Annotated in this window: 61 protein-coding genes (2 of these 61 cut by a window edge); 24 read left to right on the plus strand and 37 right to left on the minus strand. The window is 36.0% G+C overall.

The genetic code is table 11. The annotated features are described in order from the left end of the window. From BLP52_RS00275 to BLP52_RS00305, 7 genes are all read right to left on the minus strand, one after another. Positions 1–719, minus strand: the 5' portion of a protein-coding gene (locus tag BLP52_RS00275) for a COG1361 S-layer family protein (RefSeq protein ID WP_091707688.1). 274 nt of this gene lie to the left of the window's left edge; only the first 719 of its 993 coding nucleotides appear in the window; the start codon lies at positions 717–719; its stop codon lies beyond the left edge, outside the window. Position 720: 1 nt separating this feature from the next. Beyond that, positions 721–1,827, minus strand: a complete 1,107-nt coding sequence (locus BLP52_RS00280; protein ID WP_091707690.1) for an ABC transporter permease — start codon at positions 1,825–1,827, stop codon at positions 721–723. Beyond that, positions 1,828–2,577, minus strand: a complete 750-nt coding sequence (locus tag BLP52_RS00285) for an ABC transporter ATP-binding protein (RefSeq protein ID WP_091707692.1) — start codon at positions 2,575–2,577, stop codon at positions 1,828–1,830. Between the two features lie 5 nt (positions 2,578–2,582). After that, the gene (locus BLP52_RS00290) at positions 2,583–3,194 is read right to left on the minus strand and encodes a TetR/AcrR family transcriptional regulator (protein WP_091707694.1); all 612 of its coding nucleotides are present in this window, start codon (positions 3,192–3,194) and stop codon (positions 2,583–2,585) included. 386 nt (positions 3,195–3,580) lie between these two features. Then, positions 3,581–3,799 carry a type II toxin-antitoxin system HicA family toxin gene (locus BLP52_RS00295; protein WP_091707696.1) on the minus strand — a complete coding sequence of 73 codons (219 nt, stop codon included), beginning with the start codon at positions 3,797–3,799 and terminating at the stop codon, positions 3,581–3,583. Beyond that, entirely contained in the window at positions 3,792–4,043 is a 252-nt protein-coding gene (locus BLP52_RS00300) for a type II toxin-antitoxin system HicB family antitoxin (protein WP_091707698.1), read from the minus strand. The genes BLP52_RS00295 and BLP52_RS00300 overlap by 8 nt, the downstream gene beginning before the upstream one ends. A gap of 202 nt (positions 4,044–4,245) precedes the next feature. Further along, positions 4,246–5,394 carry an RNA-guided endonuclease InsQ/TnpB family protein gene (locus tag BLP52_RS00305; RefSeq protein ID WP_091707699.1) on the minus strand — a complete coding sequence of 383 codons (1,149 nt, stop codon included), beginning with the start codon at positions 5,392–5,394 and terminating at the stop codon, positions 4,246–4,248. A 53-nt stretch (positions 5,395–5,447) separates the two neighbouring features. Between BLP52_RS00305 and tnpA the strand changes: the two genes are divergently transcribed. Together tnpA and BLP52_RS00315 are read left to right on the plus strand one after the other, a co-directional pair. Next, entirely contained in the window at positions 5,448–5,864 is a 417-nt protein-coding gene (gene tnpA, locus BLP52_RS00310; RefSeq protein ID WP_091707701.1) for an IS200/IS605 family transposase, read from the plus strand. A 24-nt stretch (positions 5,865–5,888) separates the two neighbouring features. Continuing rightward, complete coding sequence (locus BLP52_RS00315; protein WP_162272910.1) at positions 5,889–6,215, plus strand: PIN domain-containing protein; 327 nt, start codon at positions 5,889–5,891, stop codon at positions 6,213–6,215. A gap of 97 nt (positions 6,216–6,312) precedes the next feature. Here BLP52_RS00315 and BLP52_RS00320 read toward each other — a convergent pair whose 3' ends face one another. Next, a complete protein-coding gene (locus BLP52_RS00320; RefSeq protein ID WP_091707705.1) occupies positions 6,313–7,737 on the minus strand; it encodes an ATP-binding protein in 1,425 nt (474 codons plus the stop codon). A gap of 577 nt (positions 7,738–8,314) precedes the next feature. Between BLP52_RS00320 and BLP52_RS14545 the strand changes: the two genes are divergently transcribed. The 4 genes from BLP52_RS14545 to BLP52_RS14740 all read left to right on the plus strand — a co-directional run bounded on the left by BLP52_RS14545 (position 8,315) and on the right by BLP52_RS14740 (position 9,368). Continuing rightward, entirely contained in the window at positions 8,315–8,470 is a 156-nt protein-coding gene (locus BLP52_RS14545) for a hypothetical protein (RefSeq protein WP_202905696.1), read from the plus strand. After that, a complete protein-coding gene (locus BLP52_RS00325) occupies positions 8,470–8,757 on the plus strand; it encodes a hypothetical protein (RefSeq protein ID WP_091707707.1) in 288 nt (95 codons plus the stop codon). Before BLP52_RS14545 ends, BLP52_RS00325 begins: the two co-directional genes overlap by 1 nt. A gap of 5 nt (positions 8,758–8,762) precedes the next feature. Next, the gene (locus BLP52_RS00330) at positions 8,763–9,032 is read left to right on the plus strand and encodes a type II toxin-antitoxin system RelE family toxin (protein WP_091708357.1); all 270 of its coding nucleotides are present in this window, start codon (positions 8,763–8,765) and stop codon (positions 9,030–9,032) included. A 207-nt stretch (positions 9,033–9,239) separates the two neighbouring features. Beyond that, positions 9,240–9,368, plus strand: a complete 129-nt coding sequence (locus tag BLP52_RS14740) for a hypothetical protein (protein ID WP_274377627.1) — start codon at positions 9,240–9,242, stop codon at positions 9,366–9,368. Here the strand turns inward: BLP52_RS14740 and BLP52_RS14635 are convergent. Continuing rightward, positions 9,358–9,585: a hypothetical protein gene (locus BLP52_RS14635; RefSeq protein ID WP_238380668.1), complete on the minus strand. Its 228-nt coding sequence runs from the start codon at positions 9,583–9,585 to the stop codon at positions 9,358–9,360. The genes BLP52_RS14740 and BLP52_RS14635 overlap by 11 nt on opposite strands. A 48-nt stretch (positions 9,586–9,633) precedes the next feature. Between BLP52_RS14635 and BLP52_RS00340 the strand changes: the two genes are divergently transcribed. The 3 genes from BLP52_RS00340 to BLP52_RS00350 all read left to right on the plus strand — a co-directional run bounded on the left by BLP52_RS00340 (position 9,634) and on the right by BLP52_RS00350 (position 10,606). Beyond that, positions 9,634–9,864 carry a hypothetical protein gene (locus BLP52_RS00340; RefSeq protein WP_091707708.1) on the plus strand — a complete coding sequence of 77 codons (231 nt, stop codon included), beginning with the start codon at positions 9,634–9,636 and terminating at the stop codon, positions 9,862–9,864. A gap of 67 nt (positions 9,865–9,931) precedes the next feature. Continuing rightward, positions 9,932–10,183: a hypothetical protein gene (locus tag BLP52_RS00345; RefSeq protein ID WP_091707710.1), complete on the plus strand. Its 252-nt coding sequence runs from the start codon at positions 9,932–9,934 to the stop codon at positions 10,181–10,183. A gap of 27 nt (positions 10,184–10,210) precedes the next feature. Next, positions 10,211–10,606: a type II toxin-antitoxin system VapC family toxin gene (locus BLP52_RS00350; RefSeq protein ID WP_091707712.1), complete on the plus strand. Its 396-nt coding sequence runs from the start codon at positions 10,211–10,213 to the stop codon at positions 10,604–10,606. A gap of 12 nt (positions 10,607–10,618) precedes the next feature. Here BLP52_RS00350 and BLP52_RS00355 read toward each other — a convergent pair whose 3' ends face one another. Continuing rightward, positions 10,619–10,825 (minus strand): type II toxin-antitoxin system HicB family antitoxin, encoded by a 207-nt coding sequence (locus BLP52_RS00355; protein ID WP_091707714.1) that lies wholly within the window; start codon positions 10,823–10,825, stop codon positions 10,619–10,621. A gap of 561 nt (positions 10,826–11,386) precedes the next feature. Between BLP52_RS00355 and BLP52_RS00360 the strand changes: the two genes are divergently transcribed. From BLP52_RS00360 to BLP52_RS00375, 4 genes are all read left to right on the plus strand, one after another. After that, positions 11,387–11,689: a nucleotidyltransferase family protein gene (locus tag BLP52_RS00360; RefSeq protein WP_091707715.1), complete on the plus strand. Its 303-nt coding sequence runs from the start codon at positions 11,387–11,389 to the stop codon at positions 11,687–11,689. After that, entirely contained in the window at positions 11,686–12,039 is a 354-nt protein-coding gene (locus BLP52_RS00365; protein WP_091707717.1) for a HepT-like ribonuclease domain-containing protein, read from the plus strand. Before BLP52_RS00360 ends, BLP52_RS00365 begins: the two co-directional genes overlap by 4 nt. Positions 12,040–12,489: 450 nt before the next feature. Continuing rightward, positions 12,490–12,684, plus strand: coding sequence for a GDP-mannose 4,6-dehydratase (locus BLP52_RS00370; protein WP_091707719.1), 195 nt, complete (start codon positions 12,490–12,492; stop codon positions 12,682–12,684). A 3-nt stretch (positions 12,685–12,687) separates the two neighbouring features. Further along, positions 12,688–13,977: an oligosaccharide flippase family protein gene (locus BLP52_RS00375; RefSeq protein WP_091707720.1), complete on the plus strand. Its 1,290-nt coding sequence runs from the start codon at positions 12,688–12,690 to the stop codon at positions 13,975–13,977. Between the two features lie 90 nt (positions 13,978–14,067). On the opposite strand, the gene BLP52_RS00380 is transcribed toward BLP52_RS00375, so the two are convergent. The 8 genes from BLP52_RS00380 to BLP52_RS00415 all read right to left on the minus strand — a co-directional run bounded on the left by BLP52_RS00380 (position 14,068) and on the right by BLP52_RS00415 (position 23,650). Further along, the gene (locus BLP52_RS00380) at positions 14,068–16,227 is read right to left on the minus strand and encodes a DUF2206 domain-containing protein (RefSeq protein ID WP_091707721.1); all 2,160 of its coding nucleotides are present in this window, start codon (positions 16,225–16,227) and stop codon (positions 14,068–14,070) included. Between the two features lie 20 nt (positions 16,228–16,247). Further along, positions 16,248–17,498 carry a glycosyltransferase family 4 protein gene (locus BLP52_RS00385; protein ID WP_091707723.1) on the minus strand — a complete coding sequence of 417 codons (1,251 nt, stop codon included), beginning with the start codon at positions 17,496–17,498 and terminating at the stop codon, positions 16,248–16,250. Then, the gene (locus BLP52_RS00390) at positions 17,491–18,672 is read right to left on the minus strand and encodes a glycosyltransferase family 4 protein (protein ID WP_091707725.1); all 1,182 of its coding nucleotides are present in this window, start codon (positions 18,670–18,672) and stop codon (positions 17,491–17,493) included. The genes BLP52_RS00385 and BLP52_RS00390 overlap by 8 nt, the downstream gene beginning before the upstream one ends. 210 nt (positions 18,673–18,882) lie before the next feature. Then, on the minus strand, positions 18,883–20,166 hold the full coding sequence (locus BLP52_RS00395) for a phenylacetate--CoA ligase family protein (protein ID WP_091707726.1): 1,284 nt from the start codon (positions 20,164–20,166) through the stop codon (positions 18,883–18,885). Positions 20,167–20,175: 9 nt separating this feature from the next. Beyond that, the gene (locus BLP52_RS00400; RefSeq protein WP_238380693.1) at positions 20,176–21,120 is read right to left on the minus strand and encodes an SDR family NAD(P)-dependent oxidoreductase; all 945 of its coding nucleotides are present in this window, start codon (positions 21,118–21,120) and stop codon (positions 20,176–20,178) included. Then, entirely contained in the window at positions 21,117–22,217 is a 1,101-nt protein-coding gene (locus BLP52_RS00405) for a glycosyltransferase family 4 protein (RefSeq protein WP_091707729.1), read from the minus strand. The genes BLP52_RS00400 and BLP52_RS00405 overlap by 4 nt, the downstream gene beginning before the upstream one ends. A 32-nt stretch (positions 22,218–22,249) precedes the next feature. Then, positions 22,250–23,143 (minus strand): glycosyltransferase family 2 protein, encoded by an 894-nt coding sequence (locus BLP52_RS00410; protein WP_091707731.1) that lies wholly within the window; start codon positions 23,141–23,143, stop codon positions 22,250–22,252. A 324-nt stretch (positions 23,144–23,467) separates the two neighbouring features. After that, on the minus strand, positions 23,468–23,650 hold the full coding sequence (locus BLP52_RS00415; RefSeq protein WP_091707733.1) for a hypothetical protein: 183 nt from the start codon (positions 23,648–23,650) through the stop codon (positions 23,468–23,470). Between the two features lie 275 nt (positions 23,651–23,925). Here BLP52_RS00415 and BLP52_RS00420 point away from each other — a divergent pair, with 275 nt between their 5' ends. Further along, positions 23,926–24,156 (plus strand): type II toxin-antitoxin system HicB family antitoxin, encoded by a 231-nt coding sequence (locus BLP52_RS00420; RefSeq protein ID WP_091708359.1) that lies wholly within the window; start codon positions 23,926–23,928, stop codon positions 24,154–24,156. Beyond that, positions 24,153–24,362: a type II toxin-antitoxin system HicA family toxin gene (locus tag BLP52_RS00425; RefSeq protein WP_238380669.1), complete on the plus strand. Its 210-nt coding sequence runs from the start codon at positions 24,153–24,155 to the stop codon at positions 24,360–24,362. The genes BLP52_RS00420 and BLP52_RS00425 overlap by 4 nt, the downstream gene beginning before the upstream one ends. 102 nt (positions 24,363–24,464) lie before the next feature. Here BLP52_RS00425 and BLP52_RS00430 read toward each other — a convergent pair whose 3' ends face one another. The 3 genes from BLP52_RS00430 to BLP52_RS00445 form a co-directional block, all read right to left on the minus strand. Beyond that, a complete protein-coding gene (locus BLP52_RS00430; RefSeq protein WP_091707735.1) occupies positions 24,465–24,821 on the minus strand; it encodes an acylphosphatase in 357 nt (118 codons plus the stop codon). A gap of 189 nt (positions 24,822–25,010) precedes the next feature. Beyond that, positions 25,011–26,522 carry an RNA-binding domain-containing protein gene (locus BLP52_RS00435; protein ID WP_091707737.1) on the minus strand — a complete coding sequence of 504 codons (1,512 nt, stop codon included), beginning with the start codon at positions 26,520–26,522 and terminating at the stop codon, positions 25,011–25,013. A 593-nt stretch (positions 26,523–27,115) separates the two neighbouring features. Continuing rightward, a complete protein-coding gene (locus tag BLP52_RS00445) occupies positions 27,116–27,295 on the minus strand; it encodes a hypothetical protein (protein WP_091707740.1) in 180 nt (59 codons plus the stop codon). A gap of 543 nt (positions 27,296–27,838) precedes the next feature. Here BLP52_RS00445 and BLP52_RS14640 point away from each other — a divergent pair. Together BLP52_RS14640 and BLP52_RS00455 are read left to right on the plus strand one after the other, a co-directional pair. Then, positions 27,839–28,009 (plus strand): nucleotidyltransferase family protein, encoded by a 171-nt coding sequence (locus BLP52_RS14640; protein WP_238380694.1) that lies wholly within the window; start codon positions 27,839–27,841, stop codon positions 28,007–28,009. Beyond that, positions 27,996–28,340 (plus strand): HepT-like ribonuclease domain-containing protein, encoded by a 345-nt coding sequence (locus BLP52_RS00455; RefSeq protein ID WP_238380670.1) that lies wholly within the window; start codon positions 27,996–27,998, stop codon positions 28,338–28,340. The genes BLP52_RS14640 and BLP52_RS00455 overlap by 14 nt, the downstream gene beginning before the upstream one ends. A 23-nt stretch (positions 28,341–28,363) precedes the next feature. On the opposite strand, the gene BLP52_RS00460 is transcribed toward BLP52_RS00455, so the two are convergent. Continuing rightward, positions 28,364–28,948, minus strand: a complete 585-nt coding sequence (locus BLP52_RS00460; protein WP_091707742.1) for a metal-dependent hydrolase — start codon at positions 28,946–28,948, stop codon at positions 28,364–28,366. A gap of 120 nt (positions 28,949–29,068) precedes the next feature. On the opposite strand from BLP52_RS00460, the gene BLP52_RS00465 reads away from it, so the two are divergent. From BLP52_RS00465 to BLP52_RS00490, 6 genes are all read left to right on the plus strand, one after another. Further along, positions 29,069–29,644 (plus strand): metal-dependent hydrolase, encoded by a 576-nt coding sequence (locus BLP52_RS00465; protein WP_091707744.1) that lies wholly within the window; start codon positions 29,069–29,071, stop codon positions 29,642–29,644. Between the two features lie 238 nt (positions 29,645–29,882). Continuing rightward, a complete protein-coding gene (locus tag BLP52_RS00470; RefSeq protein WP_162272911.1) occupies positions 29,883–34,094 on the plus strand; it encodes a PAS domain S-box protein in 4,212 nt (1,403 codons plus the stop codon). A 143-nt stretch (positions 34,095–34,237) separates the two neighbouring features. After that, on the plus strand, positions 34,238–34,903 hold the full coding sequence (locus BLP52_RS00475) for an acyltransferase (RefSeq protein ID WP_091708361.1): 666 nt from the start codon (positions 34,238–34,240) through the stop codon (positions 34,901–34,903). 60 nt (positions 34,904–34,963) lie between these two features. After that, positions 34,964–36,049, plus strand: coding sequence for a DegT/DnrJ/EryC1/StrS family aminotransferase (locus BLP52_RS00480; RefSeq protein ID WP_091707747.1), 1,086 nt, complete (start codon positions 34,964–34,966; stop codon positions 36,047–36,049). Further along, positions 36,043–36,981: a UDP-N-acetylglucosamine 3-dehydrogenase gene (locus tag BLP52_RS00485; protein WP_091707749.1), complete on the plus strand. Its 939-nt coding sequence runs from the start codon at positions 36,043–36,045 to the stop codon at positions 36,979–36,981. The genes BLP52_RS00480 and BLP52_RS00485 overlap by 7 nt, the downstream gene beginning before the upstream one ends. Before the next feature lie 5 nt (positions 36,982–36,986). Then, positions 36,987–38,420, plus strand: coding sequence for a nucleotide sugar dehydrogenase (locus tag BLP52_RS00490; RefSeq protein WP_091708362.1), 1,434 nt, complete (start codon positions 36,987–36,989; stop codon positions 38,418–38,420). A gap of 1 nt (position 38,421) precedes the next feature. Here BLP52_RS00490 and BLP52_RS00495 read toward each other — a convergent pair whose 3' ends face one another. From BLP52_RS00495 to BLP52_RS14550, 3 genes are all read right to left on the minus strand, one after another. Then, positions 38,422–38,925 carry a VanZ family protein gene (locus BLP52_RS00495; RefSeq protein ID WP_162272912.1) on the minus strand — a complete coding sequence of 168 codons (504 nt, stop codon included), beginning with the start codon at positions 38,923–38,925 and terminating at the stop codon, positions 38,422–38,424. Positions 38,926–39,083: 158 nt separating this feature from the next. Beyond that, on the minus strand, positions 39,084–39,983 hold the full coding sequence (locus BLP52_RS00500) for an NAD-dependent epimerase/dehydratase family protein (RefSeq protein WP_091708363.1): 900 nt from the start codon (positions 39,981–39,983) through the stop codon (positions 39,084–39,086). Between the two features lie 119 nt (positions 39,984–40,102). Then, entirely contained in the window at positions 40,103–40,261 is a 159-nt protein-coding gene (locus tag BLP52_RS14550) for a hypothetical protein (protein ID WP_202905697.1), read from the minus strand. A gap of 403 nt (positions 40,262–40,664) precedes the next feature. On the opposite strand from BLP52_RS14550, the gene BLP52_RS00510 reads away from it, so the two are divergent. Beyond that, positions 40,665–41,645, plus strand: coding sequence for an MraY family glycosyltransferase (locus BLP52_RS00510; RefSeq protein ID WP_091707755.1), 981 nt, complete (start codon positions 40,665–40,667; stop codon positions 41,643–41,645). 580 nt (positions 41,646–42,225) lie between these two features. Here the strand turns inward: BLP52_RS00510 and BLP52_RS00515 are convergent. The 12 genes from BLP52_RS00515 to BLP52_RS00570 all read right to left on the minus strand — a co-directional run. Beyond that, on the minus strand, positions 42,226–44,934 hold the full coding sequence (locus BLP52_RS00515; RefSeq protein WP_154717754.1) for an Ig-like domain-containing protein: 2,709 nt from the start codon (positions 44,932–44,934) through the stop codon (positions 42,226–42,228). 1,022 nt (positions 44,935–45,956) lie between these two features. Beyond that, a complete protein-coding gene (locus tag BLP52_RS00520) occupies positions 45,957–46,526 on the minus strand; it encodes an acyltransferase (RefSeq protein WP_091707759.1) in 570 nt (189 codons plus the stop codon). Beyond that, positions 46,513–47,637: a glycosyltransferase family 4 protein gene (locus BLP52_RS00525; RefSeq protein ID WP_091707760.1), complete on the minus strand. Its 1,125-nt coding sequence runs from the start codon at positions 47,635–47,637 to the stop codon at positions 46,513–46,515. The genes BLP52_RS00520 and BLP52_RS00525 overlap by 14 nt, the downstream gene beginning before the upstream one ends. Positions 47,638–47,651: 14 nt before the next feature. Beyond that, complete coding sequence (locus tag BLP52_RS00530; RefSeq protein ID WP_154717755.1) at positions 47,652–49,187, minus strand: energy-coupling factor transporter transmembrane component T family protein; 1,536 nt, start codon at positions 49,185–49,187, stop codon at positions 47,652–47,654. Further along, a complete protein-coding gene (locus BLP52_RS00535) occupies positions 49,184–50,080 on the minus strand; it encodes a glycosyltransferase family 2 protein (protein ID WP_091707764.1) in 897 nt (298 codons plus the stop codon). Before BLP52_RS00535 ends, BLP52_RS00530 begins: the two co-directional genes overlap by 4 nt. Next, complete coding sequence (locus BLP52_RS00540) at positions 50,071–50,727, minus strand: PIG-L deacetylase family protein (RefSeq protein ID WP_091707766.1); 657 nt, start codon at positions 50,725–50,727, stop codon at positions 50,071–50,073. The genes BLP52_RS00535 and BLP52_RS00540 overlap by 10 nt, the downstream gene beginning before the upstream one ends. A gap of 12 nt (positions 50,728–50,739) precedes the next feature. Next, entirely contained in the window at positions 50,740–51,669 is a 930-nt protein-coding gene (locus BLP52_RS00545; protein ID WP_091707768.1) for a methionyl-tRNA formyltransferase, read from the minus strand. Then, a complete protein-coding gene (locus BLP52_RS00550; protein WP_162272913.1) occupies positions 51,641–52,318 on the minus strand; it encodes a WbqC family protein in 678 nt (225 codons plus the stop codon). The genes BLP52_RS00545 and BLP52_RS00550 overlap by 29 nt, the downstream gene beginning before the upstream one ends. 165 nt (positions 52,319–52,483) lie before the next feature. Then, positions 52,484–54,535 (minus strand): NosD domain-containing protein, encoded by a 2,052-nt coding sequence (locus tag BLP52_RS00555; RefSeq protein ID WP_091707771.1) that lies wholly within the window; start codon positions 54,533–54,535, stop codon positions 52,484–52,486. A gap of 241 nt (positions 54,536–54,776) precedes the next feature. Next, the gene (locus BLP52_RS00560; protein ID WP_091707772.1) at positions 54,777–56,204 is read right to left on the minus strand and encodes a flippase; all 1,428 of its coding nucleotides are present in this window, start codon (positions 56,202–56,204) and stop codon (positions 54,777–54,779) included. After that, positions 56,201–57,190, minus strand: coding sequence for a glycosyltransferase family 2 protein (locus BLP52_RS00565; protein WP_091707774.1), 990 nt, complete (start codon positions 57,188–57,190; stop codon positions 56,201–56,203). Before BLP52_RS00565 ends, BLP52_RS00560 begins: the two co-directional genes overlap by 4 nt. A gap of 56 nt (positions 57,191–57,246) precedes the next feature. Continuing rightward, positions 57,247–57,671, minus strand: partial view of a DUF354 domain-containing protein gene (locus BLP52_RS00570; RefSeq protein WP_091707776.1) — the 3' end only. 631 nt of this gene lie beyond the right edge of the window; the window shows 425 of its 1,056 coding nt (coding positions 632–1,056); its start codon lies off the right edge, out of view; the stop codon is at positions 57,247–57,249.

Below are 57,671 nucleotides of genomic sequence, written 5' to 3' on the forward strand. Positions count from 1 at the left end.
TCTTCACCGGTATTCTTCACTGTGATCTCGATAATGCCCTCTCCTCCCGGATAGAGGCTGCCGTTAGTATTTACGACCTCAAAATCAGCCTGCTTTTTTACTATAATCTGCAGGGTCTGGTTCTGGACCATGGTTCCGTACCAGTGATTCACATCATATGTCAGATCAGTGGCGTTTGAATCTTCCACCTGCACATTTTTCTGGTAATCGTAGGAAAGGTCCAGGTAAAGATCATATACTCCCGCCTTTGCTTTTTTATCGATCTTGATATCGAATTGTACTGGGGTCAGTGAATTCTGTCCGCTCTTTATGGAACCTACCTGCTGGCTGACGGACTTGACCTCAATGGGACTACCCGGGTCTGCAGAAAGTGAAGCTACTACTGATGTGGCATCTACAACACCGCTTTCAAGTTTCATTTCAGTCTGGGCAGCAAAGATCTCATCCCTTCCAGAAGGAGTCCTGTCACTCTTAAATCCCAATAACTTGCCTTTGTTCACAAGATCGAGATTCAGGGTGACCGTCTGACCTCTGTCAAATTCGTTGCTGCCGATAATGTTAGCACTGAGATGAGGGCTACCATACACGTTATAGAAATTCATTCCGATATCAAAGCTCTGGGAGAAATTGTAATTATCAGGAGTATCATAGGCTCCTGCAAGGCCTGAAACCATTACGACCAATAGAATAGAAGATATTATCACATTCTTTATTTTCATATTATGCTTCCCTCCTGAATAGGTGAACACCTGCACCAAAAGTTATGAGTGCAAAGAAAGATAGGATTATCAGATCTGTAGAAATAGCGCTTAGTCCCTGACCTTTTATCATGATGGTTCTCATGGCTTCGTTTGCATAGGTCAGTGGCAAACAATAAGCTATGTAACGCATCCAGTTGGGGACCGAGCTTAACGGGAAAAATACCCCTGTGACAAACATGGAAGGCAGAGTGACCAGCAGGTTAAGCTGGAAGAAGGATTCCATATCATCCACTCTCGTGGACATGACTATACCCATTCCCACACCACCCAGGGTGAAGATCACAAGTACTAATGCCACAAGCAGCCAGCTTCCGTTCATGTGGAATCCTACAAGGAAATAGGCTGCAAGGATTAGAATAACAGCTCTTGCGATCTGTAATATCAGCTGGTACAGGGTCTTTCCGAGGATGACCGATCTCCTGCTGACCGGGGTCATCAGTATACGGACGATGGTACCGTCCTCTTTTTCACCTGCAATGGCCGAACCGGTGGTGGCCACAGAACCCATGAAGATGGTCAGGGCAATGACAGCCGGTGTAAGGAAGTCCAGATATTCAAGATTACCGTAAATATTGGGTACATCCAGAGATGCGGGGCCGGATCTTGACATAAGCTGGATCATGAAATTGATGATGATCCCACTTGTGGTGGTATCTGAAGAGTCGGTTAGAAGAGTAAGTATAACATCTTCATTTTTCGCAAGCCGGTCACTATAGTCATGCGGTATTAGCAGGACGGCCTTGTACATTCCGGCATCTATTTTACTTTCAGCCTCTGCCCGTGCCATATCCTTTGTATAGGTCACTTTGAACATGGGACTGCCGTCGTAAGTGGAAGTATACGTTCCAATCTCCTGTACAAGGGAACTTGAAGCCATACCGGTGTCATCATTGACTATGAGGATGGGAGCGTTCTTTACTGTGCCACCCATTCCATATCCAAAGAAGATGATCATTATTATAGGGAAAAGGAAAAGGGGGACCATAAGTGCTTTTTTTCTGGAGAGCTGCCTGAACTCTTTCACAGTTATGATCCATGCGTGTCTGATCTCACTCATTATTGTCATTTAATCGCGAACCTCCTCTCCGGTCAGATTTATGAACGTTTCCTCAAGGTTTGAACTTCCTGTCTTTTCCTTTAATGATTCGGGACTGTCAAGAGCCACCATTTTGCCCAGATTCATTACGGCTACCCTGTCACACAGGTTATCCGCCTCTTCCATGTAGTGCGTGGTGAAGACCAGGGTCTTTCCTTCCCCGTTGAACTTTTTGGCAAGTTTCCATATAGATTGCCTGGTCTGCGGGTCAAGACCGGTGGAAGGTTCATCCCAGAATATAATCTGTGGCTCGTGAAGTACGGCACAGATAACCGAAAGACGCTGTTTCATCCCTCCTGAGAACCCTCCTGTGAAACGGTCGGCGTGACTTGAAAGTCCTACTAGTTTCAGATAGTACTCTATTTTCTCGTTCATGACATCTTTTGGTACGTCATAGAGTCTGCCCATGAGTTCCAGGTTCTCCCTTGCGGTGAGATCCGGATAGAGACTGAGCTTCTGGGGGACTATTCCTATGAGAGGACGGATCTTATCATCCTGTTTGTAAACATCAAAGCCCGCAACTTTTATACTGCCGCCACTTGGCTTTACTAATGTTGTGAGCATGGAGAATGTGGTGGACTTTCCGGCTCCGTTGGGACCTATCATTCCAAATATCTCTCCCTCCATTACATCGAAACTGACATCATCCACTGCTGTTATCGTCCTTCCTCTGGAATGAAAGACCTTAACAAGATTCTTTACCTCAATGATTGGTTCCAAATTGCTCACCCGACTTTGTTATCCATGGTCTTTAAAATGCCATGTGTAAATATATCTGTAAATCTTTCAACCTCTTCGTCAATGTCGCCCATAAATGAGTCATCAACTACTCCCTTCAGTAAGGATGTATGTACGAAATAACTTAAAAATGCTAGCGCTGCAGAACGAGGATTGATATTGCGCAGTTTTCCGTTTTGTATCTGGAGCTGGAAATATTCACTTAGGCGTGAGATATACATCTGAAATACGGATGTCAGGATCTCAGCAACCTCTGGTCTACGTCTCCCTTCCTCAAAAAGCATGAACATGAACATGCGATGTTTACCATCTTGCTTCTTGCTCCTCAGATCCCTTGAGATCCTCCTCCCCAAGTCACAGAGGTCGGTCTCAATATCCGTGTCATTATCTATGCGGAACAGAACATCCAGTTCCGATATCTCAGCCCTGTTCCTGATAAGGACCTCTTTTAAGAGATTCTCTTTTGACTGGAATTTTCTAAAAATAGTAACTTCGGCAACATTTGCCTCTTCAGCGATCCTGCGTGTGGTCGCACCTGTGAATCCTTCACTCCCAAACACCTTTAGGGCTGCGTCCAGAATCTTATCCTCTGTATTCATCCTTATGTAAGTGCATACTTACACCTATATAATGATTTGGAAATAATATATATTTAAAAAGAAAATAACGCCCAGGAAATTTATGTTAAAATGACCTGATATAACTTAACTGGTAATCACTTCGTAGAACAGAATCCATTTTCTTCGTTGATTATGACAAAATAAGAGATAAGGTTATGTAAAAATTCCATGATTCTTCCCTGCGGGTTCATCTGCTTGCTGCCGGGGCGATCAGTCTCAATGAGATTGAAGCTGAGAACTGTTAAGAATAGATTTGTGGTTTTAAGATAATCACGGAACTACTTGTTCCTATTCTTTTTTTGAAGTCACGCAATACGCTGCCTGCTACGAATGACCGTACCAATAACAAATTATAATCCGTGCTTCTATTCTCCAAACCATTCTTCCCGGGATATGTTTGCCTGCTTTAGTATCCTTTGAAACAAAGCAGTACTAATCCTGTCTTTGTGAGGATTAGGGATTGTTAGTACTATGTCTTCTTTTGTCATGAAGGAATGTTTGCCACCTGAAAATGGACCTTCAAATCCTAATTCACGTAATCTTTTTACAAGATTCCTGTGTGTTACAGGAGTAAGTTTATGCAACTGCAACTTCCCCAGAGTCTTTGATTATATGATTGCCTATAGGCGGTAATGTCAATCCTTTCCTGAGCCTGAAAACTATCCACTCATCAATGGTCTCTTCCAGATTTTTTCTGCATTCTTCAAGAGTGTTCCCTGTGGCCCACACACCATTGAGTTCAGGCACCTCACCATAGTAAGGTTCATCGTCCTCAATGAGCTCATATCTGGCTTTTTCAAGAGCTGCATGAATATATTCAATAAGCATCGTTCACACCTGTATATCTTCAATCTGGAATATGCTCTCAGTGTATAAATCATCATGGGTTTATCGGCTCTGTAGAACTCCTGTTTGTGTGATTGATACAGCTTTCGTCCTATTTAAGGTCTACAAAACCAATTGCAATCTAAAATAAAAGCAACCATCCGCCGAAGGAGGCACGTTCCGATGCTGCTATATAGGCAGTGAACTACCACCCTATGAATAGGGTGGCTTCCTGCTTCATTATCGAATCCAATGATTCAATTCCACAGGCTTGAACTGTAGTTCCTACAGCACGATTGAGAATATTGATAGCAGCATTATGATCACGGTCAAGAACTAATCCACAATGAGGACATTTATGTACCCTCACCGCTAATGTTTTTTCTACTTTATTACCACAATTGCTACAAAGTTGCGACGTATTACATGGGTTTACCAATTCTACAAACTTACCAGCTTCTTCCGCTTTGTATTTTGTAATCTGAATCAGATTACTCCATGATGCATCATGTATTGATTTTGATAGTCTTGAATTTTTTACCATATTCTTTACATTCAGGTCTTCAAAGGCTATGAAATCGTAAACATTAATGAGTTCCCTGCTTAATTTATGGTTAAAATCATTTCTTTGATTGCGTATTTTTCGATGTAATCTGTTTACCTTATCACACTGTTTCTTCCAGTTATTAGAAAACTTCTTTTTTCTGCTAAGATTACGTTGTTGTCTTTTTAATTCATTCTCTTTCTTGCGATAATATTTAGGGGAATTTATTTGAGTACCATCACTTAACGTAACCAGAGAATTGAGTCCTACATCAATTCCTACAAAAGTAACAGGTTCTACAGATATTGTATTATTTTCAATGACTACAGAGAATGTAACATACCATTGTTTCCCATCTCTGCGAATAGTACAGGTCTTGATTTTGCCTTCTATTTCTCTATGTTGAACTATCTTTATTTCTCCAATTTTAGATAACTTCAACTTTTTTCCAGATATACTAAAACCAGATTGAGGATAAGTAAAACTATTATATCTATTCTTACCTTTGAAACGAGGATAACCTGCTTTTACATCTCCATTTTTGCATCGTCTAAAGAAACTATCAAAGGATTTGCCTAATCTCCTGATTACATCCTGTTTTACCTGAGAATGTACTTCCGTATCAAATTCAAGATACTGGACCTGATACAATTGTTCCATAGTTGACAAACCTTGATTGCATCTTTCGTATGCGTTTCTACGGTCTGCAAGAAATTCGTTATAGATATGTCTACAAACATCAAGCGTCCTGTTCAAAGTCACTTCCTGTTGTTTTGTAGGATATAATCTAAACTTATATGATTTTTGCATTAGATACCTATAGGCTCGTAATGTTTAACTATCTTTCGCATCTATAGAAAAATATGACTTATTCAAGCTCTGCTGTATATGAGATCAATTATCATATTGTATGGTGTACTAAATATCGGAAACAGGTTATGAATGATGAGTTAAAGGAGTTTCTTGATGACCAGATAAGAACAATAGCGGATTCTAAGGAATGGGAAATACTTGAACTTGAAGTCATGCCTGAACATATCCATCTTTTCATATCTGCACCACCGTTCATAGCACCTACGGATATTGTTAAGATTATGAAAGGTGTTACTACAAAAAGAATATTCCAGAAGTTCCCTGAATTACGAAAAAAAGAATTTTTGGGTAATCATCTTTGGTCGCCAAGCTATTATGTTGGTACTCATGGTCAAGTATCTGCTGAAACGATTAAGAAATACATAGACGGTAGTTCCAATAGGGGACGTAATTCATCCACCGGATGAATCCGGTGGTCTTCTTACTCCAAAGTGATAAAGCAGGAACATGTAGCAATCGAGCCATATACAGTATTTGTAGAGGTTACAGCTGCCATCCGAAGAAGAACAGGTTCAAAAGAACTTGCTACAAGAGTAAAAAATGACCTTATTGCGCTTGGAAGCTTTCGTTTTGTTGATCTAGATACAGTCAGTTCATCTTCTGCTGCAGAAATTGCCGCTGATATCGGAGTCAGAGGAAAGGATGCAATTGTTATTCAGGTTGCAAAAGAATTTGGAATTCCACTTGTCACTCTTGACGTAGAGATCATTGAAAAGGCAAGGGGAATTGTTGAGATGGCTGACCTTGATGTTCTTTAAGATAGTGTTAAAATAGGTCATTTTGGTTTTAACAATCATGTAATAGGTTGTTCTATTTTCTAGCAGAAATTATGGAATGTGCTGCCCGTGGCGTGTGTTAGCGGTCATCTCTGAACAAAATATCATCCATATCAAAAAGCATAAGTCCTTTATCTTTCAGTTTATCCTTATTCTCGATCGATTTTGCAATGACTGCAAAGTGTTCGTTTCTTTCTTCATTGTACCAATTAACATATGATGATTTTTCTCTGAGATCCCTTACTATTTTTGTTACATCTTTTGATGTCAACGTTTTCCATTCGCACTCAACAAACAGCATATCTTTTGATCTTTCGTTTAATGCAACAAGATCGATCTCATAGGTCTTTTTATTATTTTGTTGTCCTGGGACCGTTCCCCATTGCCTTCCAATTCTTTCAAAAGCAAATGGCAACCTGTCACTGTTGTTGAGATCTATCAAATATTGCCGGGATATATCTTCAAAAACTTGGCCAAGATACCGGTTATATGAGTCGTTTATCCTGGTACTTATCATATTCCTGTTTACTTCCATCAGTGATCTAGATGGATAGATGTAGGTGTACCAGAATTTCATGAACTTGTCTGAAATGGTGTAGATGGAACCTGTCTTTATGTTTCTTGTACCTTTAAGGACCACAGGCCATTCCTTGCTTATGAAACCAAGACCTATGAGAACACGCAGATATTTTGGAATGTTATTTACAGGTATGTAGGTTCTTTGAGAGATCTCAGAAACACGAGTTTTACCTTCGGATATTGCTTCTAGTATTAGTTCATATTTAGTTGGTTCTCTTAGCTCTTCTTTCAACAGGAAAATAGCTTCATCATAAAGAAATGTAGCCCTGTGCAGTATGTTCTTATCAACATTTTCCATAAATGAAAGGTCTTTTTCGAATTTGTTCAGATAAGCAGGGACACCACCAAGACAGCCGTATATGCGTACAAGTTCTTCCGGATCTTTTGCAGGGAAGAATTGTGCCATGTGAATGAATTTTAAAGGTTCTACCTTGATCTGTCCGTTTCGACGACCATATAAAGGAGACTTATAGCCAAGAACTTCATTTTCCATCATGCCTATGCTTGAACCAAGAAGTATTAGCATGACATTTGCATCCTTAAGGTACATATCCCATGCAGCCTGAAATGCAGACATTGATGCTTTGTTGCCTTCTATAAGGTATGGTACTTCATCGATAATGATCACAGGTTTTTCACTGGTCTGCTGAGCAATGAATTTCAATGCAGCATCCCATTTAGTGATCTTTGGCTGGTAAATACCGAGTTGTTCGGATGTTTTCTCAAGAAAGTCCTCTACCTGATGCTCAAGGTCAAGTTTCTGGGATAAATAATAGACAGAAGGTTTTCCAGCCTTGAATTTCAGCACAAGTTCTGTTTTACCAACACGCTTTCTTCCATATATTACGACCAGTGATGAAGAATCACGGGAATATTCTGATTCAAGGAATTCTAATTCTTCGGTGCGATTGATAAACAGACTCATAATCCTAAGTATTAAGAGTCTATATTATATCGATTTCTGCTGGTTGATGTAGTACAGTAGATTTATATCCTCTAAAAATGATGATCGTTTTCTCTAATATTAGCTACATATAGTGATTTCAATAGGTATTCTACAGAGCCGATAATTTGATGTTTAATAAGAGGTTTTCGGAATACTATGTGTACATACAACGTTTGACGTGTCAGAATGACACATAAGATAAGGTTGGAAGCCTATTTTATAGGGGAGTGTGACAGGCTCATTCTTATTTTGATTATACCTTGAGAGAATCACAAGAATAATAGATGTTGATCAGGAATAGAGCAGGAGAAATCTGCTATAATGAAAAAAATAAGGTTATTTTGATTTAATAATCAGGGACTACTTGCTCCTATTTTTTTCGAAGTTATGGAATACGCCGCCTGCGGCGGGATGATTCCAACTAATCTAATCCAACTATTGGCCATTCATAGAAATTGAAGTGACTAAGTATTTATGGATGAACTCAGTCCATTTGTTAACAAAGCATTATGTTGATATATATGCAAATGCATAATCCTATGTAAATGGTGTTGTCATGAAAAGATTTACTATATCCATTCCAGATGAACTTAAAAAGGAAATTGATGATTTTCCTGATATAAATTGGGTTCAGATAGCCAGAGAAAGCATTGAGAAGAAATTGCTTTTACTTGAAGAGTTTGAAAACTTTGAGAAAGGTCGTGAAAACTAATGACAACCATGACAGTTCCCCTGGATGACGAGCTCTATGACAAGATCCATAAATTATCATGGGTCAGGTGGTCTAAGGTTGCACAGGATGGAATAAGGAAACGCAAGATATTTGAAACGTATATGAGGGATAAAGAGATTTCAGAAGATGATGCTGTTTTTTGTGAGATGATCGACTGGCATCCTGTTGATGAGCTACCCCTGAAAGAAGAATTCATTGATAAAATCAAAAAGATTGCTAAAGAACCAGGCATCCCGGTTAAAGATATATCCGATATATTCCGGTGATAGTTGTGGTATATTCTCTTCAAATCACATCAGTCTGCCAGAAAGAGATCAAACGATTGACCAGAAAGAATTCACATTTACAAAACGTTCTTTCGAAAAAAATAACTGAGATCCTTGAGAATCCTACAAGATATAAACCATTACGCAATGAGCTTGCAGGATTCTACAGAGTGCACATTATGACAAGTTTTGTCCTTATATTTGCTGTAGATATAGAAGAGAGAACTGTTACACTTGTTCATTTTTCACACCATGATGATGCATATCAGATATGAATTTGTTTTTTATTTTCAGGCTCGGTGAGATCGAGACTTAAGATTTGCTATGAAAGAATTTTTGGTTAAAAATAATTCATGAAAAATTTTATTTCTATTGTTGATCAGAAGTTATGGAATACGCCGCATGCGGCGGAATGGTTTTATTAATATTTTAATAAAAGCAGATCATTAATTATATGTAAAAAGCAAAATAGAAGGATTGAAATGAGCATTACTATTGAGATTCCACCTTCAATTGAGAACATCCTGAACAAGCGTGCGCATGAACAGCATCTTGACAGGGAATCCATACTCAAGCAGATGTATGAGAGAGTGCCGAACATTATCTTGTAGAGGAGGATTTTAAAGGCAGGATCAGTAAATGAAAGCTTGCAGAAATGCTTGATATGGATATATATATGAAGTAAACGACCTGCTTGACAGATACCATATCAAAGGTAATCTTGACTTTGAGACTTTGCAGGAAGGCATGAAAACTGCCGAATCCTTCGCCAGATACGACAGTAAGAAGACCGAAAATAAGAATGGACGATGGTTCTTTGTCCTTCATTAATGGCCGGCAAAATCTTTAAAATATAACGTTAATATAAAAAGTATTATGGCTACAATTACTTTATCAATACCTGATAATCTGATGAAAGAGATGGATCTGTCCAGGGAAATAAACTGGTCCGAGGTTGCAAAGGAAGCTATCAGAACGAAGGTCAACCAACTAAGGATATTCAGGTCCATAACATCAAAATCTCATCTTTCCGAAGATGATGCACTTGAGATTGGAAGGAAGATAAACGAGTCCCTGCACCAGCGATACGAAGATATGGGTGTTTGAATGGAGCTGGTCGTTGACAAGTCAACAAACATTTAACTGAAAAGTACAATCTAAAATATGGTGAAGTATGAGTATAATAGTCAAACTCAGTAGTGAACATACAATTGCTCTACCGGAAGATCTTATCAGAAAGATGCATTTTGCATCAAATGATGAAATATTGGTCCAGATCGAAGAAGATAAACTTGTTCTTACAAAGAAAGGGAATGATTACACTAGCAAGCTGCGAGGTTTGCATAAAGATATCTGGGAGAATGTCGATTCAGAAGAATTCCTGAAAAAGGAAAGAATGTCCTGGGACAAGCATGCTGAAAATTGAGGAACATTCAAAAATTGGCATTATACAATGCTGTTCATTTATCTTTTTGAAGATAATGAAGATTTCTCCGACATTTGTGCGGCTATATTAGGAGATATAGAATGTGGAAATCGAAAAGGAATCACGTCCTCTATAACCCTTCTTGAAATACTTGTAAAACCAAAAAGAGATGGAAATCTGGCTGCTGTCACTGATTATAAGGAAGTCCTTACTGCTTTTCCAAACCTTGATATTGTGAATGTTGATCAGGAGATTGCTGATATAGCTTCCACCCTTCGTGCCAGCTATTCAATAAAGACACCAGATGCCATCCAGATCGCAACTTCTATCAAAGAAGGATTCACAGCATTCATTACAAACGACCATGCTCTTAAAAGAATAGAAGAAATAGAAGTTATTGTTTTAAGAGACGTAATGGAATAGTGATAGATTATTTCAAATCTTCTGTATGCCTACAAGATCAAAATGATCGGTCTGCTCTTTGTCGAATGTAACTTCAAGATAAAGCTCGATGGCCTCTTTGATACGCTGGTTTAGTTCATCCAATGTTTCTGCCTGAGTATGGCATCCATTAAGCTCTGGTACAGAAGCCACATATATCCCATCTTCGTCCTGTTCAATGACCACTGTGAATTCTCTCATGTCATCATTCCTTCTTTTCTAAATGATAGATATGTTTATGAATAGAAATAATTACCCATTATTTGTGTATGGGAAGTATTTGTTTTGGAGATGCAGAGTATTTTAAGAAGGCTTTCTACAGAGCAGATAATTTGATGTTTAATAAGAGTTTTTCGGAATACTACTTGTACCATACAACGTTTGACGTGTCAGGATAACACTAAGACCGGAGAGTTGGAAGCCGATTTCATCTAGGAGTGTGACAGGCTCATTCTTATTCTGATTATACCGTAGGAGAATCACAAGAATAATAGATGTTGATCAGGAATAGAGCAGGAGAAATCTGCTATAATGAAAAAAATAAGGTCATTTTGATTTAATAATAATGGACTACTTGCTCCTATTCTTTTTTCGAAGTTATGGAATACGCCGCCTGCAGCGGTGCTCGTCCTGACCTAAACTAATTATTGTTTACTTCATAGAACAGATTAATTATTAATGCACATCATACTATTTTTCTTCCCGCAGGAGTTAAATACTAAGGACGTCAGCTCAATTATAGAGAGATTAGTAGGTGGGAATATGCCAAAACATGCTAAAATGGACAACATTAAAATCCTAATCAAAGAGCACAGAGATGAGATAAATCAGTTGTTCAATGCAGAAATAGTTGGTATTTTCGGTTCTTATGCCAGGGGAGAGGAAAATGTCAACAGTGATGTTGACGTACTTGTAAATTTTAATGATGATGCTACACTTTTTGACCTTGTGGGACTTGGTGACTATCTGGAAGAGCGGATTGGGCTGCCAGTGGACGTTGTTTCAATGAGAGCTTTGCATCCGATGATGAAGAGTGAAGTTCTAAAAGAGATGGTAACTGTATGAGATCACCATCGCTGTACATTTCAGAGATAATTTGTGCCATTGATTCCATCGAGGATTTTACTTCAGGTATGAACAAAGATGATTTTCTGGAAGATGAAAAAACAAAAAGTGCTGTTGTACGACAGTTTGAGATAATGGGAGAAGCCAGTAAAGCTTTACCAAAAAGCATTAAAGAACTTGCACCGGATATTCCCTGGAGTAATATTGCAGGAATGAGGGACCGACTTATACATGCTTATTTTGTTGTAGATTACAAACTTGTGTGGAAAACATTGGAAGAAGAATTGCCTGGACTTAGGGAAAGACTTGAAATGCTTCAGATGGATTCTATTAAAGATGAGGAACTCTGAAGAACAAACAGTATCCCGAGGAATAAAGTTTTGTTGTTAGAACTTGACCTCATATCTGGCTTTTTCAAGAACTGCATGAATGTATTCAATAAGCATCATTCACACCTGTATATCTAGATCTGGAATGTACTATTTGTGTATAAATCATCATGGTTTTATCTCTAATTTTGATCCTATGCTATGAATGCGCCGTCTACGGCAGAGCTGTTGATTCATCAATCAGATTCATCAACTTTCTGCCATTCCAGATTCCCCGCAACATTCCTCTCCAAGAGACAATTCGCTAATCCTATTGTAGTTATTATATCTGCCATATTTATAAATCTACCCAAATTTTCAGATATTTAATTCACAAAACTTAAATATGTATAGTGAATTTAATGTACCCAGCGGCATACAAATATACAGGCATCCTTTGCCTGACAAAAAACGCCCGGGTGTTTGGAAAAAATGGTGGCATATAATACATTATCTAATCTTAATGTCCTGATTACGGGTGGTGCTGGTTTCATCGGAGGTCATGTGGTTGACAAACTCATCGAAATAGGAAACACTGTTACGATTTTTGATAATATGAGTTCCAGAAGAATGGAATTCATCGAACACCACAAGAATAATCCTAATAAAGAGATGAAGATGTGGTAAATTTTGTCAGATAGCAACCTGTTTTTCAAATTAATAAATTCAACCTACGAAGCAGTTTGCCGTGAAAAAATGAGCAAAAATGTTGAATTTTTTTTTCAGAATCTCACATATGTTGCCATTGGTACAATAATTGGTAATATATGTCTCTTTGCGTTCAATGCACTCGGTGGACGATATTTAGGACCAGCAGAATATGGAAAATTTACTCTTATCAATTCTGTTGCAACATTTCTCTATATTCCAATGCTTTTTGGAATGAGTTCAGCAATTGTAAAATACAATTCTGAAACTAATGAATATCATAAACAAAAATCAATCATTTCTACTACATATATATTGATTCTAGTTGCTACTATATTTTCAACACTCTTTTATATAGGATTTTCATCTAAAATTGCAGATATACTTTCAATACATCTAAATATGTTTTATTTTTCAATTTTGTTTGCCCTTATAACTGCACTTCATACATTAACAACAAATACTCTTCGTAGCCTACACCGCATGAAAATATTTTCTATTTTAAAATTAATATATGGATTTGCACTACTTTTTTCGTTTATAATATTTATTAGAATAGAGGGACTTTCATATAAATCCATGCTATTTCCAATGTACATTTCTGCCATTATAATTAGTGTCTATATTTTGGTAACAAATATTCGGAAATACTTAGCGCTGACATTTGATTCTCATTGGGCAAAGACTTTAATAATATATAGCAGCTATAATATATTTAATAGTGTGTCATTTATGCTTTATTCCAATATAGACAAAATATTAATAAACAAATATATGTTTGTTGAAAATGTTGGAGTGTATTATGCTTACAACATTTCTTCAATAAGTATAATGAATGTGTTATCAGGAATAATAATTAATGTTTTGTTCCCAACAATATGCAAATATGAAGATAAGAAGAACATCACAAACAAAATAAATAAATTCATGCCTTTATCTTTATTAGTAGGGTTTGTAACAATTATATGCACGCAGTATATTATTCTAAACATATATGGCAAACAATATCCTATAAATTTTCAATTGATGTTACTTTTTACAATAGTTTCTTTACTTTTCTTTTGTTATAACACATATATGTGGATTTTTAACTCATTAGGTATAGCTGGTGTTAAAATTACAATGTATGGAAGCGTAGTAATTGCAATAATTGACATCATCCTCAATATTTATCTAATTCCAAGATATGGATTATTTGGTGCAATTGGATCTACAGCACTAGCTTACTGTGCAGGTCTTTTTGTAATTTACAATCACAAAAACATGATATAAATATTAATATATAAGAGTGCTAATTAAAGACAACAATCGAATAATTAGCTAATAAATAAAAGTGTTTATAAGTTACATTCACATAAAAAACTAAAATTGTATTTTAACCAGCGTTCCTCCATTATTATAAATATTACTAGTTCCACTTAAAATAGCATCATATTGAGAAATGTTTACGACTTCTGTATGAACTCGATATAGTGAAGAAGGATAAACTATGTTGTTAATAACATTCGACCATCTTAAATAAATATATTCATTCTTTTGTGAAACATTATATTCAAAGAAATTCTCATTCATAGGAACATCATACTTATTTTTAGAAGTATACCCCAATAATACTCTTTGATAACCAGGAAAATCACTGTTTATAGTAATATTAGTAGGATTGTACAAAGCTAACCAACTTGCCCCATAAACTTCTTGCTCATATATATAAACACTATCTCTTGAAGGCCCATTTATATTTAAATCTTCAGAGTAAGGAACTCCAAATATATTAAATATAAATGTAGTGGCACAAATATTTTGCATAACCAAGACGATTGCTACAAAAATTATTGCATGCTCTTTTTTTATTTTGTGTCTGGTGATTGATCCAATTTTAAAAATATTTTGGAAAAAAATTTCACCCCCAATAACAAAGCAAGGGGCCAAAAAAATGAGGGTTTGTAAATAGAGCCTAGTAATACCATAGCCTGAGGAAACAAATGGCAAGATTATCATTGAAAACATTAAAACCAAACCAACGGCACTCATTGCAAGATATTCTATTTCAAAGGTTGTATTTTTATAATTTTTGAAGAGACTGACGCTTCCAAGACTGATAAAAAGAAGGGTTATAGTTCGAACCCAAAAAAACAATTTATAAGGGATTTGTGTAGACATGCCTATACCAACGGCCCTTAAAGCCGTAGCATCCCTAGATTCCATTAAAAATGCATTAGCCAACTCTAAATAGCTTTTGTAGAAGAATCTTGTCAAATCATTAAATGGTTCTCTTGTTATTAGGCTATACCATAGAAATATAAACACAAAAAATAGTATAATGAGGTTAAAACTTATATTTGGTTTTACATCACATTTTTTGTCAAAATACTTAAAAATGTACAATAAAATCCAACTTCCAAGCAAAAATATATAAAAAACATATGCAGTAGAATAGTGAGACAAAATTACTGAAGCCGAAAAAACAATAAATAATACTTTTTTATTAAATACACTAATATCAATATCAAATAGTACTACAACAGATAAAATAAAAAACAAAAAAGCAATTTCTTGTCGTGCATGCTCAAACATTTCAAAAATAAAAGTACCTTGTGATATAAAAAATAGAACAGCTATAAAACTATACTGATTATTCATGTATTTCTGAAATAATATATACAATCCAATTGGAACAAAAGAAAATATCAGAGGATAAATTATTTTATATATATATTGTTCGTTGATACCTGTAAATTGTTGATAAAGTACCGGCAGTATAGTGACACTCAACAAGGAATTTAATTCGTTACTATTTGTTGTTTGCAGATTCCAATATAACTTATTCAATGTCAGTTTAAATATATAATATTCTTTATGAATATCACTACCTTTTATGTAATAACTTGATAGACTGTGCATAAAAAGCAAGCTTAATCCAATCATCCAAATAGCAATAAGATAAGTAGAATTTGGTACTCTGCCCCCAAAATATATTATACACAGAGAGTAAATAGGAATCAACACTAACAAAATAAATAACAAACAATTATTTCCTTCCGTATTCATCAAATATGACCCAAATATAGCCAAAAATGGGAATATAATAGGAAAAATTGCAGGCGATATTGAGTTATTCTTGGAGTTAAATTTGAAATTTAATGAATTACTTCTCAAATGAAAAGCATAATTTTTTTTATTTCGTATCCAAGAAAGTAAAAATAACACGAGCATAAAAACATCTATAACTAATAAACTATTGTTAACTGATAATGGGCATGCAATGACGGGATATAAACTATTTATAGCCAATCCTGATAAAAATAGAAAAGAAATGCTCAAACCAACAGAATACATAAAAAACTTAGATGCTGTAGTTTCATTAAGTTTTAAAATATAAAGAATCAAACAACCAGGAATCGTAGTGAAATAAAGAAAACCTAAAATCGGTCTGAAGATGGGTATATTTAAAATTATCGAAATATTAGTTATGAGAGTAAATACTAAAAAAAAGAGAACAGTATTACTTTTTGTATTATTCATAACATATCCCCATATCACATTTATTTAACTATTATATTTTTATTTGCTACGTTTTTAAAAATAAGTTCAAAGTTATCGATGTGCTGATCTAATTCATATTTCTTGGCAGATTCCAAAGCATTTTCACTAAACTCATACAAGATAGAAGGATTTGCTATCAAATACTCAATTTTATCCTGCAAATCAATGGCACTTGTAGGTTCGTATAATAGTCCGTTGTATCCATCAATAATTATACTAGGGATACCACCAATTGAACTTCCAATGACTGGAACCTTATATTTAAAGCTTTCAATAATAACTAGCCCAAAAGGTTCATACCAAATTGAAGGGACAATAGACAAATTTGCATGTTTATAAAAAGGAATCAAATCATTTGAATTTTTAAATCCATGAAAAATAATTCTTTTATCATTACCTGCAATGTTTTTCAGTTCATTTTCGTACGTACCTTTTCCAATTATGTCCAATTTAATGTTCTCATACTTTATTTGTTTAAAAGCTTCCAATAATACTTGAACACCTTTATGCTTATTCAAGCCACCGACATATAAAATATTGATACTACTTGTATCTTTTTCTAAAAATTTGTGAGTATTAATATTCAATTCAACTGCATTTGGCACAACAATCTTGGGTGTTTTTTCAAAAAGCCTATTTGAATTCAACTTATCAAGTACGAACTGTGATGCTGCAGTAACCAAATCCGGCTTATTATCCACAAAATATTTTTGGATTTTAGAATAACATTTGCATAATATAGGCGGATTATGGCAAATACTCATTGATTTTTTTAATAGACTTGATTTTGGACATATTAACGAGTAATCCCTTGCTGTAAAAATAAATGGTACTTTTTGCTTTTTAATAGCACTGAATAGAGAAAGAGATAAACCGCGGAAATTATTCACATGTACTATATCTGGGTGTTCACACTTTAGTATTTTAGATATTATATAATATGAAGAAGGGTTCCATAAATCTATCACGTAATAAAATGGCTTTACAAAAAATGGCTGTTTTGCTGAAGTATACATTGGATAAAGGTTAAATGGAAATAATCGATATATTTTGATACCATCAATAACCTCTACATATGTTTTTCTTGTAGGACTTGTCGTAATAACAAAAACATCATGACCTTTTTTAGACAGGCCTTCTGCAAGATTCCTTACACTATTTTCAGTTCCACCAAAAATAAAAGGCTTATATAAGTTTGTTATAAAACAAATTTTCAAATACACCACTTCACTGCACTCTAAATCAGACATATTGCAAATAAATCTGTTCTGTTTGCTCAGCTACGCGCTCCCAGGAAAATTTGGAAGCATCTTTCTTCGATTTTTCACCCATTTTTAATCGTACATCTTCATCTTGTAAAAGGAAAAGAATCTTATTTCCGAGATCTATGTAATCACCTGTTTTTGTGAAATATCCATTTTCTCCTTCCTGTACAATTGATTTAAAAACTACTAAATTACTTGTAATAAGAGGAAGTCCACAAGCAGATGCCTCTAAAAGTACAATACCAAATCCTTCTGAAATAGAGGGGAGAACAAAAATATCTGATGAATGATAATACATATATTTAACGTCATCATCTACAAAGCCTGTAAAAGTGATATACCGTTCTAATTTCAGTTCTTTTGCCATTGATTTAAGTTCTTTGATATAATTACCACTACCAACAAAAACCAGATGACAATCTTGATAATTATTCACTATTAGTGACATAGCCTCAATTAACACATTTGGAGCTTTTCTGGGTGTTAAACTTCCTACAAACAAAATTATTTTTTTATCCAATGGTAAACCAAGTTTTTTACGGCATTCATGCTTACCTAAATCAATATGAAAGTCTTCAAAATCAATTCCATTTGGAACCGCACATACTTTCTTACGAATCTTACTTAAATGCATAGAATGATTAATATAATATTGTGATGGAGTCAGAACTATGTTCGATGCGGAAAGTAATATGTCAGCAATAAACCCATCGAATAAAGCAACTCCAACTTTTCTAAATAAACTACCAAATCCTTTAACCCAATCTTCATGATAAGTGGTAATTAATGGCTTCTTTTTCTTCTTTGCATAAAAGTAAGCCGTTAAAGGTGCAGGTAGATTTCCGAGTTGAGAATGGACAATATCCAAATCAATGTTTGAGAATAAAGGTTTGAAAATTAAACCACTAGAAATCGGAGATTGGCCTATTTTAAAATTATTTTTATAGCGGTATATCGTGATGTTTCCATATTTTTCAATTGAATCCTTGGCATTGTTCATTGACGATGTAAAAATATACACATCATGGCCTCTCTTGCCCATTTGAAGTGCTAAATTATATGTCACATTCTCTACCCCCCCACCTATATAAGATCCAGTAGACTCTCTTGTAGAAGGATTTTTACATGGAAATGCTGTTGTGAAATACCCAATTTTCATCAAGTCACCATTAGTTGTGTATATATGTACATAATAAATTACTAGCAATTTGAGTTAATTTTTGATTTTCTAAGCAAATATCGGATAGTAGGGGGAGCAAATCGTCCTTTTGATTCCTTTTTTTTCAATCCATTTATTACACATGCAACACTTACAATTCATGATATATAAGAATAATATTCTGCTGCGTTAGCTAAATTTTCATGAGATTTACCATTCTATTTTGACATTTGAAATTGCAGATCTAACTTTTCCAGATTTGTCTTTTGGAATCTCATCTACAGTTTCGACTTCCACAATTACTTCATTTCCCATAATAGTACGAACTTTACTAACAATTTGATTTGGAGTGTATTGAGAAAACATGTCGTTTTTAACAACTTGTATTTTAATTTTATCTTTTCTTTCTTGAATTGCTTTTAGTTGAGAAATACCACTAATTTGCCGTATAATCAATGTCCATATAATAGGAGAAAATATTCTACCATCTGATGTTTGCATAAAAGAGTCACTTCTGCCTTCAACTAGTTTCATCAGAGGCAATCCTCTTCCACATGAACAGGATTCATCACTTGGTATACCAATATCACCTATTCTATACCTAATTAAAGGCATAGCATAATTATAGAGACCGGTGTAAACAATTTCACCCCTCTCACCTGGTGAAACACTTTCTCCATTTTCTACAAATTCCATAATAACAGAATCTGCATCAATATGATAACCCATATGCTCCCTGCACTCCCAAGCAGTTCGATTTAGTTCAACACAACCGAAATGATCAACCATTTCTAAATCAAAAACTGAATTTATGTATTTTCTTGTTTGTGAATCTAAAAGCTCAGATGTTCCAAATATCATTTTAGGATTGACATTTTCCATTTCTTTATTATCAATTTCCTCTGCTATTAATTTAATCGAAGATGTATATCCACCAAGCACTTCGGGATTCAGTGTTCCTAACATCTCAATTTGTTTACTTACTGGATCAAATGCTGATATTTGAGTTGCATTAAAAATTCTCAATTTTTGAAACCAACGAGGTTTTTGATAGTGATGAGGATCACCAAAAACAGCCCACTTACTTCTCAATCTTAAGCCATTCTCTATATGAGAACGTAAATTAATAGCTTTGCTAAAATCATCTGCTGCTTCATCATACACAACTTTTAATGGTATTCCAGTAGAACCACTTGTTTCAGTAACAAAACACTTTCTTAAATCAAGACCTTGTACTAATCTTGATTCAAGTTTTTGTTGTCTTAATTCCTCTTTTGTTGTAAAAGGAATCTTATTCAAATCATTTAGTGTTTTTATATCATTTGGATGAATACCTGCAGATTTGAACTTTTCACGATAAAAAATCGTGTTATTATAAGCATGTTTTACCATATGCCTAAGTTTTTTTATCTGCAATCCTTCTAATTCCGATGGTTTAAGCCATTGATTTTTACGTGCTTGATGAAGAAGCCTTAATTTATTAAATGAACTCATGAAATTACCTCAACTATTGAAATAATCCACATATTTTTTAAGACCATCTAAAATTACTGTTTTTGGCTCAAACCCAATCAGTTCACAAGCTAGCTTCACATCAGAATGTGTGTCTTTAGCATCTCCTTTTTGAGATTCAACATATTTAACATCAGATCTTGAACCTGTAATAGATTTCAAATTATAAATTAAATCATTTAGAGTAATCTGATTTCCATGACCTATATTTAGAACCTTACCATTTGTGATTTTATTACTAAGTAAGGCTACATTTCCTTCAACCACATCTTCAATATAAGTAAAATCCCTTGTCTGCTCCCCATCTCCAAATACAGTTATAGGCTCATTTGCAAGCATCTTTCTTGTAAAAATAGAAATTGCAAGATCAGGTCGCATCCTAGGACCATAAACTGTAAAATAACGTAACGAAGTTGTAGGTAATCCATAAACCTCGTAGAATACTCTACAATACTGTTCAGCAGCAAGCTTACTGACACCATAAGGTGAAACAGGCTGAGTTGGATGTTCCTCATCAAAAGGAAGATATTTTACCTTACCATAAACAGAGGAAGATGATGCATTAATCACCTTTTTTACATCTGATTCAAGAGCTGCTTTCAGCACATTTAATGTGCCTACTACATTGACATTATTTGGCTTGAAAGGATCTTCTACAGATATTCTTACTCCTGCCTGAGCTGCTTCATGATACACATAATCTACCGTATCATCAATAATTTTTTTCATTGTAGCTAAATCAGTCACATCAGCGTTGATGAACTGAGCATTTCCACTGTTTAAGACAATATCAATATTCTTTTTCTTGATATCCACAGAATAATATGGATCCAGATTGTCAACAATAACGACTTCATGGCCATCTTTGGCAAAACTCTCTGCAATATGAGATCCTATGAATCCCGCTCCACCAGTAACTACTATCTTTGAAATTATACCAACTCCTCATAAAGTGAAATTGTTCTTTTTACCGTATCATCCCACGAAAAATCTCTGACAACTCGCTTCCTGCCATATTCACCAAGTTTTCTGGAAAGTTCAGGATCTGCTATTAGCCGGGAAATACGATTGGCAAGTGCATTTGAATCTTTGACTGGAACTAAGAAACCACTGCCTTCTACAATATCTACAAGTTGTGGTAATTGAGAACATACTACCGGAACACCACATGACATTGCTTCCAGAATAGTCCGTGGTACACCCTCTTCCAAGCTTGGTAATACAAAAATTGATGATTGATTGTATAGATTTACAATTTCTGAATTTGGAATATAGTCTTTGAAAACAACATTTCCATCAAGATCAAGTTCATGGATCTTCTGAACAAACCTCTCTTTATCAGGCCCTCTGCCAACCATTGTCAGAATAATACCAGGATTTTCTGATCGAAGAATATCTAAAGCTTCTATGAGATAGTCAACACCCTTTCCTTTAGCATATCTTCCAATCCAAAGAAGATTATTTGCATTTGATGCAGACTTTTCAATAGGGATGAATTGTTCTGTATTTATACCGTTGTGTATTACACATATTTTATCTGGATTGATACCAACAACATCAATAAGTTCCTGTTTTTCAACATCAGTATAGCAAATAACCCTATCTGCTGCCTTAAATGTAATTCTGGCACCCGTTGCGGTATAGAAATCCTGGAACCATTTTGGAGCAGTCTGAGAATTCAACCCATGACTTGTAATTACAAATGGTGAAGAACCGAATAATCTTAATAATACACATAGATTGGTGGAAAAATAAAGATGGGAATGTGCATGAATAACATCATATTCATGACGATTTTTGTATAAATCAAAAAACATGGCAGGCATGATAGAATTGCCTAATATTTTAGCAAGAACAGGATATTTCTTAATCGAATAGTTCGTACGCATAGTTTCATTTTTTGAAATATCAGTAGTGCATACTAATACTTCATGTCCAAGGGATGATTGTATTCTTGACATTTCATGGACATGCAAACCGACCCCACCAACTACATATGGGTATAAATCAGCTGCCACACGTAATATTTTCACTTAATACACCTTTCGTTTTTAATAATCCCGAATTAAGCATTAGACTTTTTTAAATCATTAATTTGAGTTGCTAATGAATTAAGGATCAATCCACTAAACATTCCAAAAACACCCACCATTGAAAATGTCATTGCAATCAATGAAGTCCCTATTGCAAAAGCACCAGTTGACTGAAATATATATAATGTCCTAAAAGCAAGAGCAAGACCTAATATTAGCAAAATAAATCCAGGCACCCCAAAATACAACAAAGGATGTTTCCTCTGAAATTGCACAATAATTGAATTCAAAACACTCATTCCATGCCTCACCGGATTAAAAGTCGACCCCTCAACATCATACCTGCATGTGATAGGCACTTCAGTGATCTTAAAACCAGCCGCAGCCGCATCGTTGATCATCTCTGATTCCACACCCATGCCTGCATTATTGAACTTGAAGACACCAAATGTCTCTTTGGAAAATGCACGGAAACCGCTTTGAGAATCGGTCAGCTTGACATCAGCAGTCATATTAGTAGCAAAAGTCAGGACTTCCTGACCTACACGACGGTATTTTGGAACATCGACACTGTGGCCTTTCAGGAATCTGGCACCGTTGACAACATCGGCTTGTTTCCATAGAATTGGCTCAACTACTTGTGGGATCTCATCAGGGCAGTGTTGTCCATCTGCATCAAGTGTAACAAGGATGTCCACTTCTTTATGCTGAGCCCAGCGGAAGGCTGTACGTAAAGCAACACCTTTGCCGGAATTCTGTTCATGACAAATGACCGTGGCACCCATGAGCTCAGCTATCTGAGCCGTTTTATCAGCACTGCCATCATCGATTACAAGAACCTCATCAACATGCTGCTTCGCTCTGGCGATAACACTCCCTATTGCTATCTCCTCGTTAAAAGCAGGAATTGCAGCTACAATTGTCATTACCTATCCTACCACCGTTTTGTTTGAGTTGCGCACCGATGAACTTTTCAAAAAGTACATATGGGCGCATGCATTATGTGTAGACATGTGTTACACACATCCTATGCACAGTATGAAGATTACTTATCGAATATAAAAGTTTCTATTTTTGCGTGTTAATTGCTTTGTATAATATAGAAAATATAACTCCTGACAAATATTTTATTTTGTTCGCTGTGATGCGAAAAAGCAGCCGCTAAGCCATAATGAGTATTTGAACAATTTACACCTGGAGACAAGTAAATAAAAACAGTGCATCAGAAAAAAAGTATCAAAAAGAGATGCTCAATTACTCAGAGCTTCCTTCAGATGCACAAGAGGATGGCAAACTACAGATGCAGAAGTATTTGAAGATAGATCTGAAACGAACATCCTGTACTTACCACAATAGCTTCCGCCGCCATTCTCGCTGCATGTCATGGCATTGGAACTGGCATACTCACACTTGTCGTAGAATTTGCATTTCATGTTTATCCCTCTTATGTCAAAATCTGCAAATATAATTATTATCTATATTAATATATAGTTTTCTGAATACAACTGTGCAATATGTAGCAAGAAACAGAATGCTGGGCATTGATGTATCTATATGGACTGTGATGAATGCTTGATCAGAGTAAATTGCAAAACTAAAGCAACCTCACGGCGAAGGCGGCACGGTCCATGAATTATTAAAAACAAAAATCCACACAGAAGTATAAATGATAGTTTTGATATACAACACTAATAGTGATGTGAATTATATGGTACACAGAGTTATGAATTTTACAGTCCTCATTGAACAGGATGAAGATGGAGTATACATTGCAAAAGTACCTGACATACCTGGATGCTACACCCAGGGAAAAACAGTGGAGCAGGCAATGAAAAGGATAGAAGAAGCAGTCAGGGTATGTATTGAATCAGATGAAGAAATGGATGCTTTCACACCTATGAAATTCATCGGTTTGCAAAATATAGAGGTCAGGGTATGAGCAGACTCCTTCCGGTAACCGGAAGAAAAATGTGCAAGATACTTGAATCAGAAGGCTTTGTTAAAGTGCATCAGGTTGGCAGTCATGTACGATATGTTCATCCTGACGGCAGAAGAACTGTAATTCCCGTTCATGGAAATGAGGAATTAGGCATTAGGCATTGGTCTTCTCAAAGAGATACTAAAACAGGTAAAAATGTCACGTGAAACCTATGAAGAACTAAGACACAAAGTATGAAGAACAAAAAGTGAAGTTCATCATCTGAGACTCAATACAAACCAATTAACGTTCATTTCAAAAACCAGTAATTAACATTGAGAATGACACATTTTTCGCAGATACAATACCAAGGCATCAATCCTTTCATACATAGCCACTTTAACATCCTCTTCCCTGATAATATCAAAGATACTATACTCATGAGTAGGCTCTTTGAAAACAACATCAATATTCATTACCTTAATAGGATATTGTGTGACATTGACCTTTTCAAGTAATATATTGATGTTACTACCCTCACCCTCGCATATAACCTGCACAGTCCCGTCGTCGAGATTCATGACACGTCCGGTAAGGTCCAGATCAAAAGCTATCTCATCAATAAAATCTCTGAAACCCGCCTTTTGAACTCTGCCATGTATTATAATCTCTGCACGCTTCTTCATAAGAATTCATTTTCCCTTAAAGTAATATAAAAGTTATTATCATAACATATTAACAAAACTGATTTAATCACAGAACTAAAGCAACCATACGCTGAAGGTGGCACAGTACAATGCCACTGAAAAAATACCACATGAAATACCTACAAGCATCAATTCAAAACCTGATACTAACCGGCAAATAAATCATCGTTATTTCCTACTTCCCCTAAGAAATTCCCTTCCCTTCTCAGTGGTCCTATATTTCTGAAGCCTGCTTCTTGGTTTATCAGGAATGGTATAATCTAATAAACCGTGACCAATAAGTTCTGATATAGCTTTCTTGACATTTCCGGAAACCGTCGAATGCCCCAGCATCTCAGCAATCTCTCTTTTAGACTTTGGACCAGAGACACAACCGGATAATATATCCATCTGAGTATCAGTAAGCTCGACTTGGGCCTCGACTTGGGCCTCGACTTGGGCCTCAGGATGGATCATCAGAACAGTAAGGAAATAACTTCGTTCATCATCAGTCATAAAAACAGGTTTCGGAGAACCATTATATTCCAGAACCTTTCTTATTTTTCGAAATCCGGTATTCCGGCCTTCTGTCAAATGAAGTTCCTTAAGGAAATCCCCTATTATACGATTCCTATATCTTCTTGAAGATATATTCTCATCCATCAGATTATCCTTATTCAGAGGAGGTAATGGCCCAGGATAGCTCAGTATCTCAATCCTGGCAGGATAGATCCTCACCTCTACAGGTTCCTGTATCTCATAGCTTTTATGATAGACCGCATTGACAAGAGCCTCTTCAAATGCTTCATAGGGATAATTAAAAAAACGTAGTGCTTCTGCTTGACCCGGAATCTTTCGGATATTCTCTACAAGAATATTGTTCTTTACATATGCAAGAACAGACACAATCTGCTGTCTCAGAGGACCTGTGAAGATCCTCTCTGTAAAACTGTCACCAACATCATCCTCAAACTCAACAACATCTATCTGTGCACCTCTGAAGAAACGGTGAGGTTCATCATTGAAAAATAAAAGGCCTGCGTTTTTTGGCATTACATACTCATCTGGCCCCTCAACAATATTCATTCTTCTGCAAAGATCGGCAAATGGTATTGCATCAGCCTCTAATAGAAGACCGCTCCCCACTTCTTTAAGATGAGCTTTTACAAGAGTCAGATTAATATCACTAATACCTGCATTATGATTGATCCTGTCATCAAAGGGTATTGACGCTGTCATAGACAATAATTCCCTTTCATCAGATTTCTGAGCTTTTACCGTCTTTGAGAATCTTCTGATGTAATAAGCAGACTCTTTTTTCTTACCAAGTGAAACAGGAGATTTGTAGGGACGATTTTGTCCTCCTGGAACCCAGATGATCAAGATAAGCTTGTTCTGGAAATATGTTGGTTCCACAACCGGAAAATACACCGGATACAACTGATTACACAGTTCATGCAGTTCTTTCTGCATTCTGTCAACATGTTCTATATTAAGGCCATAAGGCGGCAGAACAGGAAGTCCATCTTCTTCTTCAATTCCAACGATAATGTATCCACCGCCCCAATTGTTAAAATCATTGGCAAATGCACAAATACTATGCAAAACAGACTCTGGATTCCAGCCTTTCTTAAATTCCATACGCTCCCATTCAACCATGCGGCCATTGATAAGTTCTTTAATATTCACAGGAAGCGACATTTTCCATTTTCTCCTTGTTATTCATTATCCCTTTCAGCAAATATCGTCATGAGTAGACCGTATTGATAGAAATGGATTTTTATATTATCGTCTTGCATTTAATCTTCATTATATAATAAAAGTATCCTTAGTTTGCCCATAATTAGATAACATTGCCGATTATAATCGGTAATTATGCATGATATCCCAGATTATAATCTATGATTTGATGTGGGTTTTAAAATAGTGGTCTTTTTGCTCCAACATGAGAAATATTATTCTACAGAAAGACAGATATAAGTTTCCATCACAAATGGAGATTTGGTTGAGAAAATCTCTACTAGTATTAGAGGTTAGGGACAGTATTTACTGCATTAAAAAGGAAATTTATAAAAATATCACCAAATTGAAATTCTGTGAACACAACATTTCTGCCGAAGGCGGCGCGATCCTATAACATTAAATAAAAAACGCTTGAACTACTGGATAAAAATGAGCCAAGAACCCGGCTTATCGTATTTACCTTTATTTGAGCAAGTTCACGCCTTCCGGATGCTTTTTACCTATAGCTTTTAAATCTTTTTTAAAAGCATTGGTAAAGACACCCTCATATTTCATTCTAACCCGAGTTCAGCCTTAAGCTCTTTAAGAGTATAGACATTGCCATCTCTAATGTCCTTTTTTGCTTCCTCGATACGTTGAATGGTTTTTTGGCTCAGTGGCACAGGATCGATACCAATGTTTTTGGAACGGGAACATGCCGATCTTGAAAAAGTGCGAGTATTCAAATCCACATTTTACAAATACTCATATTTGTTTAAATAATCAGTGCCAACCAGAACTATGGAAAACCCGGAGAAGAAACAGAAAAATTGTCTGGCAATATTAGCTAGACTCCAAACCCCATGCCTTTGATATGAACTAATTCACGTTCGATTTCAAAAACCAGTATTTAACATTGAGAATGGCACATTTTTCTCAAAGTAATATAAAAGTTATTATCATACCTCTTAACAGATCAGAAGTATCACAAAAACTAAAGCAACCATACGCTAAAGGCGGTACAGTCCATATACACAGAACATAAAAAACAACTAATAAAAGCACTTCATGATGATTACACAAAAAGGTTTTTTACATAAACTCAACCAAAGCAGCAATATAAAAGACCCTCCAAAAGTGTATCAGAGGTCTCATAAAGGAAAACAATATGATCAAAAGGATATTATTCTGGGAAGGCTGGATGAACTGCTTCCGGAATTGAAAAAGAACTATAAAGTAAAGGAAATAGGTCTTTTTGGTTCAGTAGTGAGGATGAATACAAAATTGGCAGCGATATTGACTTCCTTGTTGAGTTTGAGAAAGGTGCGGATCTTTTTGATCTCGCAGCCCTTGGAATTTTTCTTGAAGACGAGTTTGGTTCAAAAGTAGATGTCATCTCGAAACATGCTGTAAGGGATGAATTGAAGAGCAGGATTTTTTCAGAAGTCGTTTATGCACATACTTGAGTACAGGTTGTTTTTAACTGACATTATTGAAGCAATCGATGAGATAGAAGAGTTCACTTCTGGAATAGACTTCAGCGAATTTCTGAACGATAGAAAAACCCAAAAGGCAGTTGTGAAGAATATCGAAGTAATTGGTGAAGCTGCTAAGAATGTGCCGGATGAAATAAAAACAAGTTATGCCTACATTCCCTGGCGGGTGATTGCCGGTATGCGGGATCGCTTAGCTCATGGTTATTTCGGAATCGATTATGCGATTGTGTGGGATGTTGTTGACAATCGTCTGCTTGGTTTAAGAGATTCCATCCGAGTAATTTTGGTTGAAATAGATTGAGCAGGAGAAAATTAAACGATTTTTCATTCCACAGGCTCATACCTGAACCCGAACCCCAGATCCTTCAAAGCCAGCAGGGCCATGAACATCACACAGAATATAAAGAACACCGAAACAAAGCATGCAAAATTATAGTAGAAGAAATTCACACCTGAAAGTTTCACGTTCATGAATGCGAAAATACTAAGTGGTTCATTGTAGACCGGATACAGGTAAGTAAGTCCGCCATCTGCAATATCATCCAGTAAAAGATGTGACAAAAAGGCAGCTTCTGCAAAGATACCGATTGATGAAGCTTTAGAAGTATTCCTGTATACAAAATAACCCAGCAGGAAAGCAAGTATGAATGCCACAAGACCAAAGAACAGTGAATGAGTGGGAACCGAACCTATCCTGGTATGCTGAAGAGTACCATGTAAAATATAATTCCACACCGCAGGTACATCCGGGAACACTGAACCTACACTGCCCACAAAGAGCAGTAAACCTAGATGTTTAACATCCTTTATGCTCATCTCTCTTCTAAAACCGCTTCCTGCTATTGCAAATATCCCCACCAGTGACACGCAGAAAATGAAGAAGGACAGATGAAACGCTGGATATGGCATGTACTAGTATATTAACTAAAATTATATAAATATGGTGTTCTCACATAAGAGGACCTAAAACTCACACAAAATTCCATTAGACCACAAAAGACAATAGCAAAACAATACTTAAGAGTGCACATGTTCATCTTCGGTCACATAGGGATCACAGTTGGGATATTTGTCCTTATAAGAACACATCCCGCATTTTCAAAAATTGACCTGAACATTCTATTTATCGCATTCGGTGCCATGCTCCCTGACATCCTGGACAAGCCACTTGGAGAGGGTCTGCTTGCAGATACACTTGCAAACGGCAGGATATACGGTCACACATTGCTCTTCTTCTTCCTTGTCCTGACAATAGCATACTATATCTACAAAAAGATAGACAACCCTAACCTGCTGATAATACCTGTCGCTTCCTTCATGCACCTGTTGCAAGACAGGATGTGGATGACACCTCAAACACTTTTCTGGCCGCTCATGGGATGGCAGTTTCCAGACGGATATCAGTCCGCGGGCATACTTGACTATTTTCTCAGCATATTCAAAAATGCATACACTCCGGCAATGAGCTTTGTATTTCTGTCAGAACTATCAGGACTTTTGATCTTGATAATTGTCCTCGGAAGCAGCATAAGGAACAAACTAATTTTGCCTTATATAACAAGTAGGAAAGAAGGAGTATCGGTTCCAAAGGAAAATAATAGTTGAAGATAAACTTTTCCTGAAATTACTATCTCAATATGAACTCCATATACAGTTACCCAATAAATACAATAAGTTCAACTAAATACTGACATTCATTTTCGGCACTATGCCAAAACTTTTCAAGTAAGAGATATATACATACTTGAAAAACTGAGGCGCAGTTATACAAAGATACATTTTATTTCGCCACAGGAAGTAATCTGGCTGCATATCCGAAAGCTTGCAGTAAATGGCAGGTCATATGATAAAAAATAATGAAGAGAATCTTAAACTGAAAAAGCTGGTTGCCTATTCAGAAGAACTTTTCCAGAGCTCTGCCGATGATATCGATTACGATCGTATAAATGAAATGATGAAGGATATTTCAGGTGCCAGATATGCTGCTTTTATTCTTTTTGATGAGAACATCAATGCATACATAACAAAAAGTGTCCATGGAACCGAAGACCAGATCCAGAAAGCCTGTAAGATTCTTGATCTTAACCTTCAGGGAAAAGTATGGAACAGAGAAGCGAGTCTTGAAAATAAGATAAGGAACAATATAATCACACGCTTTTCATCAATACATGAACTTACAGAAGGATCGTTTCCAAAAGCTCCCATCTTAATGCTGGAAAAGACATTCAATGTAGGTCCGACAATAGTTGCTAACATTGTCAGAAATAACCTTGATCGGGGATATTTTGTTCTGATCTATCATGTCGGGGAAGAGCATACCAATGAAGAGCTAATTGAAGTTTTTTCACGACAGGTTGGGTTGCTGCTTGAGAGGAAAAGAACAGAAGAAAAACTCCATTTCCAGTTCAATTACCAGAAAATGATATCCGACATCAGCTCAAAGTTCCTGAGTATTTCTGATGATGAACTTGATAATGCTATAAATGAAGCTCTTGAAATGTGCAGGGGACTTTTTGGTGTGGAAAGAGCATATATATCTCTTTTTTCCGATGATGGAAAGATGATCGATAAAAGCTATGAGTGTTGTGCAGAAGGAATCGAAAGTCATGCGCACACAGTCATAGGAACAAAACTTGATGATTATCCCTGGTTTAAGAAGAACATTATGGAACTGGAACACATGTATGTTCCAGATGTTTATAAAATGCCACCAGAAGCCAGATCTGTAAAAGAGAAATGGAAAGAATATTCGTTAAGATCAATAATTCACATACCACTTAAAGAACAAAACAAGGTTGTAGGATTTTTTGGTTTTAACTCTCTCCATGAGCGAACATGGTCAGAAGAACAGATCACACTATTAAAGGTACTTGCAGGGATAATCTCCAGTGCCCTTGAAAAAAGAACAGAGAGAAAAGAACTCCAAATACAGAAAAAAAGACTTAGTGATGCACAGAGGATCGGAAAGATAGGAAGCTGGGAATTTGACATGAACACAGGAATGGTTCATGCATCAAAAGAGGCATTCAGGATATATGGCATAAATGACACCAGCATAACGATTCGTGATGTTCAGTCTCTTGTTCTGCCTCAGTTCAGACCTGAACTTGATAGGGCATTAATTGATCTCATAGAACAAAACAAACCCTATAATGTGGAGTTCAGTATTAGAAGGGCCGCTAATTGTGAGATACGCCATATAACTTCAACTGCAGAATACAAAGCCGACAAAAATGTAGTAGTCGGGACTCTTCAGGATATTACCGAACGTAAGGAAGCAGAGAAAAGAATTGCTGAAGAGGAAGTCTGGAAGCATGAGCTCATAAAGAACTCAATGGATGGGATCGTAGTACTTGACATGCTTGGTAGGGTTTACGAAGCAAACCAGCGTTATTCGGACATGCTTGGCTATTCACTTGACGAAATAAAAAATATGCATATATGGGACTGGGACAAAAGCATAGATAGTAATCAACTTCCATGGGCATTGATGTCTGCACAGAAATATGAAAGATATATCGAAACCCATTACAAGAGAAAAGACGGGACGATAATAAATGTGGAGATCAGTTCCAGTAGTGCTATTTGTGGTGATCAGGAACTTGTATTTTGCGTATGCAGGGATATAACCGATAGAAAACGCTCAGAAGATGACCTAAGGAACAGGACACAACTACTGGACATTGCTCTTGAAGCCACATGTGCAGGAATCTGGAATGTGGATCTGCTGACAGGAAGCATTGGACTGGAGGGACTTGAAAGCTGGAAAAAGATAACGGGATACGATATCAGCGATTTTTCTGATTACAACCTTACAATGTGGGAAGAACTGATCCATCCGGATGATGCTGAAGAAGTTATCACTAAGTTCACCGATACAGCCACCGGGAAAAACGATCATTACCTGTCAGAGTACAGAATGCTTCACAAAGACGGATACTGGGTATGGGTACGTGCACATGGACGAGTTTCCAGCTATGATAAAGATGGAAAAGCACTGCATGTTTATGGAACACACATTAGCATAGATGAGAACAAAAAGGCGGAAGAAAAAGCAAAGGCTGCAAGCCAGGCAAAGTCAGATTTCCTTGCAAACATGAGTCATGAGATCCGTACACCATTAAATGGCATTATCGGATTTACAGATCTGCTAATGGAATCTCAGCTAAGTCCTTCACAATTTCAGCATATGCAAACAATTCATGCATCTGCCAATTCACTTCTTGACCTGATAAATGACGTGCTTGATATCTCTAAGATAGAGGCAGGAAAGCTTGAACTTGAGAACGAAAGTTTTGATCTAAGAGAGCTGTGCGAACAGATAGCAGATATGCTGAAGTACAATGCACATGCAAAGGGACTTGAACTTCTACTTAGCATTTCATCTGATATCCCGGATCTTGTTGTTGGCGACCGCATAAGACTAAGACAGGTGCTTGTGAATCTCCTGGGAAATGCCATCAAATTTACAGTTTCCGGAGAAGTGGAACTAAAAGTTCATACTGAAAAAATGGATACGGAAGGGAAAGCTGATATAAGATTCTCTGTCATGGACACTGGCATAGGTATTCCGGCGGATAGACAAAAGGAGGTATTTGAAGCTTTTTCACAGGCAGATAATTCCATTTCCAGAAAATACGGAGGAACCGGCCTTGGCCTTAGTATTTCAAACAGGCTCCTTGAAAAAATGAATTCCAGACTTGAACTTAGCAGTGAAGAAGGAAAAGGAAGCATTTTTAGTTTCTCTGTCTCAATGCCCTGTGAATGTACAGAACCATCTGATAAGAATAAGAAGACAACAGATTTTGGAAAGGTACTCATAGTTGACGATAATGTCAAAAACTGCCACATAATAAGATCTATCCTGGAAGACGCAGGTATTGCCACAGAACTGGCCTGCTCTGGAAAAGAAGCAGTGGAGAACTCTAAGGAAATAGCTGATGAAATCAGACTAATCATCTTAGACAAGCACATGCCTTCTATGACAGGAACTAAGTTGCTGCAGGAGATACGTGCCGGAAATAGTTATTACTCCCGTGACATACCACTTATAATAATGCAGGATTCAACTGACATAAATGACGTTGAAAAATGGGACAGCGAAGTAGCTATAAATGAAATAGTAGATGAAAATTCGACCCATACCTTAATTAAACCGATAAAAAGGGAAGAACTGCTTGAAAATATAATCCGCCTATTATCAGGTGAAAAGAACAGTATACCTGAAAAATTCCACTATCTTAAACAGCCTGGAAATAAAAATGAAAAAAAATACAGGGTCCTTATTGCAGAGGACAATGAAACGAACATGCTTCTTAGTGTTACCATTGTTTCTAAGATCCTTCCGAATTCAGAAATATACAAAGCAAAGAATGGAAAAAAAGCAGTGGAACTGTTCAAAGAATGGCATCCTGACCTGATACTGATGGATATACAGATGCCTGAGATCAGTGGATATGATGCTACTTCCATGATAAGGGATATCGAAAGGACAACAGGCACCCACACTCCGATAATTGCACTGACGGCAGGAACTTTCAGAGGCGAGAAAGAAAAATGCCTCGAAAACGGGCTTGATGACTATGTCCCAAAACCAATTGTCTTAGATACCATTCACCATGTTTGTGAAAAATGGCTATTTAATAGAGATGGACAAAAGTCTCAGAGAAATGGAATAACAAATAATGAAGAAGAAGAGAGAGAGATTACCTTCAATAATGTCCACTTCGATTCACAATGGCTGCGGGATAATACAAGTGGGAGTAAAGAACTATACCAAAATCTGACAGCAATGGCAATGAAATCCTTTGCACAAAATTATGAACAAATGTGCAATGCACATTCAAATAATGATATGGAACAGGTAAGTACCATCGCCCATAAGACAAAGGGAACAGCACTTAACACAGGTTTTAATTTGCTTGCAACTATTGCTGCAGATATTGAAGATTCTGCAAGTAATAAAATTGAAACTGGTACCCTTGAACTCCTTGACAGGATGAAAAAAGAGATCGAGTATCTTACATCTTTTTTTGATGGACAGAATATCAATTGAACGATTCTCAGTTGAACGCTTCTCAGTTGAACGATTCGGAATCACAATTATTAACTGTTTAATAAAACATCAACATTCGTGAAAAGAAAAGTAATAAATTTATATAAGCTTAAATCCTTTTGTGAAATAAAATGAGTGGGATCATGCAAAACAATACATATATTCACAGATCTGCTAAACTTTATGGATCCAGCAGCATCGGCAAAGAGTCTGTAGTGCTTGAAAATGTAATACTTGGATATCCTCAGCACAGTATACTTATGGAAATCACAAAGGCTGACGTTGACATAGAAAACTATGGGCAGCCGGGTACTGTGATAGGTGACAATGCATTCATTCGGGCAGGAACGACCATCTTTAGCAATGTAAAAGCAGGGAATAATTTCAAGACCGGACATAATGCCATGATAAGAGAGAACACCATAATAGGTGACAATGTCCTCATTGGAACAAATGTGATAATCGACGGCAATGTTACCATAGGTAGTAATGTCAGCATCCAGGGCAATGTGTATATTCCCACCCATGTGACCATTGAAGATAAAGTCTTTATCGGTCCCTGTGCGGTTCTTGCCAACGACAAGTATCCTATCAGAGGAGAATATCATCCCGAAGGTCCGGTGATCAGAAAAGGTGCTTCTATTGGTGCTAATGCTACGCTGGTTCCCGGAGTAGAGATAGGCGAGGGAGCCATGGTGGCTGCCGGAGCACTGGTTACAAAGGACGTACCTGCATGGAAACTTGCTATAGGATGCCCTGCAAAGATCGTTGACCTTCCTGAAAAACTGGAAACATTGAATAGTATATAAACAATAAGAACAATTATATTTCAAGTATTATTATAATAATCTCAGAGATTTGTGATATCCATGATACCCATTGCAAAACCACAGCTTGATGAAGCTGAAATTGAAGCCGTCACTAATGTACTGCGCTCGGGAATTATCGCTGAAGGACCGCGTGTTGCAGAGTTTGAACAGGAATTTGCGGATTATACAGGCACAGAATATGCAGTGGCAGTGAATTCTGGAACTGCCGCACTACATGCTGCTTTATTTGCACACGGCATCGGAAAGGGTGATGAGATTATCACAAGCTCTTTCAGTTTTATAGCCACAGCCAACTCCATACTTTTTACAGGTGCAAGACCTGTGTTTGCTGACATAAAGTCCGACACATTCAATCTTGATCCTCAACTTATCGAAGAAAAGATCACACCTGCTACAAAAGCCATCATGCCAGTACACCTCTATGGCCATCCTGCAGACATGGGATTGATGAACGACATTGCAGAGGACCATGACCTGATACTTATTGAAGACGCATGCCAGGCACACGGAGCCATTTATAATGGGAAAAAAGTAGGTTCCTTCGGTACAGGTGCATTCAGTTTCTACCCTACCAAGAACATGACCACCAGTGAAGGTGGAATCATCACTACTGATAACAAAGAAGTTGCCGATAGAGCACGCATGATACGTGCACACGGTTCCAAACAACGTTATCTTCATGAAATGCTGGGTTACAACCTTAGAATGACAGATATATCAGCTGCTATTGGAATGGTTCAACTGAAAAGACTTCCTTACTATATAGAAACAAGGAAGAGAAATGCAAAAATGCTTACAGATAAACTTCAGGGTATAGAAGGCATTGAATGCCCGATGGTCAGGAAAGACTGCGAGCATGTATTCCACCAATACACCATACGTACTAAGAATAGAGATCATTTGGCAGACTATCTGAAAGAGAAAGATATTGGTTCCGGAATATACTATCCAATACCCATCCACAGACAGCCTTACTATAAGGAACTTGGATACAACGATAATCTTTTGGTTACGGAAAAGGCCTCAAGAGAAGTACTCTCACTACCAGTCCATCCTGCTGTGACCGAGAATGATATCAACACAATAAGTAATGCAATAAAACAGTGGAGTGATGCACAATGTTAAGAGTCGGTGTCATCGGTGCCGGTGCCATGGGTAAGAACCACATACGTATCTACAGTGAGATGTCTGGTGTGGAACTTGCTGGTATTTCGGATATCGACAAGGATCTTGTGGAAAGTCTTGCACAGCAGTATAATACTAATGCTTTTACAGATTACAGGGAAATGCTGGCATCGGGAATTGATGCAGTAAGCATTGTTGTTCCTACCAAGATGCACCGTCAGGTTGCCATAGATGCTATTGAAGCGGGTGCACACGTACTTGTAGAAAAACCCATTGCAGACACCGTTGAGAATGCTGATGCAATCATTGATGCAGCTAAGAAAAAGGGACGTCTTGTAATGGTTGGACATATTGAGAGGTTCAACCCTGCTGTCATAAAGCTCAAAGAGATAATCGAATCAGGTCTGCTCGGGAAGATAGTTTCTATTTCTACCAGAAGAGTTGGACCCTATAATCCAAGGATAAGAGATGTAGGTGTTATTCTGGACATCGGTGTACATGACATAGATGTAATATCATATCTTTATGGCAGTGATATTAATCAGGTATATGCAGTAGCCGGGGCAGATATCCACTCCTTTGAGGACCATGCCACCATACACATGAGACTTGATCATTCTTTCTCCGGGCTGGTTGAGGTAAACTGGCTCACACCGCATAAAGTGAGAAAGCTCACAGCCGTTGGTGTTGGCGGTGTTGCCTATCTTGACTATATAGACCAGACAGTGGAACTTCATGACAGTGGCTGGATCAGGAAAGCAAAGATAGAACAGAAAGAACCACTCAGGAACGAACTTGAATATTTCATTGATTGTATCAATAACGGCAAACAGCCAAATCCTTCCGGAACTGATGGAAAGCATGCACTGAAAGTAAGTCTTGCAGCCATTAGTTCATACAAAGAAGCAAAAATGATAGATATTAAGGAATGATGATCATGAGCCAGAAACTCGAGAATATTTTGAAAGAAAAAGGACCTATAAAGAAGATAGGAGTTATAGGAATGGGTTATGTAGGCATCCCTGCAGCGGCCCTTTTTGCTGATTCAGATAAGTTTGACCATGTACTTGGATTCCAGAGGGATTCTCCTTCATCAGGTTACAAGATAGAAATGCTCAATCATGGTGAAAGTCCACTTAAAGGTGAGGAACCCGGACTGGAAGAGCTTCTTAAAAAGGTAACTGACGCAGGTAAGTTTGAGTGCACACCCGACTTTTCCAGAATATCAGAACTTGATGCAGTTACACTGGCAATTCAGACACCTTTTGCAGACCCAAAGGCACTGGAACCTGACTTTGGGGCGCTTAAAGAAGGAATACGCAATGTAGGCAGATACCTTAAACCAGGAGTCCTTGTCGTTCTTGAATCTACCATCACCCCTGGTACAACCGATGGAATGGCAAAGGATATACTCGAGGAAGAATCAGGACTAAAAGCAGGAGAGGACTTTGCACTTGCACATGCCCCTGAAAGAGTGATGGTTGGAAGACTACTCCGTAATATCCAGGAACATGACAGGATCGTGGGTGGTATTGATAAGGCAAGCACCGACAGGGCAGTTGAACTCTATTCACCGGTACTCACAAAGGGAAAGGTCATACCAATGAGCGCAACTGCCGCTGAAGTCACAAAGACTGCGGAGAACACATTCAGGGACCTGCAGATCGCAGCGGCGAACCAGCTTGCACTTTACTGTGAGGCCATGGGGATCAATGTTTATGACGTAAGGGCCGGTATCGACAGCCTGAAAGGAGAAGGCATAACAAGAGCCATACTATGGCCAGGTGCCGGTGTTGGTGGACACTGCCTTACCAAGGACACCTACCACCTTGAACGTGGTGTAAAACTGGGAACCGAAGCTCTTGATTACCCACAGGATGCAGAGTCTATCTATGTACTTGCACGCAGGGTCAACGATTTCATGCCTGTGCACATGTACAACCTGACTGTTGCCGCTCTTAAAAGAATAAATATGGACATAAAGGGTGCAAAGATTGCCATGCTTGGATGGGCTTTCATCAATGACTCAGACGATGCACGTAACCCACCGTCAGAACCTTACAGGGACATGGTCCTTGAAGCCGGAGCAGAACTTAAGGTTCATGACCCTCATGTTCTCAGCTACCCTGATGTAGAGCTGCTTAAGGACTCAAGTGACGTTATAAAAGGAGCAGATGCAGTTGTTATCTTTACAGGCCATAAAGAGTATTTTGGTCTGAAACCCGAGGACATCAAGAAACTCACAGGCAAAGAAAACACTGTGATCATAGACGGCAGAAATGTTATCGATCCTGACACTTTCATAAATGCAGGGTTTGTGTACAAGGGAATCGGCCGTGGTGACAAGAACAGTCATCCGATCGGGCAGTAATCTATTCTTCACCGGGATCTGCTTCCCGGTCGTCTTCTTTTTTCCTGCGCAGATTCATCAGTATGAGGATTATAAAAAGTATCTGTGCAATCGTCACACCTATACCATCAGCCAGAAGGTCATGAACACTGGACGTACGACCCGGCACAAAGGACTGATGATATTCATCGCTTATCCCGTAGATAACACCAAGTATCACAGCAAAAATAGCCGAATACTTTCTGAGGATAACATGGTCTGAGTTTTTAAATGTGAGGTGCAGGAGAACACCCAGACCAAAGTATAGGAACATATGGGCTACTTTATCAATATGTGCATGAGCATAATCCGCGATGTCTACCAGAAAACCAAGACCCAGACTTTTTGCAAAGTCTGCAAGTTCATACATTATAGGAATCTTAAAAATAGAAGCCGGTACGCTGAGATTGGCCTGTGCCGACAGGTAGAATATAAAACCTGCATAAAGGACTGTCAGAGCTATGAGAATCTCTTTTTTGTGTTTCATGAAATCAAAATGCTGTATCCATGAAACCTGTTTAAGGATAAACTGTATGAAGTAAAGGAAATAAAGGACTAAAAATGCAATATATTTGTTTTTAAGAAGATTCTGCATATTATTCTATATTATAAATGTTGTACTAAGTTAAAATAATTATCCGACCGTCAGCCAATAATCTCTTCAAGACCCTTATAGAGATCGATCTTTGGTTCAAAACCAATACCTTTAGCCTTTGTGATACAGGATGAACTGTGTTTTATGTCACCTGGCATAGGGTCTTTGTACTCTATATCCATGGAACTGTCAAATATGTCCAGAACAATCTGCGCCAGTTCATCTATACGTGTGACCATGCCGGTTCCTACGTTATAGACATTTCCATCCTTACCGGCCCCACTCACCAGTAGTGTGATCATATCAACCACATCATGTGCAGAGACAAAATCCCTGGTGTTTGAGCCATCGCCGAAGATAACAGGAGGAAGACCTTCCCTTAATCTCCCTATGAACTTAGAAATCACACCTGAATAAGGATTGGAAGGGTCCTGTCTGGGACTATATATGTTGAAAGGTCTTATGCTGACAGTGGGAAGACCATATGCATGATGATACATACTACAATATTTCTCACCACAAAGCTTGCTGGCACCATATGGTGACATAGGATCCTGAGGGTGTTTCTCATCAATTGGAAGATATTGCGGATTTCCGTAAACAGCAGCAGAACTTATGTATACGAAACGCTCAATGTCGCCGGATCTGGCCCCTTCAAGAAGGTTCAGGGTTCCAAATACGTTGTTATCCGCATCAAATAAAGGCTCGGACATGGAACGGGCAACACTTATCTGGGCTGCTGTATGGATTATAATATCATTTTGAGATGCAAGTTCCCTGGCATCAGAAGACCTTATGTCGTCTTTTACAAAACTAACATTTGAAGGCAGATCTGGTTCCTTTCCTGAAGACAGATTATCAAGTACAGTAACTTCATAGCTGTCATGCATAATGTCAACCAGATAACTACCTACCTGACCAATGCCACCGGTAATAAGAACCTTCTTCATGTTCATTAAATTGTGAGCTTTATATATAACAGTACCTCTGACGCAAAAATAACAGAAAGTAAAAGGATCCAGAAAAAGTGTATAAAACAAAATTGAAAACAAAAAAGAAAGATTTGGACTTAGCACACAGTTTTCAACTGCTCTAAGCCCCTGGAGACAGTTCCAAATGTTGCACGTTCCATGCAGTGAAGAGTGCAATACATCTCCTCACGGGCATAGTTCTCGTAAACATAGATAGGACTGCCACATGTTGCGCATTTTTTCTCTACTAATTTCATTGTACCACCTATAGTAAGTAACTCCGAAGCAGACATACTGTAATGTATGCCCTGGAGTATTAACTATCATTATGACAATAACCCAATTGTCAATTGAAAAAAGATGACAATACTATATAAATTTATGTTTGATGCAATAAATTATAATCATGATGATTATGAGATAGCAATAATTTATAGATAAGGAAAACATTATTATATAAAACTGGGCTTATTTCAGGGAAATACTGTACAAAACAGAAACCATTCTATATTCAAAGCACATAGAATACATAGCAGTAAATACATATATAATAAATGAATAAATAAAAAAGCTAATAAAGAGCCAGATTCAGTCTACGGATGATGTTGGCTATGGAATTGAAAATAAATTGATAATAAACTAATTCAGAGGATTTGAACTATGCTGGATCTGGATTCACCTTCTACACTTTTAACCTTGGTTCTTGGAAGCACTTTTTTGGTGCCGTTCCTGGCTACATATGTATCAATGCCTTATTTTATCAGAAAACTTACGGATAAGGGCATCATAGCCAGGGATTATTATAAGAGAGAAGTGACCATGATCCCAGAAAGAGGAGGCATTGCCATTATCCTTGTGGCTATGGTATGTTTCTCCCTGAACACTCTGTTCTTCAAATTCTCATCAACAAATTATGTGGTCCTCATAGTAATTGCCATGTTCGGTCTATTTGGAATACTGGACGATATGGTCGATATTGGCAGGGTAACAAAACTGCTTCTTATGTATTATTGTTCATATCCACTTATCCAGTATGCCACTCATACGGCCTTCACACTCCCCAGTGCCGGCAACATTGAGCTGGGAATTCTTTACCTGCAGTTCATTGTACCCACATATGTCCTTGTTGCATCCAACCTTGTGAACATGCACTCAGGTTTCAACGGTCTTGCATCAGGATTGTCTGTTATCGTTCTCATATCCTTGATAATAAAATCCATACTTTTAGGTGATGTGGACAACACCTTTGCTGTTGTCAGTGTTACAGGAGCAACCCTTGGCTATTATATGTACGACAGGTATCCTTCAAAGATATTCTGGGGAAATGTGGGATCACTCACCATAGGAGCAGCTATTGGAACTATAATAGTGGTCCAGGGTTTTATCATCAGTGGTTTCATCATGCTTATCCCACATACAATTAACTTCCTCATGTACGTCTACTGGAGAGTAATGAAGTTCCCGGTAGCTAAATTTGGAAAAGAGAGAGAAGATGGAACTCTTGAAGTTCCAAATGCACTCACACTCAAATGGGTTCTTCCTTATTATCGCAGAGTAACTGAAAGGCAAGCCACCTGGGCAATGTACGCCCTTACAATGTTATTCTGTGCAATTGGAATACTCTTCCCCGGAAGGATCTGAACTGCTACAATAAAGCTTAAGGAATCTTTACTTGTATTTTTTACATATGATATGCACAATTACTGTCTGTTTCTTTTTTCATAACACTTCAGCAGGGCTGATATCTTTATCTACGATCAATTATGCAGCCGTGCTATGCTGAATTATTATTTGTTTACAAAATGATGTATTGCAGGTCATGAATAACTTGAGTAAGCACGAAGGGGGCAAAGCCGGCATTTTACCATAAAGCGGAACAAAATATCCTGCATAATACCATGGAATGTTTCTTCACAAGACCTCTATAGAATTATCAGCATGAACAGGATAATTTTTGGAACAATCTTCTGTGCACAGGCATCGAAATGCGCCACCTTCGGTGGATGGTTACTTTGTTTTTAGATTACAGATTGCTTTTTATGGAAATGAAAAGCAGCAAGATTTATGTTACTCATATTAACAGGAATTCTACAGAGCCTTTTTGTATTCTGCGCTATGCGGTAGACAAACAGTAATGGAGAGGCAATAACCAGAAAAGAGAAGCAGATCAATAAAAAAAAGTGTGCCCCGAAAGGGGCATCTAATTAATTTTTGTTTAACCTTAAACAGTTTCACCGAAGTGACCTGATACTATTGAAAGGTCCTGGATGTTCACAGTACTGTCCTGGTTCACATCCCAACGAGGAAGTTCTGTGGTGTAGGTTTTACCATAGTTCTGACCAACAAGGGTAATGTCAAGTACATTGACAATTCCATCCTCATTTACATCCCATCTTGGCTGCAGGTCTGTGATGGTTATTGTACTTGATGAGCTTACTTCTTCTGTACCATCACTTATTGTTACCTTAATGGTGTGAGTTCCTGCAGATTCATAGTCTGTTGTCCATGAGTAGCTGAAAGATGTGCTTACCTGTACACCATCGATCTCAATGAGATAACTTAATGAATCTCCATCTGCATCATTTGCAGCTACATTCACTTCAATGGTTGAACCTTCTTCAAATACAGAACTGTCTGCTGGTTCAAAGAGAGTTATCTCAGGCATGTGGTTCAATGGTGTCACGGTTATGCTCACATTTACTGTGTCTGTAAGATATCCATCTGTGACTTCAAATGAGGCTACATATGATCCTGCATCTCCTTCTGATGGAGTCCAGCTGAAACTTCCTCCATTGAAAGTTGCACCGGATGGGAGTGTTGTGGCTGTGTATGTAAGTTCATCAGCATCTGCGTCAGTTGCACTTACCGTGAAACTAAGGCTCTGTCCTTCAACTACAGTCTGTGATGGAACAGATATGAACTGCGGAGCTGTGTCAATGAGAACTGTTGCATTGGAAACTGTATATCCTGCAGGATTGGAGTTTACATCACTAAGGATCACATCGGAAAGTCCTATATTAAGTATACCGGAGCTGCTGCCAGCTACCATCTCGATTGTGGCCATTACATCTGGAGATGTGATGGTTCCGCTACCTACTATGGCTGCATAGACATTGTCCAGTAGTCCTGCTGCATTGTCAATACTGTCATACTGGAAGGTTGTTGCAAGTCCGCTTGCTGTGAACAGGTCACCTTCATTTACTGTAGAGATACTTGCAAGTTGACTATACTGCAGGTCAAACTGTGAACCTGTAAGATCCTGGGTCGGATCTATGTACACATCCAGACTGAAAGATTCTCCCGGAGCTACTGTTGCACTTGACGGGGTGATAGAGATGGATGAATACGCCGATTCTGCTGCTGCAGAGACTATTACTGTCCATGACCTTGAGATAGTTCCTGCTGCTGCAGTTCCATCAAAGGTTATAATGTGAGTACCTGCTGTAGTCCATGATTCCACATGCTGTGTTGTACCAGCTTCAACCTCTACACCATCAAGAGACCAGACTGCACTTGTGAATTCCTGACTGGTATCTACTGAGAATGTGGTGGATTCACCTGTTGTTGCTGTAAGTGATGTTGCAGATGGTGTGAATGACAGGCCTGTACCAGAGGAGACTGGTGCATCTTCTTGTACTGTCTCACCTTCAGTGATCTCCCATGTCTGCACTACAGCACCATTTGAATTAAATCCTGAGAACATGATCGTAGTTGTTCCAGATTCTACTTCCCATGTATAATCCATTGATCCTGATGATACAAGGTTTCCATTTACATACCACTTCATGGTTGTCAGTTCCTGATCAGCCCATACCTGGAACTTCCTGGATTCACCTGCTGTGAATGGATTGTCAGAGCTTGGTGCAAATCCTGTGATCTGAGGAGACGTGCTGCTTGCATCAGGAATGATTGCAGTGATCGTGTATGTTGGAGTATTTGGATCTTCACGATACCATGTTGAGTCTGGGGTGATGCCTTTGAGGGTTACTGTGTCATCTGTTGGGGATGTGAATTCTGCAGAATAGGCATAAGCAGTATAGGTATTATCTGTAGCATATTTACCTACAGCTATTGCAGGAGCATTCAAACGCCTAACCATTGGTGAAAAAGTAAATCCGTCTGCATCAAGAGGGAACACTGATATCTCGTTTCCATAGCCGTCAACACTTTTAATGGAACTATCAATTTCATTCGAAATCTCAAGGTTTCCACCTGACAGGTTTATTCCTTTTGAATCTATTACCTCAAAACTTGGATAGTAATACTCTGCAAGGTTGTTCTTGTATGACAATAACTGATATTTTGTATTGATAGCCAACGCATTGTCGGTATAATACGATCCAAACCGATAAAATGAACTATCAATTACAATACCATTTTGAACATTATATGATCCTATCTTTGTATAAAGGAAATATTCATCGAAATTCTTGTAGTCTACTCCATGATCCATAGACATATTAATAACAGTCACATCTTTTGTTCCAAAAGATTTAAAGCTGCCATTCATTATTGATACATCTTCAAAAGTTATATTTGTGACATTGTCAGAAAACTGAGCACCGCCATTTTCGAGATAGAAATCTTTGAAATGAATGTTTTCTGCAGCTGGTGATGTTTGGTAACCTGCTGTAACAATTACATTATTGCTAACAGAATCATAAACTTTAACAGATTCCAATATCAGGTTCTTTGCAGGATGGATATCAACTCCGTTGTGACCTGAATTTCTAATTATAATGTTTTTAAATCTAGAATTATTTTCCATTGCTGCTGCACCAAAACCACTCCATCCAGTGTCATTAATGAAAAGATCATGACCATAATTATTATTTCCTTCACTTAAGGATATACCTAGATAGCCAGTTTTAGGATCAAGATAACTTCCAACATGTGATACATTTATATTATAAAATTCACTGTTAGTCATACTTTTAAAGAGTACTCCATTCAAGTGTGAAATGTTTGTTATTTCTACATCATGAATTAACAGATGATCACAATTCAAAGTATAAAATGCACCTGCGCTAGTAGGGTTTCCATCAAATATGTCTACATTAAATACTTCTGTATTTTTTAAGTTCTCTAACCAAAAGTCACGTGAATTTGAAATATTTATATCAGATAATGTGCCTACAACGCTATCATAAATTTGAATGGCTGTGGAATAACGAATATTTACATCATGGAATTCAGAATTATGTAATGCAATACCTCCTACCAATGATGCATTATCATTTTCTAAATCCCAGCCAGTTATTGAGATATCATGTATTCTGAAAATATCATTCGAATTATAACCATAAAGCAATTTAGATTTTGCGCTATTGCCTGTGAGTCTTAATTCTGAAATCTGCGTACCATTTAAGTATACTGTCGAATTCTTAGAATAAATTGCTCCATTTACTAGCCATATGTTATTATCCATTGGAGCTACAATATTAGCATTATTTATTGATTCATTTATCTTGAGAATATCGACGCTAGGCTCGTTTTCTACGATAACAACTTTAAAAGTACTATCATAATATATACTTGCTGTTGCATTAAATGAAAAACAAGCCATTATTATAGTAGTAAAAATAAATAATTGGAATATCAGTTTAATTACGTTTTTATTTTTAGTAGTCATGTCAACCTCAACCTAATAATAGATTTTGTCTATGTGAAAAGACGGACGTACATGAACATATATTATATGAACACAAAATCAGACTAGTTGAACATGAGATTCCTTGCATAATTACCTCTTGGTTAGTAAATGATTAAATGAATTATAACAGCTACCTAATAAACAAAGGTCAATATTAACATTTTGATAAAATATATTTTATAAAATATGTGGACTGTGACTTATGTTCATAATTTGATGGTATTAATAAAACGAGGATAACCTTGATAGCACTTTTCGAAAGATAAAACATCTTGCATAGGACATAAACAAAAGTATTTTCATTTGAGTTTTTTAATTTCCCTTGCTGGAACTCCGGCAACAACAGAAAATTGGGCAACATCAGTGTTCACAACAGAATTTGCACCTATTACAGAATGAGTGCCTATAGAAACATTTGGCAATACAATAGAACCACGGCCAATCCATACATCTTCACTTATTTCTATTTCACCCATCGTATACCCTTGTGAATTAATGAGACTATCTAAATCAGTAAAAGAATGATTACTATCTCTTATACTAGTGAATTCACCAATTAACGAATTTGACCCTATTTTTACAGATTTCATACATGCAATAAAATCATATCCAGTAAAGTTAACGTTATTACCTATCGATAAATTGGCACCTGAACTACACTCTATTCTACAACCGTTTCCAAAAAAAGAATTGTCTCCTATTTTCAAAATAGAGTTTTGACCTATTCGTAACCAAATATTAGAATGAACTTGCACGTTTTTTCCAATCAACAATTGTGTATTACATTTGTTCAATGCATTCTGCAATTTAATTTTAAATCGAAGTTTTATGAAAAATATGTGTGAACGCATTAATTTAAGCATTTGCATTTGATATCACATCCTTATAAAGATAGATATAATCATTTGCAAGCAAATCCCACCTAAAATTATTTGCAAAATTTTTTTGCTTTTCTAAAAGTGTGGCATCTACTGAATAACTTGTTTTGTGCAAAATATTAAGTATAGATTCTACATTTGGAACAAAGGAATTTGAATTTAATCCATTTTCAATTGCAAAATCATTTATACCTGCATATTTTGAAAAATAAACCGGACAATTTGAACTGGCAAGAGCTTCAACTGCAGCTAAGCAAAAAGCATCAAAAAGTGATGGATAGATAGCAATATCTACATTTTTCAAAAAATATTTAATATCATCTTTTTCTAAGTGACCTAAGAATGAAATATTTTTATTAACACCTAAACTAGAAGCCAATTGAATTAAATCGTCATGATGAGCCCCATCTCCTGCAAGAAATAAATGAGCTGTTGAATCTGATTTTAAATAGGATGAAAAAGCATTCAATAATAGATCTACTCCTTTTTCAGGAGATAAACGACCATGATAAAATACTTTTTTAACCATGCTTTTGTTTCTAATCGCAGATTTAGATTTTACATTAACTTGATCATATTCCACAGAATTAAACCAAAATTCATCCACCCCATTTGGAATAACCACACTCTGTTTTACGCCATAATTAAGTAAAATTTGTTTCATCGAATAAGAATGAACAACTACCCTTGTTGGAAATTTTAGTAAAAATGGCACACATAATGAATTAATCCGATCAGAGATGCTAGCCTTTTTATTATGTTGCCTTATATACATAAGATGCATTCTCACATCGCCATGATAATGCAAAATAAGAGGCCTTTTCAAAAACAGAGAACACATTATTAATAAAAACTTATGATTGGGGAAAATATTGGGGCTAATAGCAATATGAACTAAACAATTTTTATTTCTTACAAAATTAAACCATGAAAAAATTTGTAATCCATGTTTTTGCATAAATTCATAACTAGGTTTTTCACCTGATAAAAGTATATATTGAAATGGCAAAGACCCCTTTAGAGATAATAATTCCATGAAAATAGATTTGCTAACCATACTAGGAGCATCACTATATTTTGAACAATAATATATAAGATTCATTCAGCCAACCTCTCTTAAAGAAGCCACAATTGAATTCTGCCGTTTGAATAAACTTTATCTTTTGAAGAGCTTATCGAAGCTACCAAAGGTTCATAATTATGTGTATCTTCTACAAAATAAGTCAAATTGAACCTATCAATAATTGCCATTTCATTTCCACCATCGATATTTACTCTCTCAAGAAGCCAATTAAATAAACCCCATATATCATTTCCTTGTTCTAGAACATATGGACCATCAAAATAGTAGCTTGAAGAAGTAGGGCTTATTTTTATAACAGGTAATTCCGTTCCATTAATTAATTTATATGCGAGTATTACAGCTCCACCAGTGGGTAAAATTGGATGTGCATCCGAAGATGCAAGTAATTTCCATGTTTCACCACTATTTCCAAATCCTCTTAGGCCATCAGATATGTGTTGATTTGTCCAAACTGAAGATTGGTAAGTAGAATCTTGCATATACCAATAATCCTGTGAAGAACCTGTACGTGTATGATTGTAGAAAGATGAAAACGAAACAAAACTTATGAGTAAAAAAATAATAAATAATAGTTTTAAGTGTGATATATGCGGGTTTTTAACTAGAAATAAATTGTAAAAACCTACGCTTATAAAATAAATAGAAAAACACAATATAATGTAGATACCATATGTTTGTGAATATGAAAAAGGAAGAAGCATTAAGAATGCTAATAGCATAAAATATTCTGAAAATGTTTTTTTCATATTTAGTAAAGAATATAGGACTCCCGAAATTATAAAAATGAAAATAGGACCAATATATCTTAAATTGATTACAACTACATTAATAATCCATGAATAACGTGATCCAGCAGTAATTAAGGTTCTAGTAAAGAAAGGGAAAGTAATAGCCACTAATAATATGATAGGAAACAAGTAATCAAGATATTTTAAATATGCTTTAAGCTGTGAACTGCCATAGATAATTTTTAACACTAAATAAATGACAGAAATTGGCAGCAAAAAGTAGAAATAATGGTGTGTAAATGCCATAAATAAGAAAATAAATGCAAATAGTGGCACTTTTTTTGTATATGGCATTTCTTTTAAAAGGATAAACAGAAACAAAGGCAAAAAAATCATAAATGGACCTCTAGCACTTAATTCCCATGTGCTAAAAATCATAATTCCCTGTGATAATGAAAAGAAAAATGCCATAATAAATTTTGGCAAGAATTTTTTAAATAAGATGCCTGCAAAGATAAAAGAGGTAAAAACACTAAATACACCAAAAATGAGTGAAAAAATAAGGACTGCTTTTTCGGAATTTATTCCTACAAACCCAAATAGTTGAGTAGTAGCAGACAATGCAAAAGGAACCGAGCTAGCATATGAATAAGGATATAAACCTAAACTGGATAACCAATTTACCCACCAATTGGCTTCACCAAAATATGATAGAGAGTTTGACAAAGCATGAATAAAAAAAGAGTCACCTCCTCCTTTTTCATGGGGTATGGATGGAATACGTAAAATAATATTAAGAATAACAAGTAAAGAAAGTAATATTATTTTTGTTACATTCATCTTAAGCGTTTTAAGTTGAAACATATTGATTCCTTTAATCCTTTGTTCTTATAATATTGTAAAACCTCTTCATCAGCTATTCGAGGAGAACGCTTCAAGTAATCATGAAAATACCCTAATAGGTAAGCAAAACCCATTGTATTTCCATAGTATTGGCTATTGCTTATTATAAACTTTATCCCTTTTAAAAATGCATGGAGCGGTGTAAAACCTATATAATAATTGTTAGAACCTACTTTTTTATAACCTGTCCACTGCCCTTGCGCACTTGCGTATGGACGAGTAGAAATGGCTTTGGTTTCTTTAAAACACCGTATGTCCCAATTTTTAATTTTTGCTTTAACATTAGACACACTATCAGGACTACATGTTATTTGATAACCATCAGTTTCTTTAAAGCAGGATAAACGCCATAACCTTGCTCCACCAGTAGGTAAATCTGGCCTAAATCTAGACCAAACAATCTTCTGGTCAACAATATTGCCTACATGACCACTGCAAATACCTAAACGGGAATTTGAATTGAAATTATTAATAAGAGTTCCAATATAATTTTTATCAAGAATTATGTCTGCATCAATGCAACCAATAAAATCAAGTTTAATGTTATTTATATCACAATACTCCAAAGCATAGTTAAACCCCTCCCTATACACTTTTGAAACATGGACACCTAAATCTCTACCCATATTGGGAAGATTTATACAGTGAATCCACTCATATTTGTTAGAAAGATCATCTAATATTTTAGGAGTAAAGTCAGTACTTCCATCATCAACAATTACCCACAAAAGTGGTTTGATTGTTTGATTTGCAATTGCTTCTGCAACTTGTACTAAACTGTCTTCCTCATTTTTACACGGAGTAACTATGATATAAGTCGCTAAACCCATATACTCTCATCCATCCTTATAACCTCAAAGCACTCTGCATAATCATATCCTGTTGCCCATCCATGAGTAATGGCCATAGCTTTGACTCTATCAATTAATACTTCGGATCCAAATTTATTATATTGAGACTGATAAGATCTTATTGCTTTCAATTTAATCTCTAAAGTTTCGGAAATGTCAACAAAGAACTGGGGTCGGAATGCAAATACATTTGGCCGATAAGGTAGAGTAGAGCCACTTAAAACATTTTTTACGCGTCCTTGTCTTGAAACGGCAAACATTATATCAGCTGCAGCTTTATGATCTTGGTGAGAATCAAAAGGATGATGGGAAATAAAAATATCAGGTCTTATTTCGTCAACAATTTTATCCACACGTGATATTATTTCTCCAGAGTTTGGCAAATTTGTGGTGACATAGTCAAAAAAGATAACCTCTTTTACACCTAAAATCTCAGATGCTTTTTTTGCTTCTTCTTTGAGTTGGTTATCCGTGTAACTTTTGCCTGTCATATCAGTATAGCCACCAGAAGTTAAAATCAAAAGATAGACATCATATCCTTTTTTTGCAAACTTAGCAAGAGTGCCTCCTGCTTCTAATTCCATATCATCAGGGTGAGCACCCATAGCAAGAACTTTAATTGTCACCTAAACACCTTCCTATTCTAATAAATATCCTTCTTTAAATTCAACTTGTACTAATTCATTATTAAGATCAAACACATCATAGTCTTCAATTATAACTAAACTGTTTTTTGCATTGACAATTAACTGAGAATTGGAAACATTAATGATTCTCCCATAAGACTCTTCTGAGTTGTGAGGTTCAAAAGAGACACGCCATACTACTATTTTGGAGGAGTTATGGTATGTAAATGCTCCAGGCCAAGGTTTAGATATAGCCCTTACTAAATTATAAATTTGTTCGCCTTCTTTATCCCATTCTATATGGCCATCACAAGGTTTACGAGGTTTAAAAAATGTAGCTTGTGATGAATCCTGAATTTTTGGGCTAATAGAACCTTCATCATTAAACCTTGTGAAAAAGGTAGTTAATAATTCAGATGCTTTTTGATAAAGCCGATCATGTAGGTCTTTTGCCGTGTCATCAAATAATATTGGAACTTTTGTCTGTAGCAAAATATCCCCTGTATCTAAATTTTCATCCATCAAATGTAAAGTTATACCTGTCTCTTGTTCACCGTTAATAATAGCCCAATTAATAACATGCTGACCCCTATATTGAGGTAATAATGATGGATGAATATTAACAGTTCCATATTTAGGTGTATTAAAAATTGTTGGAGGGATAATATATTTATATCCACAGACAATAATAAAATCTAATTTATTCTGATTCAAGTATGGGGAATAATTACTGAGTTCTTTTTTTGATGGTTGAAATAATGGTATATTCAAAGAATGAGTTAATTCAAATATTGATTTCAAGTTATCAGACCCATCATCTGGCCTAGTAAAAACTGCCGATACATCAACTAGAGTACATAAATGATTAAGAACATCTGCATTATTTCCAAAGAAAACTACTTTATAATTATATTTACTCAAAATAATCAAACCTATATCCATTTAGTAGTGCATCTATAGAAGACATATTTGGCAAAAAACCCATGTATTGCTGTTTATATTGCGGATGAACAAATGTCTGGAAAACAACATTTATTTCTGAATTGGAAAAAACATTCAAATCCATATAATTTTTACCTGTCGGACCTGACAAATATGTATCTCCACCAACAGCCTTTACAAGATCTACAATTTTGGTTGAAGAAGTTGTATTGAACCCAAATTCACTTGAAAGAATGATTTCTTTTTTTATGCTGAAAGAATCCATCATAAAACGAATTAGCTCTATATTTAAATCAACTAATAACTCATATTCATTTTCATAAATGTCCTTAAGTCCATTGATATACTTTTCAAAGCAAGCTGATTTGCTATAATTAGAATATATCTGGTTAAAATGATCGTCGTTCCATTTTATTCCTTTAATCAAAAAATCATTTTTTATTTTTATTTCATTAATAGGTATGTGTTTTTTGGAAACTGGAACTGTTAACCATTTAGAACCGTTAAATATTTTTATACGATTTCGATGTTGAAAATCACTTTTATTAAATTGAGCATCATCATAAATAATAAATACATCAGATTTTAACATTTTGTCAAAAAAACCAAGATATGGAAGATAGTTTGGTTGATGTATTCCTACAATCATAAATGATATAATCATCCTCTTAATATTTATATATTTATATTCAACGACAATGAAATTAAGGACTATTTTGAATTAAAATATATATGCTTGTACAATAGTGATTTCCAATTAAAGTATGAACTTCTTGGTAAGCCAACAAGCAAATAAGAAAAGAAGAGAAAGTTTTTACTTTCTCTTAAAGATTAATGACAATCCTACAATTGCTATTAGGGGTATAGTAATTGTTGGGAATTCTGGAATCTCCTGAGTAGTGACATTGCCATCTTCTTCGTTTCCGCCCAACCAAATGCTTTCGGGACTACCTGGTAGCTGATTGACACGTATAACGACACCATATCCATCTTCATTAGCTGGTAGTACACCATCCCATTCGCAGCTGTCATCAAGAGTTATTGTAATCTTTTTAACGGCATTCTGATTCCCCGTAACTCTATTTACGGCTGTAAGCATTGTGCCAAATCCTGCATTTCCAAATCCAGTATCCTCGTCTACTTCCCAGTAAACATCCGGGTTGTCAGATTCCACGCCAATAATGCAGTCACCATCAAGATTAAGCAATATAGTCTTGATGCTCCCAGTTTCCACGGGTTCCAGAATGTCAACAATAATTGAATCAGAGTAAGTATTCACAGTGATAGTTATGTCGTCACTATAAGCCACGTTTGCATCTTCTTCTGTTAAGTAACAGGTTGTTATAGGTTCGTTGTTTGGAGTATAGACGGCCAGTGGTAAATAGTCTATTGAATTTACACATGCACTTCCTTCGACAGATATAGGTATGTATATTTCATCACAAAAACCATCGCCATCTGTGTCTGGATGTGTTTGACTGAAACCCGTTCCATCTGGTTTTGCCCAATAGTTTCCGCCTAAATAAGGCCCATTGACAATGTTTGTACCTGTGCTTTTTGTAGTGTTTAAACAATTAGTTTCATCTAAATCATAATCTGACATCAACAAGTTAAGATTATTTTCAAAATAGTTATTATATATTTTATTTTGTGAGGGCTCAACTAAATCGATTCCTGACAATATGTTATTTTTAATGGTGTTTCCAACAATTTGGTTATTATCTGTAATCGCCAACAGAATACCAGATTCTGTGTTTGAGTTGCATGTGTTATTAATTAAGTTATTGTGGTCCCCCCACATCACTACAATACCATATCCCGTATTTGAATTGGCTTCATTACTAGTTAAATCGTTGTAGTTTCCATCAGATTTAATTCCAAAATCAGTGTTTTCATAAACACTATTTGATGCAAACAGATTTGAATTACCTTCACATGCAATGCCTTCTCTGTTGTCGTATACGGTGTTTCCTATTAACGTATTAGATGATCCACTAATGGAGATTCCGTACGAATTTGAATAGACAGTATTTGTGGCTAAAAAGTAATTATTACCTAGTAAAAAAACAGTCTGCAAATTCGAATAAAAAACATTATTAGTTATATTATTTCCATTGTCAGCAAAACTAGCATAGTTTAAAATTCTGATACCAAAATTATTACTATAAATGTAATTGTTAATAAAATCACAATCGTCGATATATATGCCGGAAATAGCATCATTAGTTTCATATATAGTATTGTTTTCTACACGGTTCCCTATAGAATCTTCTATGAGAACTCCCTCATTACTGCTACTAATAACGTTGCCCGTTAGTACGTTGTTAGAAGTACGTACTATATATACCCCCCGTTCATCATTATTAGAAATGATATTCTCATTTACTTTATTATAAAGTGAATATTGTATGAAAATTCCATTTACGTTGTCTGTAATTACATTATTACTAAACGTATGGTTACTGCCTGCAACATCTCCCTCCCCCACAGATATACCAAACGAACCATCACTAATGGTAAAACCACTAATTTCTACGTTATTTCCAACCCGTAAACTGCTATCTGGTTCATTGTAAAAAGCATTTAGATCAAAAACCGGTTTATTACGGTTGGCAGCCTGTACAATTGTGTCTTCCGGGTTGCCTGAAAACGAGGTTATGTTCAGATCCTTGACGATTACTACATTTTCAATATAAGTCCCTGGGTAAACTTCAACTATGTCACCATCTTCAGCCGCATCCACTGCTTCCTGTATCGTTAAAAAATCTTTTCCACTGCTGTCATCTACAGTATATATAACTGCCGAAGCAGTTCCTACAAAAAACAAAGCTAAAGCTACTGCTACTATTGCAATTCTTAATTTCATTAAACCACCGAGTTCAATAACCTTATACAAATATTGAGTGATGACTATAAGAAGTTACTTATTTAAAATACAAATAAATGATTTAAACAGTGTTAATTTGGGACATTACAACAAATGACCAACATCTTACAGTACATATCATAATTTATAAAAATCGAATCCTATCTGGATTTTTATGATGTCAACATAAGCAACCAAAATAACAATGTAAAAATAATGGATGCATCATTTAATATAAAAATTACTTTCCTTTTTTGACTAACGATTTTAGCATCAAATAATCATCTCCAGAGATACTTTTGAATAATACTAACAGACATAGATATAATACTGCACAGATAATTATAGTTAAGAACATATTTATTTTAGGGAGCATTGAAAGAACTAATCCCATGATCACTGAAGACAAAATAATCATGAAACTGCTCTTATTCAATGGAATGTATGAAAATGATTTATAGATAAAAATGGATTCGGAGATAAATAAAAGGATCACTGAAATTAATGTTGCTATTGCAGCCCCATTATAAGAATAAAGCGGAATTAAAATTATATTTAGTATTATATTGATTACACAGCATATACCTACTGAAATAGTATTCATTTTTTGCCTATTTGAAGATGTGAGCAAAGAACTTTGAATTGAATTGATAGAATTAAATATTACTGTTAACGACAGTATTTGAAGTGTGATAACTGAATAATTATAATCTGCACTATATAATAAATGTATAATTCTATCTGATAAAAGGAATAAACCCATAGTTATAGGTAGCATTAACTGGAGAATATATTTGCATCCAAGTGAATAAGTATAGTTTAATTTTGATACATTTTCATGGTATAGTTTAGACATAACTGGCATCATTGTAGAGGCTAACGCACCTGGCAAAAAAAGCAATGGATCGGTAAGTTTGTATGCAGCTGAATATAATCCAACTGCAGTATTCCCTACCATTTTTGAAAGCATTAAAATATCGATACGATAATAAATTATAAAAAGAGCATAACCAGCTATGAAAGGTAGACATTCCTTGAATAAATACTTCCACATACCAAAATCAATACTAAAATGCAAATTAATAAATTTTTTAGAGTAAAACATTGCAAGAATCATACGAATAGATTCAGCAGCAACATACCCATAAAAAAAATAAATAATAGGATAATGAAGATATATAAAAATGAAAACAAAAATTGCATAAATAAACTTAGATGAAATTAAACCTATTGAAGAATATTGCATTTTTAAATTAGCTTGAAATAATGATTCAAAAAGATAACTAATCCCTTGGAATAATAAAATTATCGTCATTATGGAAATGTACGAAATAATAGAATAAGAATAGTGTAATAAATTAATTAGTAATATAGCCATAAGTATTGCAAAAACAGAAGTAATAACTCTTATAGAAAGAATGTTACCCATCATAATATTTGTCTTTTCTGGAAATCGCGCCAAATCCCGTATTAAAATAGAATCCATTCCAAAATTAGCAACAAAAGTAAAAAACATCAAGTAAGTAATTACAAAATTATAATCTCCAAATTGTTCTACTCCTAAATATCTAGCCAAATATACTGAAATAAATAAAGCTAGTATTTTCACCACTACATTTCCTATTAATATAAATGTTGCATTTGTTGCTACTTTTTTGTATGTAGTCATGACAAGTACCTTTGATTAATTAATTCTATATTTAAATTTTTTATATCAGAGAAATGTTTTAAGCATACATAATAAGCATAAAAACTATACAAAATTCTATTAAAGAAATAGTTGAATTTACTATTTGCAAATATAATTGCAAAAATTATATCTTGAAATAAAAGCCCAATTTCGCTCCAGAAAAACAACAAGAAATTAATGGGCCTCCCTAAATTTTTCGATACAAAATATAAATTATATGTTTTTTCCATGATTAAAGAATCTTTCATTGGACTATTTTTATTTAAAGACGGATGGGTATATACAATGGCTTTTGGTGCAATGTAAACAGATTTTGGATTTGATAAATAAATCCTATAAGAGAAATCTGCATCTTCGCCATAACAATACTTTACTAACTTTTCATCATATTTAAAAGTCTTAAATACTTCCTTTTTAATGCAAGTTAAACCCCCAGAAGCCCATTCACAGTTAGCATCTTCAGTACAATTAAAAGGAGATGTTGTTTTTCCCGACATTAAAACCTTTTTTTCGCACGGAGTGTACCTAAATGTTAAAAAAAAATTCGCATAAGAATTCCATATGTTATCCCATATTTGATTAAGTAATTTAACCGAAGATTTTCTTTTTGGAATCATACCTTGAACAAGTAAAGCATCTGGATGACTGTTAAAACAACTAACTATTTCCTCAATATAGTTCTCTGCTGGAATATCATCATCATCCAAAAAAAACAAGTAATCACCGTGAGCTTTTGAAGCACCTAAATTTCGAGCGATAGAAACACTATTAACACTAGTGAACAAATAAGTACATGAAGCAAAATGTGAAGTATAAGAAGATGTAACCTCTTTAGTTAGTTTGTTAGAAGCATTATCTACTACTATTACTTCATCTGGAAGATGAGATTGACTAGAAAGAACGCTCAACAACTCTCCCAATTTCTCAGGTCTATTATAAGTAGGAATAATAACAGATATTTTCATAAAATCACAAAAATTACAATATACATATTATTTGACAATGGCCTAATCAACAAAACTCATTTATTTAAAGAATTATCACAGGATTGTTCAATAGTAGTTAATATAAACTCAACGACATCTATTTTATCATTCAACATTTTTTCTCTTTTAATAACCCATTCATCCCTAGAATTAGGCTTTAAAATAGCAATTGCCTTATTTAAAGCTTCAGATTTGTCAACAAGAGTATAACATAAATCATAGCTATGTTCAAGTTCCTCCAGATAACCCCTTGTAGTATTTGAAACATAAATAGAAGGAACACCTAATACAGCAGCTTCTGCAGCCATTGAAGCTCCTTCACCTATATATAGCGAAGAATAATACAAAAGGCTATGAAAATTCTCAGGAGGTACATTTACTTTATACTTTCCAAGTTCTGGACCGAGTTCAATCTCCGTAGTAATAAAGACTTTGCCATATTTAAGGAGAGAATTTACAA

The organism is Methanolobus vulcani (assembly GCF_900100715.1).
Taxonomy (GTDB): Archaea; Halobacteriota; Methanosarcinia; order Methanosarcinales; family Methanosarcinaceae; genus Methanolobus; species Methanolobus vulcani.

Excerpts from the sequence above, each read along its gene's own strand:
- BLP52_RS00425 (WP_238380669.1), top strand. The coding sequence starts at position 24,153 with ATGAGCAGACTCCTTCCGGTAACCGGAAGAAAAATGTGCAAGATACTT.
- BLP52_RS00360 (WP_091707715.1), top strand. The coding sequence starts at position 11,387 with ATGCCAAAACATGCTAAAATGGACAACATTAAAATCCTAATCAAAGAG.
- BLP52_RS00455 (WP_238380670.1), top strand. The coding sequence starts at position 27,996 with ATGCACATACTTGAGTACAGGTTGTTTTTAACTGACATTATTGAAGCA.
- tnpA (WP_091707701.1), top strand. The coding sequence starts at position 5,448 with ATGACTTATTCAAGCTCTGCTGTATATGAGATCAATTATCATATTGTA.
- BLP52_RS00280 (WP_091707690.1), bottom strand. The coding sequence starts at position 1,827 with ATGACAATAATGAGTGAGATCAGACACGCATGGATCATAACTGTGAAA.
- BLP52_RS00510 (WP_091707755.1), top strand. The coding sequence starts at position 40,665 with ATGCTGGATCTGGATTCACCTTCTACACTTTTAACCTTGGTTCTTGGA.
- BLP52_RS00380 (WP_091707721.1), bottom strand. The coding sequence starts at position 16,227 with ATGAATAATACAAAAAGTAATACTGTTCTCTTTTTTTTAGTATTTACT.
- BLP52_RS00370 (WP_091707719.1), top strand. The coding sequence starts at position 12,490 with ATGGTGGCATATAATACATTATCTAATCTTAATGTCCTGATTACGGGT.
- BLP52_RS14740 (WP_274377627.1), top strand. The coding sequence starts at position 9,240 with ATGAGCATTACTATTGAGATTCCACCTTCAATTGAGAACATCCTGAAC.
- BLP52_RS00435 (WP_091707737.1), bottom strand. The coding sequence starts at position 26,522 with ATGTCGCTTCCTGTGAATATTAAAGAACTTATCAATGGCCGCATGGTT.
- BLP52_RS00395 (WP_091707726.1), bottom strand. The coding sequence starts at position 20,166 with ATGAGTTCATTTAATAAATTAAGGCTTCTTCATCAAGCACGTAAAAAT.
- BLP52_RS00525 (WP_091707760.1), bottom strand. The coding sequence starts at position 47,637 with ATGAATCTTATATATTATTGTTCAAAATATAGTGATGCTCCTAGTATG.
- BLP52_RS00410 (WP_091707731.1), bottom strand. The coding sequence starts at position 23,143 with ATGACAATTGTAGCTGCAATTCCTGCTTTTAACGAGGAGATAGCAATA.
- BLP52_RS00430 (WP_091707735.1), bottom strand. The coding sequence starts at position 24,821 with ATGAAGAAGCGTGCAGAGATTATAATACATGGCAGAGTTCAAAAGGCG.
- BLP52_RS00385 (WP_091707723.1), bottom strand. The coding sequence starts at position 17,498 with ATGTCTGATTTAGAGTGCAGTGAAGTGGTGTATTTGAAAATTTGTTTT.
- BLP52_RS00350 (WP_091707712.1), top strand. The coding sequence starts at position 10,211 with ATGCTGTTCATTTATCTTTTTGAAGATAATGAAGATTTCTCCGACATT.
- BLP52_RS00495 (WP_162272912.1), bottom strand. The coding sequence starts at position 38,925 with ATGAAACACAAAAAAGAGATTCTCATAGCTCTGACAGTCCTTTATGCA.
- BLP52_RS00550 (WP_162272913.1), bottom strand. The coding sequence starts at position 52,318 with ATGATTGTAGGAATACATCAACCAAACTATCTTCCATATCTTGGTTTT.
- BLP52_RS00530 (WP_154717755.1), bottom strand. The coding sequence starts at position 49,187 with ATGAATGTAACAAAAATAATATTACTTTCTTTACTTGTTATTCTTAAT.
- BLP52_RS00475 (WP_091708361.1), top strand. The coding sequence starts at position 34,238 with ATGCAAAACAATACATATATTCACAGATCTGCTAAACTTTATGGATCC.
- BLP52_RS00560 (WP_091707772.1), bottom strand. The coding sequence starts at position 56,204 with ATGACTACATACAAAAAAGTAGCAACAAATGCAACATTTATATTAATA.
- BLP52_RS00420 (WP_091708359.1), top strand. The coding sequence starts at position 23,926 with ATGGTACACAGAGTTATGAATTTTACAGTCCTCATTGAACAGGATGAA.
- BLP52_RS14635 (WP_238380668.1), bottom strand. The coding sequence starts at position 9,585 with ATGAAGGACAAAGAACCATCGTCCATTCTTATTTTCGGTCTTCTTACT.
- BLP52_RS00345 (WP_091707710.1), top strand. The coding sequence starts at position 9,932 with ATGAGTATAATAGTCAAACTCAGTAGTGAACATACAATTGCTCTACCG.
- BLP52_RS00365 (WP_091707717.1), top strand. The coding sequence starts at position 11,686 with ATGAGATCACCATCGCTGTACATTTCAGAGATAATTTGTGCCATTGAT.
- BLP52_RS00460 (WP_091707742.1), bottom strand. The coding sequence starts at position 28,948 with ATGCCATATCCAGCGTTTCATCTGTCCTTCTTCATTTTCTGCGTGTCA.
- BLP52_RS00545 (WP_091707768.1), bottom strand. The coding sequence starts at position 51,669 with ATGGATATAGGTTTGATTATTTTGAGTAAATATAATTATAAAGTAGTT.
- BLP52_RS14550 (WP_202905697.1), bottom strand. The coding sequence starts at position 40,261 with ATGAAATTAGTAGAGAAAAAATGCGCAACATGTGGCAGTCCTATCTAT.
- BLP52_RS00485 (WP_091707749.1), top strand. The coding sequence starts at position 36,043 with ATGTTAAGAGTCGGTGTCATCGGTGCCGGTGCCATGGGTAAGAACCAC.
- BLP52_RS00465 (WP_091707744.1), top strand. The coding sequence starts at position 29,069 with ATGTTCATCTTCGGTCACATAGGGATCACAGTTGGGATATTTGTCCTT.
- BLP52_RS00290 (WP_091707694.1), bottom strand. The coding sequence starts at position 3,194 with ATGAATACAGAGGATAAGATTCTGGACGCAGCCCTAAAGGTGTTTGGG.
- BLP52_RS00325 (WP_091707707.1), top strand. The coding sequence starts at position 8,470 with ATGACAACCATGACAGTTCCCCTGGATGACGAGCTCTATGACAAGATC.
- BLP52_RS00305 (WP_091707699.1), bottom strand. The coding sequence starts at position 5,394 with ATGCAAAAATCATATAAGTTTAGATTATATCCTACAAAACAACAGGAA.
- BLP52_RS00300 (WP_091707698.1), bottom strand. The coding sequence starts at position 4,043 with ATGCTTATTGAATATATTCATGCAGCTCTTGAAAAAGCCAGATATGAG.
- BLP52_RS00500 (WP_091708363.1), bottom strand. The coding sequence starts at position 39,983 with ATGAAGAAGGTTCTTATTACCGGTGGCATTGGTCAGGTAGGTAGTTAT.
- BLP52_RS00470 (WP_162272911.1), top strand. The coding sequence starts at position 29,883 with ATGATAAAAAATAATGAAGAGAATCTTAAACTGAAAAAGCTGGTTGCC.
- BLP52_RS14545 (WP_202905696.1), top strand. The coding sequence starts at position 8,315 with ATGAAAAGATTTACTATATCCATTCCAGATGAACTTAAAAAGGAAATT.
- BLP52_RS00535 (WP_091707764.1), bottom strand. The coding sequence starts at position 50,080 with ATGGGTTTAGCGACTTATATCATAGTTACTCCGTGTAAAAATGAGGAA.
- BLP52_RS00520 (WP_091707759.1), bottom strand. The coding sequence starts at position 46,526 with ATGCAAATGCTTAAATTAATGCGTTCACACATATTTTTCATAAAACTT.
- BLP52_RS00390 (WP_091707725.1), bottom strand. The coding sequence starts at position 18,672 with ATGAAAATTGGGTATTTCACAACAGCATTTCCATGTAAAAATCCTTCT.
- BLP52_RS00515 (WP_154717754.1), bottom strand. The coding sequence starts at position 44,934 with ATGACTAACAGTGAATTTTATAATATAAATGTATCACATGTTGGAAGT.
- BLP52_RS00415 (WP_091707733.1), bottom strand. The coding sequence starts at position 23,650 with ATGAAATGCAAATTCTACGACAAGTGTGAGTATGCCAGTTCCAATGCC.
- BLP52_RS00355 (WP_091707714.1), bottom strand. The coding sequence starts at position 10,825 with ATGAGAGAATTCACAGTGGTCATTGAACAGGACGAAGATGGGATATAT.
- BLP52_RS00490 (WP_091708362.1), top strand. The coding sequence starts at position 36,987 with ATGAGCCAGAAACTCGAGAATATTTTGAAAGAAAAAGGACCTATAAAG.
- BLP52_RS00565 (WP_091707774.1), bottom strand. The coding sequence starts at position 57,190 with ATGAAAATATCTGTTATTATTCCTACTTATAATAGACCTGAGAAATTG.
- BLP52_RS00555 (WP_091707771.1), bottom strand. The coding sequence starts at position 54,535 with ATGAAATTAAGAATTGCAATAGTAGCAGTAGCTTTAGCTTTGTTTTTT.
- BLP52_RS00320 (WP_091707705.1), bottom strand. The coding sequence starts at position 7,737 with ATGAGTCTGTTTATCAATCGCACCGAAGAATTAGAATTCCTTGAATCA.
- BLP52_RS00340 (WP_091707708.1), top strand. The coding sequence starts at position 9,634 with ATGGCTACAATTACTTTATCAATACCTGATAATCTGATGAAAGAGATG.
- BLP52_RS00480 (WP_091707747.1), top strand. The coding sequence starts at position 34,964 with ATGATACCCATTGCAAAACCACAGCTTGATGAAGCTGAAATTGAAGCC.